The organism is Marinobacter sp. ATCH36, assembly GCF_023555055.1.
Taxonomy (GTDB): Bacteria; Pseudomonadota; Gammaproteobacteria; order Pseudomonadales; family Oleiphilaceae; genus Marinobacter.
Genome location: NZ_JAMJPL010000001.1, coordinates 575,010 through 632,680, shown reverse-complemented (window position 1 = coordinate 632,680; position 57,671 = coordinate 575,010). Strand labels below are relative to the sequence as shown.

Here is a 57,671-nt window from a genome sequence, read left to right as displayed (position 1 = left end):
ACCACCCCCAAGACCAAACCATGCACCAGTATATAGAAACGGCCGGCGAACGAAGGCATCGGTGCCCCCGACCAGCTTTGCCACCAGAATCTCGTCACGGCGGTTTTCGATCGCAAGGCGCACGGTATTACCAATCACCAACACCACCGCAGCCGCCAGCAACAGGGCCAACGCCCAGACTGCACGGCCAAGAAGATCCGTCATGGCGTTCAGGCGCTGTAACCAGCCCAGATCTACCTGAACCCGCTCCACGCCTTCCAGCCCTTCAATTACTGTCAGCAACATTTCCACGCCATCGGCGGTGCGGGAGCTCTCACTGGGCGTGACCAGCAGAGTGTGGGGCAACGGGTTCTCATCCAGGTAGTCCAGGGCATCTTCCAGGCCGGAAGAGGCACGGAATTCAGTTAACGCCGTGTCCCGGTCGATCAGCTCTACTTCAGCCACGCGGCTGTCATCAGCCACTTCGGCTTTCAGGGCCTGTGCCTCTTCAATGGAGACGGAATCGTTCAGGTACGCGGTCACCCGTGCGGAGCTTTCCCAGCCCGCGCTGACACCTTCCAGGCTGGCCAGCAACAGCATCAGCGCTACCGGCAACGCCAGGGCCACACCCATGACCATCCAGGTCATCATACTGGCAACAGGGGACTGCCACAGCCTCTGAGCGCTGTCCCGGGCGACCTTGCGGTGGTGGTTCAGGTAACTCTCAGCCTGTTCGCGCCAGGGTGAACGGGCACTTTTCGCACCACGGCTCTGTTGCTTGCGGGGATCGTTAGCCATGCCGGCCTCCCGCTGCGGCAGCACCGGGCACCAGGCGACCCTGATCCAGCGTGAGTGTGCGGTGGCCAAGCTCATTGATCAGAGCTATATCGTGAGTGGCAATCAGCACTGTGACCCCAACCTGGCTGAAATCCGCGAACAGCCTCATGATATCGGTCGACAGTTCCGGGTCCAGGTTACCCGTAGGCTCATCCGCAAGCAGTACCGGCGGCTTGTTCACCACTGCCCGAGCAATACCCACGCGCTGTTGCTCACCACCGGAAAGCTGCAAAGGATTCATCTTTTCCTTGCTCAGCAAACCGACCTTGTCCAGTGCAGCCCGAACGCGGCGACCAATATCCCGCGCAGGCGTACCCATGACTTCCAGGGGCATCGCCACGTTATCGAACACGGTACGGTCAAACAGCAACTGGTGATTCTGGAACACCACCCCGATGTGACGGCGGATGTAGGGCACCTGGCGGCGTGGCAGGGTGTTGAGCACCTGCCCGCCCACAATCACCTCACCGGCGCTGGGGCGCTCCATCACCATGATGAGCTTCAGCAGGGTACTTTTACCGGCACCGGAGTGGCCGGTGAGGAACGCCAGCTCGCCACGCTCGAGGCCGAAATTAACCTGGCGCAGCGCCGTGTGATCGCTGTCGTAGCGCTTGGTGACCTGGCGAAACTCGATCATTAAGGGTTACTTCTCCGGGGTGTCATCAAGCGTTCTCGTCAAACAGCGCATCGACAAAAGTGCGGGCATCGAAACTGCGCAGGTCGTCCACCTGCTCCCCGACACCAATATACCGAATGGGCAACTGCAACTGCCGGGCAATGGCGAACACAATACCACCCTTTGCCGTGCCGTCCAGTTTGGTCAGGGTGATCCCGCTGACTCCCACCGCCTGCTGGAAAACCTGGGCCTGGCTCAGGGCGTTCTGGCCGGTACCTGCGTCCAGAACCAGCATGACTTCGTGGGGTGCCGAGTCATCCAGCTTCTTCATCACGCGAACCACTTTCTCCAGCTCGCTCATCAGATTGTCCTTGTTCTGAAGACGGCCAGCAGTGTCGGCAATCACCACGTCCACACCACGTGACTGGGCCGACTGAATGGCATCGAAAATCACCGATGCACTATCCGCACCGGTGTGCTGAGCCACCACCGGCACACTGTTGCGCTCGCCCCACACCTGCAGCTGCTCGACTGCCGCCGCCCGGAAAGTATCACCCGCCGCCAGCATCACCGACTTGCCATCACGCTGGAACAGTTTGGTGAGCTTGCCGATGGTGGTGGTTTTACCCACACCGTTCACGCCCACCATCAGAATGACGTAGGGCTTCTTCCCGGCATCAATTTCCAGGGGCCTGGTGACATCCGCCAGCAGACCGTGGAGCTCATCACGCAAGGCCTTGCGCAGGGCTTCGCCATCCTTGAGCTGGTTGCGCTCCAGCTTGTCGGTGAGCGATTCAATAATCTCCGACGTGGCAGTAACGCCCACATCCGCCATCAGCAGCGTAGTTTCGATTTCCTCCAGAAGATCCTCGTCCACCTTTTTGCCAATAGAGAACAGATCGGCAAGGCCACCAGTCAGGTTGGCACGGGTTTTACCCAGGCCACTGCGAATGCGCTCGAAAACACTGACCTGTGTCTCTTCAGCTTCCGGCTCGGGTTTTGGTTCCGGCGCGGGCTCCTCTGGCGCCACCTCAGGCTCGGCAGGCACTTCTGCGGGTTCAGCAGGTGCTTCTTTCGTTTCTGCGCCTGCCTCCGGAGTAACGCCCTCAGTGGGTTCCGGCTTCTTCTGCGGCACCGGCTTCGGCCGGGGAACACGCTGGCGATTGGCAGCCACATCCAGAACAAAAACAAGGACAAGAAGGGCCAGAAGGCCGATAGCAATCCACTCTGCCGTCATAGTCATACCATTGGTTGTGATTCGGGGGACAAAAGAAAGCCGTTATTCTAGCAGACTGCTTGCCCTAAGTGAGGGCCGCAGGTGACTCGCCGCACAAACCTTCGTAACATGGCGCAACCCGTAAACAAGAGGCACTTCACACAATGGCGCGCAACCAGAAACCCAGGCCGACCAGCGGCGGCGAACTGCGCATCATCGGCGGCGACTGGCGCAGCCGAAAACTCCGCTTCCCCGAAGCCGGCGGCGTACGCCCAACACCCGCACGCACCCGCGAAACCCTGTTCAACTGGCTGTCGTTCCACATCGCCGGCAGCCGCTGCCTCGACCTCTTCGCCGGCTCCGGCGCCCTCGGCCTCGAAGCCCTGTCCCGAGGCGCCAGCACAGGGGTCTTCGTGGACCATACCCCGGAACTCGCCCAGGCCCTGCGCAGCAACCTGAGGCTACTGAAATCCGACGGCGGAGAAGTCATCTGCCAGAACATCGAAACCTACCTGGCCCAGCCTCCGGCCAAAGCCTCCGACATCCTCTTCATGGACCCACCCTTCAGACAGGGCTGGCTGGAAAAACTGTTCCCGATGATCGCGGACAATGGATGGGTAAAGCCGGGAAGCTGGATCTACGTGGAACACGAAAGCGAACTGCCGACACCCACAACGCCGGCCAACTGGACCCTGCACAGACAAAAAACCGCAGGTCAGGTCACTTACTGTTTATACAAGGTAGGAGAACAACAGAACTAGACGAAAAACCGCAGCCAATCCATTATCGAGGCTTCACTGCGGAAGCATTGCGGTATTACTGCGGCCCGATCGGTCTATGGGTGGGGGGATTTTTTCCGCCAGGAAAAGGTGTCTGAGCGAAGCGAGTTCTTTTCCCAAGGAAAAAACTCCCCCCATCCATAGACCAGCCCCAACCAGCAGGCTGCTTAGGGCGAAGGCCGCAAAGAATAAGCCCGAAGATGCGCCGCAAAGTCCTCCAGGTAGCGAATGCCACTGGCCTCAGCCTCCCGGCACCACTGCACCAATGCCTGAAGCTTCTCCTGCGGCTTCAGCCCACGCTGACGCCACAACTGCTGCAGCTCATTGCTCTTCTCATAAATCTGCCGCAGCACCGCATTGCGCTCAAGCACCGTTTCCAGATGCTCCTTCTCCTGCGGCTCAATCAGCGTGACCTCACGGGACAGCAGATGCTTCAGCTTGCGATAACGCGGACGGATCTCATCGTCCATCAGCGCCTTCTGCTGCCGCAACACCGGCTCCATCACCCGCTTGCGATATTGACGCATGATATCGAAGCGGCTGTTGGTAATGGCCTGAACGGTTTCAACATCCACCTCCTGCTTGCCGGGCACATAGTGCGCAATCGGTTTGAAACCCTTGGGCTTCGCAAGGCCAAAGAGCTGGAACAGACGGATATAGCCCCAACCGATATCCACCTCATACCAGCGACGGGACAGCTTGGAGGAGTTGGGATAAGTGTGGTGATTGTTGTGCAGCTCTTCACCGCCGATGAGGATGCCCCATGGCGAAATATTGCGGGCGTTGTCGGCACACTCGAAATTCCGGTAACCCATGTAATGGCCGATACCGTTAACAACACCGGCGGCCCATACCGGAATCCACATCATCTGCACGGCCCAGATCCAGATACCGTGCACACCGAAAAGGAGTAAGTCGATGACCGCCATCAACTGAATACCCAGCATGGGATAACGGCTGTAAACCCTGTTTTCCACCCAGTCTTCCGGGGTGCGCTGGCCATATCGCTCCAGGGTTTCCGGCGTGCCCGCTTCGTCATAAAGCTCTGCACCTTCAAACAGCACCTTGCGAATGCCCAGGACAACGGGGCTGTGTGGGTCTTCCTCGGTTTCGCACTTGGCGTGATGCTTACGGTGGATAGCCGTCCACTGTTTGGTATTCTGAGCTGTAGTCAGCCAAAGCCAGAAACGGAAGAAATGCGCCAGCACCGGATGGAGATCCAGTGAGTTGTGGGCGGAATGGCGATGCAGGTAAAGCGTAACGCTGATGATCGTGATGTGGGTAAGCCCCAGCGCAACCAGGATCAACTGCATCACTGAAAGGTCAAGAAGACCGTTGTACCACATAGAGCATTCCTCATTCCGGTAATTCCCAACAACCGTATCACCTAACTTTAGCGTACAGTTGTTAGCCCGAACAACCGCATTTGGCCGCGAATTTGTTACCGATTACACTCATCCGTGACCGCACGTGCCGCTGGAGTATGTAGCCTTGCCCGAATTACCCGAAGTAGAGACCACCCGACGCGGCATCGCGCCCCACTGTGAAAATCGCACAATCACCCGGGTAAACGTGCGCGACAGCCGCCTGCGCTGGCCGGTGCCGGACAACCTGGCGGAATTGCTGGAAGGCGCCACCATCCAGAGCGTGGACCGCAGGGCCAAATACCTGCTGATTGGCGTGAGTTCAGCCACCGTAGCCGGCTCGCTGATTGTGCACCTGGGCATGTCCGGCAGCTTGCGAGTGATCACCGACCAGAGCGAACCCCTTCTCCATGACCACGTGGAGCTGACGCTGGACAACGGCATACGCCTGCGCTTCAACGACCCACGCCGTTTCGGTTGCTGGCTATGGTCCGAAACCCCCGACCAGCACCCGCTGATCGCCAGCCTGGGGCCGGAACCCCTGGCCCCGGAGTTCAACAGCCGACTGCTCTACCACCTGTCCCGGAACAAGAAAACACCGGTGAAGTCGTTCATCATGGACAACCATGTGGTGGTGGGTGTGGGCAACATCTACGCCAACGAAGCCCTGTTCAAAGCCGGCATCCACCCTCGCCGCGCCGCGGGCCGCATAAGCCTGGACCGTTACAGCCGCCTGACTGAAGCCATTCGCGAAACCCTCAGTGCCGCCATTCTCATGGGCGGAACGACCCTGAGAGACTTCGTTAACAGCGACGGCAAGCCCGGCTATTTTGCCCAGTCGCTGCTGGTGTATGGCCGCACCGGTGAGCCCTGCAAGGAATGCGGACATCCATTGAAGGAAATCCGGATGAACCAGCGCTCGACAGTTTATTGTGGCAGATGCCAGCGCTAAATGGCTCTCAAACCACGATCAGACAACTACTGAAACAGAAAAACCGTTTGAAAATACGTAAATATGATTCATAGTTAACAGAGTATCCATATTCTTAAGCTACAATAAGTGGACTTTGTATCGTCAGCCACCCAAGGCAGGGCGACCATCGGCCAGTTGACTACCAGTTGATTAAAAGTGCCGACAAGCTCAGGAGAAACAAGAAATGATCGGTAAGATTTCCCACATCGTTGTTACAGCCGTAGCGGTTTGCCTGTTGGCGTTTTCCTCTGTCGGCCATGCCCAGGCCATTGATGAAGAACCCTCCGCACTGGCAATGACCGGTGACGCGCTGTTTGTCCGCCCGGCCCTGTTTGCCACTACCGTTGTGGGAAGCGTCGTTTACCTGGTATCCCTGCCGTTCTCCGCACTTGGCGGTAATGCCGGTGAAGCCGGTGAAGTGCTGGTTGTCAATCCAGCCAAAGCCACCTTCGTTCGCTGCCTGGGCTGTACCCGTACCGGCAGGAAGCCCGAGACTATCGAGCAAGACAACTGATCCGTAAAATCCCGTCTTGCCAACTGTCATATTCTTCGGCAGCCTAAAGCTTAAATAACTTCAGGCTGTTTTTGTTTATGGTGAACTGGCATTCTCTCGATACGGTGTTCCTGGATATGGACGGGACACTGCTCGACCTGCATTTCGACAACCACTTCTGGCTTGAACACCTGCCCAGGCGATATGCCGAACACAACAATCTCAGCCCCGAAGAAGCCCGTGACACCATTATCCCCATGATCATGGCCGAACGAGGCTCCCTTAACTGGTACTGTACCGACTACTGGAGTAATCGCCTTGATCTGGATATTACCGGCCTGAAGGCGGAAGTGGGCGACCGCATCGGTTATCTGCCCCACGTAACGGAGTTTCTCGACACCCTGCAAGACAGCGGCCTGCGCTCAGTGATTGTCACCAACTGCCATCCGGATCCGCTCAGCCTGAAACTGCAGCGCACCGGCCTAGACAGCCGGGTAAACAACATTATCTCCAGCCACCAGCTTGGCAAACCCAAAGAAGACCCGGTCTTCTGGCAGGACCTGGCGCGGCTTGAGGCCTATCAGCCCGCCACGACCCTGATGGTGGACGACAGCTTCCCGGTACTGGAAAGCGCCCGCGCCGCCGGCATCGCCCAATGCCTGGCCATCCTGGCACCAGACAGCCAGCAGGCCGCCCGGGACAGACACCCGGACATACCCTCGATTCATCGCTTCGATGAAGTCCTGCCGGCCCTGCGTCAACGCCAGCCCCTGCCATCCGGCCAGTGAGCCAGCTATACTATGGCTATACGTTCATCAGGTGAGGAGACATGACGGCAACCACCACTGACGACACCCGCGTACGACTCGACAAATGGCTGTGGGCAGCACGCTTCTATAAAACCCGCAACCTCGCCAAGCAGGCCATCGAAGGGGGCAAGGTTCACTACAACAGCCAGCGAACCAAACCGGGCAAAATGGTCGAGCCCGGTGCCAAAGTCACGCTGCGGCAGGGGTGGCAGGAGCGCATTGTAATCGTGGACGACCTCAGCGAACGTCGTCAGGGTGCACCGGAGGCACAGAAGCTCTACCACGAAACCGAAGACAGCGTGAAACGCCGGGAAGAGCTCTCATGGCAGCGTAAAACCATGCAGGCGGCGCAGTTACCGCCGGCACGGCGGCCCTCCAAAAAAGACCGCCGGGATATCCAGCGCTTCCGGGAACAGAACGGGCTCTGATGGCACTGGCCTCTCGCCTCAACGATCACCGATTCCGACTTTAACGCTCAGGAGAAAACACCATGGCATCCCGGGACCAGTTCCAGCGATTTATATTCGAAGACAGCCAGGTCCGGGGCGCCTGGGTCAAACTGAACGACAGCTACAGCGAAATCGGCAATCAGGCCCCATATCCTGCCTCTGTGCGGCGCGTTCTGGGGGAGTCCCTGGCGGCCGGCGTTTTGATGAGCAGCACGCTAAAATTCGAGGGCACCCTATCCCTGCAGGCCCAGGGCGACGGCCCCGTCCGCACATTGATGGCCGAATGCAGTCACGACCGCTTTATTCGTGGCCTCGCCCGTTACGACGAGCACGCGGTGACGGAAGATTCCCTGGATGCACTGCTGGGCGAAGGCCGGATGGCTATTACCATTTCACCGGACAAGGGCCAGCGCTACCAGGGCGTGGTACCGCGGGAAAAAGAAAACCTGGCCGGCTGTCTGGAGGAGTATTTCGAACGCTCCGAACAGATCCCCACCAGTTTCTTCCTGTTTGCCGACGAAAACTGCAGTGCTGGCCTGATGCTGCAGAAGCTGCCCGGTAATACCGAACAGGATTCCGACCTTTGGGATCGCCTTAACCATCTGGCCGGTACCGTCAAAGCCGAGGAACTGCTGGGACTGGACAGTGAAACCGTATTGCACCGCCTGTTTAATGAGGAAACCGTGCGCCTGTTCGACGCCGAGCCTGTCGCCTTTCGCTGCAGCTGTTCACGGGAACGCACTCTGGGCGCACTGGAGGCCATTGGCCAGGAAGAGTGCTACAGTATTCTGGAGGAGCAGGGTTCCATCGAAATGGACTGCCAGTTCTGTCACCAACACTATCGCTTCGATAGAAATGATATTGATCACCTTTTCACCGGCCATACGTTACACTAAATGCCCGGCGGAATGGCCTGGAAGCCAGTCGCAGAGCGGTTTCCAGGGCAGTCGTTTTTTACCGGCGTCTCTGGCATAATAGCGCGCCTGAATTGACCCGATTGCTCAGATTTCCGTCAATTTTTTTCAGGGGGACGGCCTGGGCAATCACGATCACATCCCGAGGGCGAGGTCGAAGTGAGCAACACTTATAATGATCTGTGTGCAGCGCAACTGGTTGAGCTGGCACTGGAAAGACGTGAAGGTCAGCTGGCCGCAAACGGTTCACTGGTGGTAAAAACCGGCAAGCGCACTGGCCGGTCCCCGATGGACCGCTACATCGTCGAGGAGCCAAGCACCTCTGACGACATTCACTGGGGCCCCATCAACCGCCCGTTCGACGCGGAAAAGTTTGATGCCCTCTGGGACCGTGTCGAAGCCTACATTGCCGAGAAAGACAGCTTTGTAAGCCAGGTACATGTTGGCTCCGACCCGGAACACTACCTGCCGGTACGCATGACCACCGAAACCGCGTGGCAGAACCTGTTCGGCCAGAACCTGTTCATTCGCCCGGACAGCTACAACCCGGCCGACAAGCAGGAATGGCAGATCCTCAACGCTGCGAACTTCGAGTGCGTGCCCCAGCGTGACGGCACCAACAGCAACGGCTGCGTAATCATCAACTTTGCCAGGCGCAAGGTTCTGCTGGCAGGCATGCACTACGCCGGCGAGATGAAAAAGGCCATGTTCTCGGTGCAGAACTTCCTGCTGCCAGAGAAAGACGTACTGCCCATGCACTGCTCCGCCAACGTGGGTGAAGACGGCGAAACCTGCCTGTTCTTCGGCCTCTCCGGCACTGGTAAGACCACTCTCTCCGCCGACCCGGACCGCTTCCTGATCGGTGACGACGAGCACGGCTGGGGCCCCGGGACGGTATTCAACATTGAAGGTGGCTGCTACGCCAAGTGCATCGACCTGAGCCGGAAAAACGAACCCATCATCTGGGACGCGATCCGCTTTGGTGCCCTGGTCGAGAACGTCACCATCGACCCGGAAACTCGCGAGCCGGACTACACTGACGTTTCTCTCACTGAAAACTCCCGCTGCGCCTATCCGCTGGAGCATGTTGAGAAGCGCGTGATCGAAAACCGCGCCGGTGAGCCGTCACATATTGTGTTCCTGACCTGCGACATGACCGGCGTACTCCCGCCGGTATCCGTCCTCAGCAAGGAAGCCGCAGCCTATCACTTCCTCAGTGGCTACACCGCACTGGTGGGCTCCACGGAAATGGGCTCTTCTTCCAAGCTGAAAGCCACCTTCTCCACCTGCTTCGGCGCACCCTTCTTCCCGCGCCCGGCCGGCGTGTACGCCGAACTGCTGATGAAGCGCATGGACGAGTTTGGCAGCAAGGTATTCCTGGTTAACACCGGCTGGACCGGCGGCTCCTACGGCGTGGGCGAGCGCTTCAGCATACCCACCACCCGTGGCATCATTGCTGCCATCCAGAACGGCGACCTGGACGACGCGGAAACCGAGCACCTGCCCACCCTGAACCTGGACGTGCCGGTAGACGTGCCAGGCGTCGACAACAACTTGCTAAACCCGCGCAACACATGGGCCAGCAAGGAAGACTATGACGCCAAGGCCGCTGAACTGATTGGCCAGTTTGTCGAGAACTTCAAGAAGTTTGATGTTGCCGACTCCATTGTGGAGGCCGGGCCGAAAGCCTGAGCCCGCCTTCACTGAAAAAAGCGCCCTGCTCTTCTTGGAGTACGGCGCTTTTTTTATGTAATGCAGGCTCTCGCCACTTAAATAACGGAGTTGAAATTGACTAAAACTTTTTTACTGGATACCTGGTCTTTTTTCAGGGCAAATTTTATTGCCATCAGCCTGATAATGGTTCCGTTCACCATCCCACTCGAAATCTTCTCCTTTATCTACTATCAGAATATGGTTGGCGACGAAGCTGGACTGGCGTCATTTCTCCCTGTGATTGTTTATGCCCTTTTTTATCCAATCTTTGGTGCGGCTATCGTTTTCTATATCGCATCCGTCATTAACGATCGCGATATAACGGCCAGCCAGGCATGGGCGCTGGGATTAAAGCACTGGCCGTCCTATTTTGTGTTAACCGTAATTCTGATTCTGACCATTGGTTTCGGGTTTGCGCTGTTTATATTGCCAGGGCTATTTCTGGCGGCAAGATTTGCTTTTTCCGAGTTCGATCTGTTGCTCGAGAAGCAGGACCCCTTACAGAGCCTGAGGTCGAGCTGGGAGTCCAGTAGAGAACACTTCTGGATTCTGCTCAATGGTGGATTGATCATAACGTTTGTCATTTATGCGCCCTATTTTCTACTGGCCTCTGTTCTGAACGAGGCAGGGCTGTACGCAGACATTCTGGACCCCATCGTGGGCATTATCGAGTCTGTACTTATGGTCTTGTATACCATCTATGCTTTCAGGGTTTATCACTATGCGTTCAGGCAGTCATAATTCAGATAGCCACCGCACACTTCCGCGCGAAGATACTCTACCCCAGTGACTCGCCACCCAGGCGAATCACTGGGGTAGATCGGGGAAATCACGGGATGGCTGAACGGATTACCACTGCTCCCTGTCTTCCGCACTTTCCTCGGCTTCAGTTTCGGCCTTGCGCTGCTGGATCTTCTTCATCTTTTCTTTCGATATTGGCATCTTGCCGCTGTCGCGCAGCATGAACAGTCCACCAAGGACCAGGGCGATCGCCCCGAGCAGAAAAACCCATCCTATCGTTGGCATAACCGTGACTCCCTGACCAGAATGGTTTCCTTTATAGTGGACCACATACCTTCAGACCTACAACCAGATTTCGGATATTACGCCATGTCGTTTTCCCGGATTTACAAACAGGCGGCCGCCCGCAAGGGAGGGGAAGCTGCTCTGAATTCACTCCTGCCCCGGGTTGCCGGCCCCGGTGAGCTTGAAGCCATGGGCGATGACCGTTACCTGTCGGAGGTTACCCGTTGCGTGTTCAAGGCCGGCTTTGTATGGAGGGTGATCGAGAACAAGTGGCCGGGATTTGAGGAAGCATTCAAGGGTTTTGTGCCGCTCTACTGGCAGCAGGTGCCGCCAGAAGTGCTGGAAGACCTGACCCAGGACGAGCGCATTGTGCGGAATATGCAGAAAATTCGCACTGTGCCGGACAACGCCCGGATGATTGTCGATGGCGGCAGGGAGCACGGTAGCTTCGGGGCTTTTCTGGCACATTGGCCGTCGGATGATCAGGTTGGACTGCTGATGTGGCTCAAGCGCAACGGCGCTCGGTTAGGTGGCAACACGGCCCAGTATTTCCTGCGCCGGGTTGGCTGGGACGGATTTATCCTGTCTTCGGATGTGGCGGCCGGGCTGCACCGGGAAGAACGGCTGGATGCATCACCGGGCAGCAAAAAAGCCCTGGTTCAGGCGCAGGCCGCCTTTAACGAATGGCACCGGGAAACCGGCCTGCCCTACAGCCATTTGTCCCGGATTCTATCCTATTCGGTGGGGGACTGACGTCATTCGCCAAGCAGAAGCTCCTTGGCCTCGTTGATGCGGGCCGCAAAATAGTTGCTACCGCCCCGGTCCGGGTGCATCTTCTGCATCATTCGCCGGTGCGCCTGGATAATGTCGTTGCGGGTGGCGTCGGGCTCTACCCCCAGAATATCCCGGGCTTCGCTTTCAGACAGTGCGCCGCCCCGGTAACCTTGTTCATTTTCACTCTGATGGCTATCACCACCTGTGCCAGGGTCGTCCGTGCGCCAGGAGTCGCCAAAGCGACGGTCCAGATAGGTTTCCAGCAGGCGGGCAGAGTCGTCATCGTGCTGTCGGCAATACTGCAGCAGCTCGATAAACTCGTCCTCGCCCAGGTCGGCCAGCGTTCGCCCCGCCATCGGGCCTTTCAGTATCTCGCCGCTCATGTCTCCGGAGTCGTGGTCCAGGGTCATGTTGAGGATATCGCTGGCAACGTGGGATTGATTACCCGTTCTGGCTTCTGCTCCCCTGGCCTCACCGCCAAAGCCACCGGACATCTGGCCGCCCAGCATGGCTGGCAGGAAGCGGCGCAGCAGCGGAAACAGGAAGCCCAACAGCGCAAACAGGAAGTGCAAACGGCCCGTCAGTGCCATAACCACCACCACGAGGATGCCGGAAAACAATGCCAGTTTGATGATGGCCGGTTTGCGCTGGCTGGCCGGCTGGCTGCGCAGCCAGAACCATGCAACAACCGCAAATATAATGACCAGAAACGTTAATGGCACAATGAGCGCTACCTGATCTGCTGAGTCAGTCGTTTTACTTCCGGGGAGCTGCGGCTGGAAAAATCCTGCAACGCCTTGGCGCCCCCGGATGCATAGACCGCAACTGCCGCCATAAGATCCTTCAATATTTGGGGACTGTTGCGATCAAACGGTGCGTAAGCGCCACCAGAAAGTTTGCTGACCTGCTGGAAAACCGCTCTGGCATGGGCGTCGCTGCCCTCATGGAACATGAAAACCGGAGTTCGCAGCATGCCCAGTTCACCGGCAGTGTGGCAGAGTTCGTCGACCGGTTCTTCGCAACAATCGCCGATAAATACCACGGCCTTCACCGGTTGTGCCCGGGTTTCCTTGAGCGCATGAGCCAGCACCCGACTGATCTGCGTTCGCCCGCCCAGGCAGGAGACACCATTCATCAGGTTCAGCAGTTGCCCGGTCTCGCTGACAAAGGCCGTGGACTTGAACTCGCGAAAGCCCCGGTAGTAGCACAGCTGTATCGCCAGGCCACCGAGATCCCGGGTGGCCAGAAACAACTCGCTTTGCAGATCACACGCCTGGTCCCAAGTGGCCTCCCGGCTGGCGGTGGCGTCCAGGGCAAAAATCAGCCGGCCCTGCCCGCCGCCGCTTTGCGGCATCTTCTGGACCTGGTGAATAAACTGGTCGATCGACTGTTTGTCCGACCGGGTACTCACCGGTTTGTCATTCTTTGGCATAAGTGCAGATATCCCCGAGTGATCGGTTTCTTCAATAGTGGCTTTGCGAAGGCCGTAAGGCAATGGCAGGATATCTGCTTTATTGAGATGTAACAGAAGGTGCCATGAACACAACCATCGAACTACTGAGGTCACACCGCTCTATCCGCAAGTTCCAAAGCCGTCAGATCCCTCGGGAGCTGTTCGAGGAACTGATTCGCGCCGGCCAGAGCGCCGCCACCTCCAGCCATGTGCAGGCCTATTCCATTATCCATGTGGTTAATCCCGATAACCGGGCAGCCCTGGCGGAATTGAGCGGTGGCCAGCGCTATGTGGCGGAATGCTCGGATTTCCTGGTGTTCTGCGCGGATATGAAGCGGGCCACCGATGCCGCCGAACGTGCCGGTGCCGAGGTGGTTCGTGGCATGACCGAACAGTTGCTGGTGGCCAGCATCGATACTGCGCTGGTTGCTCAGAATGTTGCTACGGCGGCGGAGTCCGAAGGGTTGGGGCTGTGTTATATCGGCGGCATCCGCAACAACCCGGCCGAAGTGAGCAAGTTGCTGCGCCTACCCGACCACGTTTACCCGGTGTTCGGCATGTGCCTGGGCTACCCGGACCAGGATCCTGAGGTGAAACCACGCCTGCCACTGGCGTCGATCCTGAAGGAGGATTATTACCAGGACGAGCAGGACCCGGAGCTGGTAGCAGAATTCGACGCCACCATGCACACCTATTACCACGCCCGCACCGGGGGTAACAAGGACACCAACTGGTCGGAACAGCTCAAGCCGCTGTTCACCTCCAAGCTACGCCCCCACATGCGCGACTTCCTGCGTAGTAAGGGGTTCGGGATGAAGTGAAGTCCCGGCTCAATTACACCGGGCTCAGGCGTAGAACAGCAGCGGTACGAACGCCACCAATACCAGAGAAATGCCCATGGCAATCAGCGGCATGATGATGCGCTCGTGGCGCTGATAGAAGGTGCCATCCTCCTGCTGGGCCGCCAGCACTTCCGCTTCGCCCACCACTTGCCGGGTCAGCAGGTGGTTCAGGGCTACCGGCGGGCTCAGGTAGCCCAGCTCAAACGCCACCAGGGTGACCATCCAGAAGTGAACCGGGTCTATACCGCTGCTGTAGGCAATGGTGGCAACGGTTGCTGTTACCAGGATGACGGCACCGAAGGCATCCATGATCATTCCCAGGATAACCAGGATGACCACCATCTGCAGCATGGCCGACCAGGCACTGTCGAAAGCCTGGGGGAAAGCTTCCATCAGATGGGAACGTTCGATTACACCACCGATACTGACGGACAGGCCGAGCAGTAATAGCAGGGCACCGATTTCCGCCGTGGTGTCGTTGGTGGCGGATCGCAGGCTCCGCTCCAGGCCCTGATGATTGATCTCGCCGCTGGCTCGACCCTTGCGGTTTTTCAGGCTGATGTGCTCGTACAGCAGGATCGCCAGCATGATGACAGGCAGGAGGCGGGGTGCCGAGAACTCGTCCATTTTTACGTCCAGGGCGAAGCGGTACAGCAACACCACCGCTGTGATCACCAGGACATAGGGAATCAACTGCTTCAATGCCGACATCATTGGCGGGAAGGCAATAGATGCCGGGGCCAGGTCGAACCTGCTCTGACGATTGATCGAAAGCGCGACAACGGTAAACATGGCAGCAGTAAGCAAGAACACCCAGATGCCCCAGCCAAACAGCTCGTCGGTGGTGACTTCCCGGTTGAGATAGGCGATGACCACCACCAGCAGGCAGGGCCGCAAGACGACGCCCAGGGAGCCGGACATGGCGGTGGCTGCCAGCGCCAGATGACGGCGGGCACCGGCGGCACGCAATTCACTGTAGATGACGGCACCGGCGGCAATGACGAAGATACCGGACGCACCAGTATAGGCAGTGGGCACTGCAGCAACCAGCACCGCCACCACAGCAAGCAGCTCTGGCGGCATTTGCCAGGGTCGGAACACGTTGAACACCAGGGTGGCCAGGCGGGTCTGTTTCAGCATCATACCCACCCACACGTACAGGCCAACATTGAGGAACATGTCGGAAAGTTCCATCATCTTGCCCAGGTAGATACCGATACCGGAGGCATGGCCAATCAGGGCGAAGTAGGTGCCTGATATAAGGCACATAACGGTGTACAACGGCACAGCCAGAAACGCCTTGTTCAGGTCACCACCCTCTTGCAGGCCGTCCGGCACCCGCATCAGCCGGTAGAGGCTTGCAAGGGTCAGCGCGGCAAACCCGATGACCCACAGGTTGTGGAGCAACAGCTCCGCCGAAGCCATGGAGTTGTCGGAGCCGAAGCTGGACTGTCTGAAGATCAGACTTGACCCCAGCAACATGGCATTGGCCACGGTCTGCAACGTGTGGGATACGGTGTAGTCCAGGCGGGTTTCCATGGCCCGCATGGCGATGTGGTGGCGGGTCAGGGTGGCAGTTACCGCACACAGCATGACGAGGATAACCAGGATATAGCGCTGAGATTCCAGGCCGAAGGCAATCAGGTCTGCCACGAACAGCTCTACCGCCCGATAGGCTGTGACGCCCGGGGTGAGCTGGTCCTTCAGGTTTTCATAGCTCTGGTAGCTCTGGCGGCAGTTTTCTACCGAGCGTTCGAGTGCCAGGCGCACTTCGTCAGGGTCTTTCTCGGCCTCCCCCAGCAACGCTGCCATGGGGTTGTCGCTGCCCTCTTTCGCCAGTTCTTCCTGCACCGCGGCTTCGATATCCACGCTCGGATCGCAGGTCGGCTGTACCGGGTCTGCTCTTAGTTTGTAGTAGCCACTCCACAGCTGCTCACCACCACGTAGCATCTGGTTGTGGATATCACTGCTGGTGGAAAACAGCACCACCGCCAGCAGAAGCAGGCAGGCCGGCAGGGAAGAGAACCACTCCCTGCCACTTCGGTGAAAACCACCCTGGGACATAACAACTCACTCTGGGAATGTTGATTTACAGCAGATCGTCCAGATCCATGGTTTCGACGGTTTCCTTCTCGTCATCCCAGAAGGTTCCCAGCTTGCCCGTCGGCGTTCGATGCCCGGTATTCTCCATCCACATGCGATCGGAAATAGCAACAATCATTTGGGTGGCCATGGCGTCCACGAATGTCCATTCCTCGTTCGCAGGTGTCTCGTCGATGGCTTCCGCGTGGCTGCGAATAACGGAGCGCAGGCGATCGTGGTCACCCTTGTTCTGGGCGGCAATGGCGTGGAACACGTGGCTGATTCTTACGCCGGCTTCCTTGCCCTGTTCATCCGCAATATCCAGGCGCTGGAACGGATCTTCGCCATCGGGCAGTGCGCCGGGGATCATTGACCATACAGTGGCGCGCAACGCCATGGGGGCACCCCACCACTTGTCGTTCTCCAGGCAACTGGTAGCACGCGCAACGGTGGAGCCAATGTTCTTGGGCACGCCGATGGACGAGGTGGACTGGATCTCGGCGTTCAATGCCTGCAGGCCGGACATCAGACCCGCCATGTAGATGAACTCGCCCAGGTCATTATCGAAGCCGGGGCATTCGCCAGACTCAGGCTTGCCGTAGAAGGCGTTATGGTGTTTCCAGCCCCGATGATAACGCCTGGCGGCCAGTGACAGTGCACGTTTCTGGCGGATCATTGCATCTTCGGCCTCCTCCGCATCACCGGCACGCAATGCACCCAGGCTGGCGAGCTCGTGTTCCCTTGCCAGTTCTTCGGCACAGCCGCCGGCTGACAGGTAGAGCATCACTGCCAGCTGATCCGGTTCACTGGTCACACGGCCGAAGGACATCAACAGGGGTGCGGTAGCCTCGCTCATGGCACAACCCATGGCCAGGTCCTGACTTTCCAGAAGGTAAGGCACCGTATGATTGCGGGAAAAGCCCTGCATCACATCACCGGTCGTTTTGTAGATCATGTTGTTGACGACACCGCAACCACTGAGAATCACACCGGCAACAACCGCCGTTACGGCACCGCGAAACCGGACTAGCCCGTGAGGGAGCCGGCTGGCAGGTTTCTGAACACGTGTCATAACTTCGTACCTTTTTTCTTGTAGGGCGACCGACGCATCGTCCGGCCTGGGCCACGCACCTGGACGGTTACAGTTTGTAACCGAAACGGCATTATCGCCGACAACTCCCTGTTTTTATGAGACTCGGCCCGCAAATGACGGCGGATATTCAAATGTACTCGGATTGCCGGTTTGCACTATGGGACGCAAACCGCTATAGATTTGATCAGCCGGCGGTTACGCAGCCGCCGGTCAGTAACCAAAAACGACAACAAGGAGTACCCAATGCGCAAACCTGAACTTGCCGCCGCTGTTGCAGACCAGACTGGAATAACCCGGGACAAAGCCAGCGAAGTGATCACCGCTTTTACCGACCAGATCTCCGCCGCTGCTGCCCGTGGCGAAGATACCACCCTGATTGGTTTCGGGACCTTCAATATCCGCAGCCGTGACGCTCGCGATGGCCGCAACCCTCAAACCGGTGCAACCATCCGGATCCCAGCCAGCAAGACTGTAGGATTCAAGGCAGGCAAGGCGCTGAAAGACGCAATCCGCTGAGGCAGCAACCAGGGGGCCGCAAGGCCCCTGGTTTCTAAGGGCTCAGGATGCGCATTCGGAACGGGAACCATCCACCCGGCAACGAATCGCCTTCATCAGACTGATGGCACGGTCGTCATAAACGCCGTCTTCCAATAGCGACAATCGCACCTTGCGAAGCATCTTGTCGTATTCGGCCACGTCTTCCTGTGGCGGATACATCCACACATCCTCGGGAATGCCGGCTTCTGCCTCGGCGATGATTTCGTAGGCTTCATCAATGCGTTTGATGGCCTGGTCACGTACCATCTGGCCAGCGCTATCCGGGAAACGGTCACGGTGGATAATCACCTGGAAGTTCATATAGGCCAGCGCATACCTGAACACGCCACCCTTCGGGGTCACGCCCTTGTAGAGCTCCAGAGGTGAATAGGCAACCGCCGGCGCATAGGCCAGGTCGACACTGCCGTTGTTGAATTTGCCGGCGAAGTTGGCGGAGTTGGAACCCACCACGGAAGCGCCTACATGGCGCACCATGCGCACCGAAGCAGTGTCGAAATCCAGAGTGGCAATTCGCTTGCCCTGCAGTTTTTCCACGGAATCGATAGCCCGGTCACGGGTGTGAAGGTACACCGCACCGCCGGGGAACACGCCTGCCACTTCGTAGTCGCCATCAATCAGGAACGGGCGGGCTTTCTCCTGGCTGAGGGTGTTGTACAACAACCGCATTTCCTCTTCACCGGGCACTGCACCCATCGCCTCCAGGGTTCCGGTGAACTTGTTGAACTCACGGGCACGGGTGCCGGTGAGCAGCACAGCGTCACACTGGCCGGCCTTGAAGTCCTCGGCGGCGACTTTCTCGTCAGTGTAGGCGCGCAGGTTCAGTTTAATGCCTTCCTTGAGAGCGATAGGCTGGAAGGTTTTGGTAATGGCGAACAGCGGGCCGTTAGCGCCGACCGGATCAAACACACAGAAGCTTCGCTCCATGAGGTCCGATTCCGCCCGGGCAAACGGAGACAACGCAAGACTGACACACAGGGCGGCAACCGCTGTGGCGTTTCGCGGTAGGTTGACTCGTTTCACGGGGTGACTCCTGAATTATTATTGTCGCGTTTCCCTGGCCGAGATTAGGTCGGCCACGACAAGAATACGGTGGCACAGGTGCCTGTCTTCAAGGGCTATCAGGCAAAAAGGTGAGGAACTGTGACGGGCTCGACAGAGGTTACGCAACCTCTGCCACACTTTGCCGACATGGGAACTCGAGCTACAGGTTGTTAAGGGGCCACGCCTGCCTGCCGTCACACAGCGTGAGACGAACCACGCCTGGCAGTTCCTTGCCTGGCAGAGGCACGTGGCGCCCCATCGACCTGAGGTTGGTGTCATCCGGCGTCCATCTGGCTTCCGGGTCGAACACACACAGGTCTGCTGCAGCGCCTTCGCGGAGCTCGGCGGAACGGCCAATCACGCCAGCCGGGCCAGTGGTCAGCGCACGGATCAGGTCTGCGCTGTCCAGTTCGCCCCTATTCACCAGCAGCAAGCCCATGGACAGAGTGCTCTCGATGGTAGACAGACCCGGCTCGGTAGCCGCCATCGGTGCCTGCTTGGCAGCAGAGTCGTGGGGCTGATGCTGGCTGGTGATGGCGTCGATCACTCCATCACGCACACCAGCCAGCAGTGCCTGGCGGTCCTTCTCCGAGCGCAGCGGTGGCCGCACATGGTAGCGGCTGTCAAAGCCCGACAGCGCGTCCTCGGTAAACAGAAGCTGATGCATGGCTACGTCGGCGGTCACTGAAATACCGCGCTTGCGGGCTTCAGCGAGCATTTCCACGCTGCGGGCACAGGATAACTGGCTCAGGTGCAGGCGAACGCCGGTTTCTTCCGCCAGTAACAGCATCTCCATCACCGCCGTCGTTTCCGCCACTTCCGGAATACCCAGAAGCCCGAGCCTGGAAGCAACCAGGCCGTCGTGGGCGTAACCGTCCGCCGCCAGGGCCTGGTTCTCGGGGCTGAACATGACCGTCAGCCCGAATGTACGGGCGTAAGCCATACAGCGGCGCAGCACCCGCGCGTTCTTCACAGGGCGGGCACCGTTACCCATGGCGATGCATCCGGCACCCGCCAGGCCTGCCATATCACTGAGTAGCTCACCTTCCAGGCCACGAGTGATGGCACCCACTGGCAGGATGCGCACCGCCGAGCGTTTCGCAGCCACATCCAGAATCAGGTTGGTCACTGCCCCGGAGTCGTTCACTGGTGAGGTATCCGGCGAAGCACACAAGGTGGTGAACCCACCATGTGCTGCGGCCAGGGTTTCCGAAGCGATGTTGCCTTTCTGGCCGTTGCCCGGTTCCCTCAGGTTGCAGCACAGATCCACAAAGCCTGGCGCCAGGAGACAGCCGCTGGCATCAAGCTCGCTGTCAGCGGACTGCTGCCCTGCGACTTCACCAAGAGCGGCAATTTCGCCATCCCGGATCAACAGGGTGGTTTCTGCATTGGTACTGGCCAGTCGACCACCCGTAATTTTCAGAGTGCTCATCCTTCGGCCCTCCCTGCCAGCTTGCGATTGCGCTCCGTCATCTGGCCGCCCATGGCCATGGACATCACGGCCATGCGAATAGCGATACCGTTGGTGACCTGGTTCAGGATCACCGATTGTGGCCCGTCTGCCACCGCCGATTCTATTTCCACACCGCGGTTAATGGGGCCGGGGTGCATCACGATGCATTCCGGGTCGGCGAGGGCCAGTTTCTCGCGGCTCAGACCGTAGAGCCGGTAGAATTCACGCTCGCTGGGCAGTAATGCTCCTTCCATACGTTCTTTCTGCAGCCGCAGCATGATGACCACATCGAGATCTTTCATGCCCCGGGCCATATCATATTCCACCGTGCAGCCGAGGCTTTCCACATCCCTTGGCAGCAGGGTGGCAGGTGCAATTATCCGCACTTCGGCAGCACCCAGTTCGTTGAGGGCGCGGATCTGAGAGCGCGCCACCCGGGAGTGCAGTACATCGCCAACAATGGCGACTTTCAGGCCTTCAAATTCGCCCTTGTGCTGGCGAATTGTCAACATGTCCAGCATGGCCTGGGTTGGATGAGCATGGCGGCCGTCACCGGCGTTAATAATCGCAACGCCGGGGGTGACGCTTTCGGCGATAAAATGAGGGGCCCCACTTTGCGAGTGACGCACCACGAACATGTCGCTGGCCATAGCCTCGAGGTTCAGCAGTGTGTCAGACAACGACTCACCCTTGGAGGTAGCCGAGGTGTTGATATCCAGGTTAAGCACGTCTGCAGACAGGCGTTTGGCGGCCAGCTCAAAGGTACTGCGGGTGCGGGTGCTGGATTCGAAAAACAGATTTACCACAGTACGGCCCCGTAGCAATGGCACCTTCTTGATGCTGCGTTCACCCACTTCAATGAAGGAATCGGCAGTGTCGAGAATTTCGGTCAGTAGCGCCCGGCTCAGACCATCAAGGGTCAGGAAATGCCGTAGCTGGCCGTCGGCGGTAAGCTGAAGGGATGTCGATGAAGGATCGTTTGCCGTCATGTGTCGCCTGTTGGTGTTATGCGTTCGCTGATTACTTGCCCGCTTCCTGTAATTCTATGTGCAGTGGATCGGGGCCCCGCAACTTCACGCGCTGCTGGGGTTGCAGCGCCAGCACCTGCCCGGTTACGTCTGGCTGGACCGGCAGTTCCCGTGCACCAAGGTCCACCAGTGTGGCAAGAATGATACTCGCTGGCCTGCCATAATCGAAAATTTCATTCATCGCGGCACGGATAGTACGACCACTCATGATCACGTCATCGATCAGGATAATGTCGCGGTCCTCGGTGCTGAATGGCAGGCTCGAAGGCTTCACTTTCGGATTCAGGCCGATACGGCTGAAGTCGTCCCGGTAGAACGAGATGTCCAGCTCACCCCATGGCTCGTTCAGGCCCAGGCGCTTGCTCATGGCATCCGCCAGCCAGACACCGCCGGTGCGAATACCGATCAACGCCGGATCGGTCACTCCCCGTTGTTCCAGTTTTTTGCGCAGTCCCGCTTCCAGATCATCCAGTAGCCGGTCCATATCGAGCAATGCAGTCATTTGAGTCCTCTCATACATCAGCCTGAGCCGGGTCAGGCAGAACGGGATTGCTGCTGGTGAAACCAGGTTTCCAGAATCAGTACGGCAGCGCGATCATCCACACCGTCGCGGCCAAAATCACGGCTACCACCGGCAGCCATAACGTCGCCCTTGGCCTCGAAACTGGTCAACCGCTCGTCCACCATTTCCACCTCCACGTGAAAACGCCCGTGCAGACGTTTGCCAAACTTGCGGGCCCGGGCACACATGTCGTTCTCGGTGTCGTCCATGTTCAGGGGCAGGCCCACCAGCACACGATCCGGTTTCCATTCTGTCAGTAGCCGGCCGATCTGGTCCCAGTCGGGAACACCGTCCCGGGCAGGCAGCATGGTCAGGGGCTTACCGGTTCCGATCAACTCCTGGCCGCTGGCAACACCGATACGCCGGGTACCGAAATCAAAGGCCATGATCCGGCGATTTCCGGCCTCAGGCATGGCCGACAAACTCACTGAGCTGATTGAGGTCAATGCCGATTAGTTTCAGAACGGCCTGGTAACGGTCTTCCCAGGGTGTGCGGAACAGAATGTCGGCGGTGGCAGGGCAGGTCAGCCAGGCATTGCTTGCCAGTTCGTCTTCCAGTTGTCCCTCACTCCAGCCAGCATAGCCCAGACACACCAGGTAGTTTTCAGGCCCGTTGCCGGCACCAATGTCAGAGAGGATATCCCGGGAGGTGGTCAGTAGAACGTCATTGGACACCTCGGCCGTGTTCTGCCAGCCCGCATCCGGGGAATGCAGCACAAAACCGCGCTCGGGCTGAACCGGGCCACCACCGTATACCGGCACGTCCAGTTCGCCGCCATCCATGTCCAGTTGTTCGAGAATTTCGCCAAGATGAATGTCCAGGGGGTGATTCACTGTCAGCCCCAGAGCGCCTTCATCGGAATGCTCGCACAGGTATATCACCGCACCATGGAAACGAGGATCCTGCAAATAGGGAGACGCCACCAGAAACTGGTGCCGTAGACTGTGTGGAGAGTGTTTCGATGCTGTCATCCTGATGTCAGCCCCCGCCGTTCGAATACCCAGGTACGGATAATTTCCAGTTCGTCGACATTTTCGCGCATGTCCTCCGGGAAAGGTGCAAATGGCGCCGCCATTCTGACAATGCGAATGGCCGCGTCGTCGAGCACCGTACTGCCGGATGACTCGAGTATAGCCAGTTCCTTGATCGAACCGTCTTTCTTCAGCGAAACCAGCATGCGCAGGTTGCCATAGATGCCTGCCTTCCTGGCCTCTCTTGGGTAGTTGATATTGCCCACCCGGGTTACCTTGCTCACCCAGTTCTGCACATACCAGGCATTGGTCGATTTCAGGGTGGAGGCCGCTGTGACACGCATGACCCTGGGCTTCTTGGCATAGGCCTGCCGCTGCTGGTCAAATCGGGCCTCCAGACTGGCAATTTCAAGACTGCGTTCCATCAGGCTTTTCTTTTCCTTCACCGGCAACGGCTCTTCCGGTTCCGGTTCCGCGGTATCCGGCTTCGACACCTCACGCTCACTGGGCGCCTCACTCTGCACCACCGGTTGTTCCTGCTGGCGCACCGGCTCAACCTGCGAGCGCGGTTCCGGCTGAACCTCGGCAATCTCCTGCTGACTCATTTCTGTCGGCTGCGGCGAAGTCATTTCCACCGGCTCTTCCTCGGTCCCGCTGCCTTTCTGACTGGTCTGGGCGAGGAAGTCAGCTTCCTCCGGATCCGTCTCGTCATCATACTGCGATAGCGTGATTTCCATGGTCTGCGCCGACGAACGGGGCGACTCCGGCGCGAAGGTGATGCCCAGCACCACAATGGCATGAAGCGCCAGCGCCATGAAAAGCGTAAAAGAAAACCGATCGAAATCGCTGACCTGCACTGCCATTCCTGAACTTTACCTCGGTTAGGCCCGGCTATGGACCATCATTAAAGACGACGCTCGATGGCATCCATCAATTGGCTGGATATATCGATTTCGAATGCGGCATCAAGTTCCCGGATACAGGTGGGGCTGGTTACATTGATCTCGGTCAGGTAGTCACCAATCACGTCGATGCCCACGAAAATGAGCCCCTTGTCCTTGATCACCGGCGCAACACGCTCGCAAATTTCCCGGTCGCGGGCTGTCAATTCACGGCCTTCACCCTTTCCACCGGCAGCCAGGTTGCCACGATTCTCACCGTGGGAGGGAATGCGCGCAAGTGCGTAAGGTACCGGCTCGCCGTCTATCAACAGGATGCGCTTGTCGCCCTGCTTGATCTCGGGAATGTATTTCTGTGCCATGGCCTGGTGGGCGCCATGGTTGGTCAGGGTCTCTATAATGACGCCGAGATTGTCGTCGTTTTCTTTAACGCGGAAGATCGAGCGCCCGCCCATGCCGTCCACCGGTTTCATAATGACATCACCGTGCTCGGCGTAGAATTCCTTCAGCCGTTGAGCAGAACGGGTCACAATCAGCGGCGGTGTGCAATCTTCGAACTGGGCGGCGAACAGTTTTTCGTTACAGTCGCGCAGAGTCGATGCGGGATTGACCACCAGTGCGCCTTGCTGCTCGGCAATTTCCAATATAAAGGTGGCCATCAGAAACTCACGGTCCACCGGTGGGTCCTGCCGCATCAGTATCACGTCCAGGTCACCCAGCGCCCGGTCCTGGCTACCGGCGAAGCTGAACCAGTCTTCCGGGTCCAGGTGTACGGTCAGGGCACGGGTCCGTGCCCTGGCCTGCCCGCCCTTCAGGTAAAGATCCGGCAACTCCATGTACTCGATTTCCCAGCCCCGCTTCTGGGCAGCCAGTAGCATCGCCAGTGAGCTGTCCTTCTTGAAATGGATCTTCTCGATGGGATCCATCACGATTCCGAGTCGGACTGTCATAATGCCTCGTCAGTTAAAAGGTTAAAAACACGAACCGGTCTGCAGAGCGCTGTGAGGATTAAGTGCTATGCTGAGATCACAGATGGTATTGTACCCGAGCCGCGAATGCATCCGGAGAAATCCCGTATCAATTACGTGACTCCCCAGGCAGAAGTACATTTGGTCACAAAGTTATACTTTTTATCCGGCCCCCAATACTCTATAAATGAGCGGGATTTATAGAACAACGTTAACGTTTGTGTTAAAACCCCCGGTTGAAAAATAACGACAGTCGCAGAGCGCAAGGCAGTTGGACAATGGATGACAACTTCGAGAATCTGAAGATTATGGTGATCGACGACAGCAAGACCATTCGTCGCACCGCCGAGACCCTTCTAAAGAAAGTCGGTTGCGAAGTCATTACGGCAACAGACGGCTTTGACGCTCTGGCGAAAATTGCCGATTCCCAGCCCAACATCATTTTTGTTGATATCATGATGCCCCGGCTGGACGGCTATCAGACCTGCGCACTCATCAAGAACAATTCCTCTTTCAAAAAGACGCCGGTCATCATGCTCTCCAGTAAAGACGGACTGTTCGACAAGGCCAAGGGCCGTATTGTCGGATCAGACCAATACCTGACCAAACCGTTCAGCAAAGACGAACTTCTTAACACCATTCGCCAGTACGTTCCCCAAGCGGAACAGTAAATCTGCTGAAGCAAAGAACTATTGAGGACACCATGGCCCGCATTCTGATTGTTGATGATTCCCCGACCGAGGTTAAGAAAATCTCGACCATTCTGGAAAAGCACAAGCATGAAGTGCTGACGGCCGACAACGGCGCCGACGGCGTTGCCAAGGCCCGCGCTGAAACACCGGACCTGGTACTGATGGACGTGGTAATGCCCGGCCTGAACGGATTCCAGGCCACCCGCCAGCTGACCCGCGCCCCGGAAACCGCTTCCATTCCTGTGGTTATCGTGACCACCAAGGACCAGGAAACGGACCGTGTATGGGGTACCCGTCAGGGTGCAAAGGGTTATCTCGTAAAGCCCGTCGTTGAAGACGATCTGATCAAAACAATCAATAGCCTGATTGCCTGATCCCCAACCGTGGAGTAAGCATGTCCGCCCAGGCCGCCCCCTTTGCAGTTCTGACGGATATCGCCCGACGCAGTCGTACCATGGCTGCCGGTCTGCCGGAACAACAGGAAGCCGTCGAACTCTGGAACGGCATCGGTTTTGTTCTGGCAGGTGAGCGCTATGTGGCGCCAATGGGTGAAGTCACTGAAATCCTCCATGTCCCCCGCTATACCCACATTCCGGGGGTTCATCAATTTATGTTGGGCGCCGCCAACGTGCGGGGCCGCCTCCTGCCACTGGTTGACCTTGCCGGCTTTTTTGAAGTTCCCCGCTCTTCCCGCAGTCAGCGTGAGCGCCGGGTGCTGGTTGTGGAGCAGGGCGATGTATTCAGTGGCCTGGTAGTCGACAGCGTCTCGGGCATGCAGTATTTCGCAGTGGACAGCTTTGTGGCCTCGCCACAGGATGTGCCTGCAAACGTTCAGCCGTTTGTAAATGGCGGTTACGAGCGTAATGAGGAAGTCTGGAAAGTGTTTTCCGCCGCCGAGTTACTCGGAGACGAACGCTTCCTGGATGTAGCGCAATGGTAAGGGCGGTGACAACGGCAGGAACTCCTTCCCGCCTGCCCAACGCCCGCAGAAACAAACTTGCCAATATTACGAAGAGGCCGGGAGCCAGAAAATGAAAAATAGAGCCGGAAGACTCAGTATGGGACAGGGAGGCAACAAACTGGTTGCCGGCCTGATCGCCGCACTGATCGCATTGACCGTCCTGCTCGTTGCAGTGCTGTTCATTATCAACAAGGACAGCCAAAACGACCAGGCATACATCGCCCACGCTTCGGAGCTGAGGGTACTGTCACAGGAAATCGCAAAGAACGCGACGGAAGCAGCGGGCGGTACCGCCTCGGCCTTCGACGCACTGCGACGTTCCCGTGACGAATTCGAGCGCCTTTGGGGCTATGTGGTTGATGGCAATCCGGATACCGGCCTGCCCCCGAGCCAGATCGCCCAGGACAGCGAAGTCCAGGCAACCTGGCAGGAAGTGCGGGACAACGCCGACAGCATTCTCTCTACCCGCGATGCTGTACTCGGCCTTCACGAAGTTGCCCGCACCCTGAACGAAACCATCCCGCAGCTGCAGGTGGAATACGACGACATCGTTCAGATCCTGCTGGATAACAACGCGCCTGCCGAACAGATCGCCCTGGCCCAGCGCCAGTCACTGCTGGCAGAGCGGATTGTGCGATCAGTCAATAACGTTCTCTCCGGTGATGAAGACGCGGTTATCGCCGCCGACCGTTTCGGACGTGACGCCAGCCTGTTCGGCCGTGTTCTCGAAGGCCAGGTGAACGGCAACCCCGCCATGGGCATTTCCCAGGTTAACGATGAAGATGCCATCTACGGCCTGGAAGCCGTCGGTGAGCTGTTCGAGTTCGTTTCCCAGAACGTAGACGCAATCCTTGAGGCCTCTCCCGACCTCTTCAAGGTACGTACCGCGGCCAGCGACATCTTCGAGAACTCACAGGTTCTGCTCGACGAGATCTCCGTTCTTGCCGAGGCCTTCACCGGCCAGGCCGGTTCACGGTTTGTCAGCCCCACCCTGGCATTCATCATTCTGGCCGCCATGGTCGGTATTGTTGTGATGATCGGTGTGGTGCTTTACCGCGAAGCCCAGGAGCGTCTTGCGACGACCCAGGAGCAGAACGAACAGAACCAGAACGCGATCCTGCGACTGCTGGACGAACTGGCTGACCTGGCGGATGGTGACCTGACTACCGAGGCCACGGTAACCGAAGACTTCACCGGTGCCATCGCCGATTCCATCAACTACGCGATCGACCAGATGCGCGGGCTGGTACAGGCGATTCGTGGTACCGCGGTACGGGTTGCGTCAGCTGCGCAGGAAACCCAGGCAACGGCCATGCACCTGGCCGACGCTTCCGAGCACCAGGCCCAGGAAATTGCCGGCGCCTCTGCCGCTGTAAACGAAATGGCGGTGTCCATCGACCAGGTATCTTCCAACGCGGCTGAATCCTCCGCGGTTGCGGAGCGGTCGGTTGCGATCGCGAAGAAAGGCTCGGAGGTGGTAAACAATACCATCCGCGGCATGGACAACATCCGTGAGCAGATCCAGGAAACCTCCAAACGGATCAAGCGTCTGGGTGAATCTTCCCAGGAAATCGGTGACATCGTATCGCTGATCAACGACATTGCCGACCAGACCAACATCCTGTCCCTGAACGCCGCCATCCAGGCCTCCATGGCCGGCGACGCGGGCCGGGGCTTCGCGGTGGTTGCGGACGAGGTTCAGCGCCTTGCGGAACGTTCCTCAGCAGCAACCAAGCAGATTGAAGCACTGGTTAAAACGATCCAGTCAGACACCAACGAAGCCGTTATCTCCATGGAACACACCACCGCCGAGGTGGTCCGTGGTGCCCGTCTGGCACAGGACGCGGGTATCGCCCTCGAGGAAATCGAGAACGTATCCATGTCTCTGGCGGAGCTGATCCAGAACATTTCCAACGCTGCGCGTCAGCAATCGTCCTCTGCGGCTCATATTTCCAACACCATGAACGTCATCCAGGAAATTACCTCGCAGACCTCCTCCGGTACCAACGCGACTGCGAAGTCCATCGGTAACCTGGCAGAGATGGCGTCTGAACTGCGGTCCTCTGTTGCGGGCTTCACACTGCCCGAGGAAGAGTCGGCCGACCTGGAAGAAGAGGAAGACAGCGACGTTCCGGTGGTGAGCTGATTATTGCTCCGAGGCTGCTGACAGTTTATGGCTGAAACACATACCCATCTGTCAACTGCCGAGGGCATCTGGTCCCTGCGCCGACTTCCCGATATGGATGAGGCGCAGTTCAGCCAGTGGCAGACACTGCTTGAGCATCGGACCGGCATCACCCTGCCTTCCGGCCGCAAGTCGTTTCTCGAGACCAACCTCGGGATTCGCATGCGGGAGATCGGGTGCAGCAGCTACCAGGCCTATTACGAACAGATTGTTTCCGGCCCGGATGCCATCGTCGAATGGTCCACCCTGGTGGATCGGCTGACGGTTCAGGAAACCCGGTTTTTCCGGGACCCGGACGCTTTCAGGCTGGTGTCGGACTATGTGCTTACCCGGCCCCGTGAGGTGCTGAAAAAGCGCCCTCTGGAGGCCTGGAGTGTTGGTTGCTCTACCGGCGAGGAGCCCTACACGCTGGCGATGCTGCTGAACGAATGCATGGAGGGATTGTCGTTGCAGCCACTGTTCGGGGTAACAGGCTCCGACATCAGCAAACCCGCCATCGACAAGGCTCAGTGCGGCCTGTTCAGTGCGCGCAAGTTGATGGGCATGGACGAAGCCATGAAGGCCAGGTACTTCCGGCCGGCAGAGCGGAACAACGTTGAAATTGTCAAAAGCATTCGGGAGCGGGTGTGTTTCACCAGGCTGAACGTGCTGGACCTGAAACACGCTCCCATGCACGGAATGAACATTATCTTCTGCCAGAATCTGCTGATTTATTTCCGGCGCTGGCGCCGGCGGGAAATCGTAAAACGGCTTGCAGAGCGGCTGGCGCCCGGGGGGTTGCTGGTCCTGGGCCAGGGAGAACTGACCGACTGGCAGCCCCCTGGCTTACAGAGGGTACCCTCGGAACATGTGCTGGCGTGGATCAAACGCCAGACTGACGAAGAATAACCGGAGTGGTTATGGGCAATCACCATGACAGCATCGCCCTGGACTGGGTTCGGGGCGAAATACAGGACACGCTGACCCAGGGTCAGCACGCACTGGAAGCGTATGTCGAGAATCGTGACGACACCGCGCGCCTGCGCTTCTGCCTGAACTATCTCCACCAGGTTCACGGTACCCTGCAGATGGTTGAGCTTTACGGCGCAGCCCTGCTGACCGAGGAAATGGAGAAGCTCACCCAGGCCGTCCTGAACGAGACCGTCGCCAGTGTGGATGACGCGGTGGAAGTATTGATGCAGGCTATCCTGCAGCTTCCCCAGTATCTGGAGCACCTGGCAAGCAGCAAAGACGATTTTCCGATGGTGCTGCTGCCCCTGCTGAACGACCTCCGGGCCGCGCGGGGTGAATCGCTGCTGTCCGATACGTCGCTGTTCAAACCTGACCTGGCACCCTCAAAGGTTGCCGCGGCTGCCAATGTGTCCCAGCGTCTGCAGGATCCGAAAGTTCTGGGCCACATCCGCAAGCTTCGCCAGATGTATCAGTTCGCTCTTGCCGGGGTTGTTCGCGAGGCCGACCTGGATGCCCACTTCGATTACATGCAGAAGGTCATCCAGCGGCTGGTCCGGTTGTGCCAGAAAACTCCCCGCGGCCAACTCTGGAAAGCGGCCGGCGCCTTCGTGGAAACCCTCCAGGAACACGCCAACCCGGTTAATACCGCCGTCAAGTCGTTGTTACGGGAGCTGGACGCCGAAATCCGTCGTCTGACCGACGAGCATGTGGACATTTTGCAGCAGCAAGCTCCCGAAGCCCTGCTCAAGCACCTGCTGTATTATGTTGCCCGTGCGCGGGAACTGGACACACCGCTGGTGCAGGAATTGCGCAACGACTACCGCCTGGAGCAGGCCCTGCCGTCGGATGATGATTTAGACGCTGCCAAAACCCGGGTATCCGGCCCCGGCCGCGATGCCATTCACTCGGTGGTCAGCGCCCTGAACGAAGAGCTCGCCAAGCTCAAGGATCAACTGGATCTGTTCGTGCGGTCGGAACTACGCCAGAACGATGAACTGGAAGAGCTGCTGCCGGGCCTGCGTCAGGTGGCCAATACCCTGGCGGTGCTGGGCCTTGGCATACCCCGCAAAGTCATTACCGAACAGCTCGAACTGGTGGAAAAGCTCTCCGCACAGCCTGAACCAGTGGACGACGGCACCCTGATGGATATCGCCGGAGCTCTTCTGTACGTGGAAGCCAGCCTGGCTGGCCTCGACAGTGAACGGCATTCAGAGAGCAGCAGTGATGAAAATGAACAGCAGTCCGTTAACATGGGCTCGCGGGAACTTGGAGAAGCCAGCAGTGCCTTGCTGAGGGAATCACGCAATACCCTCGAGCAGGTCAAGACCGCTATCGTCAATTTCATTGCCTCGCAATGGGAAACCGGCGAGATAGAGCATGTGCCCGGTTTGCTCCACAGCATTCGCGGTGGCCTGAGCCTGATCCCCCTGGATCGAGTTGCTGATATGCTGACGGCGGCCGAGCGTTACATCACCGACGTACTGCTTGGGGGTAAGCAGGTTCCTGACTGGAAGCAACTGGACACCCTGGCCGATGCCATCACCAGTATCGAGTACTACCTGGAGCGACTGGCCGAGGGTATTGAGGACAACGACAGTGTGCTCGGCGTAGCCGAGGCGAGTCTCAATTCTCTCGGTTTCCCCGTTGGCAAGGAACCCACCTGGCGGCATCCCTCGGAAGAGGATGTTCCCGTGGTGGAGACGGAAGTGCCGGCAGAGTCAGCTGCAAGTGACTCCAAAGGTTCCGACGAAGAGCTGCTGGACGATGAGATACTCGGCATCTTTGTAGAAGAGGCCGAAGAAGTTCTGGAAACCATTAACGAATTCTATCCCCGCCTGCGCCAGAACCATGACGACCGCGAAGCATTAACGGAAGTTCGCCGTGCCTTCCATACCCTGAAAGGGAGCGGCCGGCTCGTGGGCGCCACCAGTATCGGTGAGCTGGCCTGGTCGGTAGAAAACCTGCTGAACCGGGTGATTGACCAGACACTCCGCCCGAACGACGACATGTTCGGCCTCGTCGACGACGTTAACAGCCGGATTCCTGCGCTGATCAATGATTTCCGTAGTGGCCAGTCTGATGGTGACGTGACGGAGCTCATCGAGCGCGCCGAAGCCATGTCCACCACCCGCAAAACCGACCCCGACAGCGATACCGAAGAACTCGCGGCGGAATCGGGCAGCAATGAAGAGGCAGACACACAACCAGATGCCCCGGCAGAGGCACCGACAGCCGCCGGGCAGTGGTCTTCCGAAGACAGTTCCGAAGACGATCTCATCGATGACGAAATTCTCGAGATCTTTATCGAGGAAGCCGGAGAGGTACTGGATACCATCCGTGAATTCCTGCCCATGCTTCTGCGCCAGCATGATGACCGTACCGCACTGTCTGAGGTCCGGCGTGCGTTCCACACCCTGAAGGGCAGTGGCCGTATGGTTGGCGCACTGGTTGTTGGCGAGCTGGCATGGTCCGTCGAGAATATGCTGAACCGTGTGATCGACGGTAGCATCTTCATGAATGATGACATTGCCGGCCTGCTGGAGGAGGTGACCACCGTCCTTCCGGAGCTGGTGGAAGATTTCGAGAAACGGCGTGCTCCGTCCCGTGATACCTCTGTGCTGGAAGCACGTGCGGAAGCACTTGCCAACGGCGAGATCCCCGACGCCAGCACCATGCCGCCATGTGAGCCATCGGCGGCAGGAGATGACGAAGACACCGCGGTCGACCCGGTACTGCTGGACATCTTCGAGAGTGAGACCGAGACCCACCTGCAGACCCTTCAGGACTTCCTGCGTGCCGCCGGTGACAAAGCCAGTGTTGCCTATACTGACGATCTCTCCCGCGCTCTTCACACGCTGAAAGGCAGCGCGCATACCGCTGGTATCGGCCCAATTGCCGCGGTGATCACACCGCTTGAACGGTTTGTCAAGGAAGCCCGCGCCCAGAACAAGCGCGCAGACCAGGAAGTCGTCAGCCTCATTGGTGATGCCTGCAGCTTCCTGACCCAGGGCCTGAGACAGATCCGGGAGAACCCACAGGGCGACCTTCCCGGCACGGAGGACTTCCTGGAGAAGCTGGAACAGGTCAGCAATACCACGCTACGTGGCGCCCGTTCCCGTGATGATGAACCGGAAAAGGATAACCGTCCGCAGCTGGTTCAGCTGTTCCTCAACGAGGGCCTGGACATCCTGCTGGATGCAGACCGGATTCTTGATGAATGGGCAGACAATCCGCAACAGACCTCTGCGCTGGATACGCTTCGCACCGAATTGCACCAGTTGACGGACGGGGCACAACAGGCAGGCCTGACAGACGTCGCCGAACTTTCGGGGGCACTCACCAATGTCTACGAGCGTGCTGCGAAGCCGGGATTCCTGCCAGATCCGTTTTTCTTCGACACAATTCGTGCCGGCCACGAACACCTGATCAACATGATGGACCAGGTCGCAGCCGGGCTTGCCACAGAAAGCGGTGAAGAGCTGATTGCCGGGCTGGACGCGCTCGCGGTGGATGTTTCCGAAGAAGCAGAAGCTGAAACACCGGATGCTTTCGAACAGGAATTCACCGGCGACCTGGAGGAAATCGACCGCAGCTTTGATCTTGACGCTGACGATACATCGGAAGAGAGCGACGAACTGCCACCGCTGGCGGAAACCGATGAAGATATGGATCAGGAACTGGCGGAAATCTTCCTGGAGGAAGCCCGTGACCTGATCGACAGCACCGCCGACGCCCTGCAGAGCTGGAGCGATAATACCGGCAATCTTGACCTGCTGCGCCTTTTGCAACGAGACCTGCACACCCTGAAAGGTGGTGCGCGCCTTGCTGATATCCCTTCAGTTGGTGACCTGTCCCACGAACTGGAAAACCTGTTCGAAGGGCTGACCGAGCAGCGGCTTGCTGTTACCGGCGAACTGTCCGACCTGCTGTTCCGCTGCCACGACCGTTTAGCGGGCATGGTTGACGCCCTGGAACAGAATGAACAACCGCGACCGGCACCGGACCTCATCAGTGAAATCCACGCTTACATGGACAATGCCAATGGCTCTCGGCCGGTGACGGACGTGAAGCATGATGACGCCGAAGCCGAAGGTGATGAAGACATTCCGCTGGCTGACCTGGACGATAGCGACAGTCCGGAACCGGAACATGCCACTGATCTCTCACACCTTGATCCGGAGCTGATCGGCATCTTCCTGGAAGAAGCCTACGACCTGATCAATTCCACGGGCAGTGCCCTGCATACCTGGAGCGAAGATACCGCCAACCGCGACGTCGCGGCGGAACTGCAGCGAGATGTTCACACACTCAAGGGTGGCGCCCGCATGGCTGGTGTCAACGCCATTGGCGACCTGACCCACGTGCTTGAAGACCTGTTCGAGAAAGTGGCCGAGGGTCAGCTCAGCGCCAGTGAAGACATGAACAATCTGCTGTTTGCCTGCCACGACCGGCTTGCACAAATGGTCGAACAGGTTGCCACGCAAAAGCCGTGTCCGCCGGCAACGGAGCTGGTTGAACAGGTGGAAGCCATTCTCGCTGGCAAGTCGTTGCCCTCGGAACAGCCGGATCTGGTGCCGGATACGTCCGTCGCCGATGCCATTCCACGGGCTTCCGATGATGACCTGGTCGGCATCTTCCTCGATGAGGGCATGGAGATTCATGAGGCCATAGGCGAATGCCTGGCCCAGTGGCGCGATGAACCGGAAGAGCTGGTCGGCGTGACTCAGCTGCAACAGGAACTGCACACTCTCAAGGGTGGCGCGCGCCTGTCGGATGTTGATCCCATTGCAGACCTGGCCGAAGCCTGGTCAGACGCCCTGGACCCACTGATTGCCGGTGCCAACAATCAGTTCACTCTGTTGGAGCTCAGCGAGAAGGCCCATGGCTCCTTGCAAAGCATGCTCTCCAACCTGGAAGATGGCAGCAAGCCGGTAGCTGACAAAGCACTCATCGACGCCTTGAGCGATGCCCACAAGGCCTCTGGCGATGAGCTTGCCGAAGCCGACGCGCCAGCCGCAGCATCCAGCGATGACGATTCTGTTGACGCCGAGGTGTTGGAGATCTTCCTGGAAGAGGCCGGCGAGATTCTTGATCAGCTGGAACAGTTACTGGACGACTGGCGTAAGGACCCGGCCAACCACCATTTCAACCAGGAAGCCCAGCGTGCACTGCATACCCTCAAGGGTGGAGCCCGGCTGTCGCAACTGGGTGAGCTGGGGGACAAGGCTCATGGTCTTGAGACAAGACTGATTGACCTGGGTGGCAACACTCCGGGTGAAGAAGCCTGGCAGGCCATTACCGAAGATCACGATGGCATCGTGGCACTGGTCGCTGACATCCGTAACCGGTTCGAAAACACCGGGGCGGTTCCCGAACCCGCCAAACCGGAAGCGAAAGCACCGGTAGCGCCCGAGCCAGCGGCGGAAAAGCCCGCCCAACCGGAAAAACCGGTAGTGCCGGCGCCCAAGCCCAACAAAACGCTTTCCAAGGCCCCGGCAAAAGCGGCCGCTGCCCAGCGCGCGCCCCAGGAAACCATCCGGGTATCCGCCCCGCTGCTGGACGAGCTGGTTAACCTGGCTGGCGAAACCAGTATTACCCGTGGCCGCCTGGAGCAGCAGACCAGCGACTTCAGCCATAACCTGGACGAAATGGCCGCCACCATCGAGCGTCTGCGAGAACAGCTGCGCCGGATGGAAATCGAGACCGAGACACAGATCCTGTTCCGCGCAGAGAAAGAGCATGGCCCGGATTACGGCGACGACTTCGACCCGCTGGAAATGGACCGCTATTCCGCCATCCAGCAGCTGTCGCGGGCACTGACGGAGTCGTCCTCGGACCTTGCAGACCTGCGGGAGACCCTGTCGGACCGGGTTCGGGATACCGAGACCCTGCTGGTGCAGCAGTCACGGATCAACACGGAACTTCAGGAAGGTCTGATGAAGACCCGAATGAACCCGTTTTCCTCCATGGTGCCCAGGCTGCGCCGCATCGTTCGCCAGATCAGTGGTGAGCTCAGCAAGAAGGTCGAGTTTGATGTCCGTAACCCCGAAGGGGAGATGGACCGAAACATCCTGGAACGCATGATTGCGCCGCTGGAACACATGCTGCGTAACGCGCTGGACCATGGCATCGAGACACCGGCAGACCGCAAGAAAGCTGGTAAGCCGGAAACCGGTGAGGTAACCCTGTCGCTCACCCGTGAAGGCGGCGATGTGGTACTGCGGATGATCGACGATGGCGCTGGCATTCCGGCCCAGGTCATTCGCGACAAGGCCATTCGTCAGGGCATGATGGCGGCGGATGAAGAGCTGAGCGAGCGGGAAGTCCTGCAGTTCATCCTGCAGCCGGGCTTCTCCACCGCACAACAGGTCACCCAGATTTCCGGCCGTGGTGTGGGCATGGATGTCGTTGCCAGCGAGATCAAGCAGCTCGGCGGCAGCCTGGATATCGACTCCACTGTCGGCAAGGGCACAGTCTTCACCGTTCGCCTGCCATTTACGGTGTCGGTCAACCGGGCCTTGATGGTGTCTACCGGCGAGGATTTCTACGCCATACCGTTGAACACCATCGAAGGCATCGTGCGGGTCAGCACCTACGAGCTTGAGGAATACTACAAGCCCGATGCGCCGCTGTATGAATACGCCGGCCAGCAGTATCGCCTGCAGTATCTGGGCAGCCTGCTGAACAGCGATCATCATCCCAAACTTCAGGGCCAGGCACTGCCACTGCCGGTGATTCTGGTGCGTGGTGCAGAGCAACCCATGGCCCTGCAGGTAGACAGCCTGATGGGCAGCCGCGAAATCGTGGTTAAATCCCTTGGCCCGCAATTCGCTACCGTGCGAGGTGTCTCCGGCGCCACCATCCTTGGTGATGGTAACGTGGTGGTGATCCTCGACCTGCCGGCCATGATCCGTTCTGACATCCTCTCCGAACGCCAGCGTATCGCCAACCTCGAGAAAGCCAAGGAAGCGGCACGCCGCGAGGAACAGTCCACCATGGTTATGGTAGTGGACGACTCGGTTACCGTGCGCAAGGTAACCTCGCGCCTGCTCGAACGTAACGGCATGGAAGTAATCACTGCGAAGGACGGCCTGGATGCGGTGGCACAGCTTCAGGACCACAAGCCGGATATCATCCTGCTGGACATCGAGATGCCCCGCATGGACGGTTTCGAAGTGGCCAGCTTTGTGCGCCATGATGAGAATCTCAGAGATACGCCGATCTGCATGATCACCTCCCGGACCGGGGAAAAGCACCGTGAACGGGCGCTGGCCATAGGTGTCAACGAATACCTCGGTAAGCCCTTCCAGGAGACCGAGCTGCTTGACACCATCATGCGGCTGACCGGGAATCAGTGATGACCGGTCAGCCAGGACGGCCAACGGTCGGTATAGTCTCGGACATTGTTCTGCAGCGCCACAGGTTGCAGGAAGCGACGTCCAGGTTTGGCCTGGACGTTTGCTTTTCTGGCGACCCGGATCGTCTCCAGGGTTATCCGGAATTTCCGGATGCCTCCCTTTGGCTGATCACCCTGAAAGACGAAGCGGATCATCCTGTGCTGTTCGATCATCTTCTGGAAAATACCGAAGCGCCCGTCCTGTTTGGCCTGGACTCTGCCCCGAAACCCGGAACCACCGAGTATTTTCGCTGGGAACGCCGGCTGCTGGACAAGCTGGAACAGTCCCTGGGGCACATAGAGAAGCTGGATTCCGCGGCCGCTATCGAGGAACTCGACAACGAGCCGCCAAAGGCAGCAACCTCGCCCACACTGCCACACTGGATTTCGCCGGCATCGCCAGACCTGCCTGCCGAAGAGATCTGGATTCTGGGCGCTTCACTCGGCGGCCCAGCTGCGGTTAAAGCCTTTCTCGATAATCTGCCGGCGGGATTACCAGTAGGCTTTGTCTATGCCCAGCATATAGACAACAATTTTACCGAGGTGCTCACCCGGGTGCTGGGGCGCCACGCCCACTATCAGTTGAAACCGGCAGAAAGCGGGTATCGCATTCACAACGGTGACGTTATCCTGATGCCGGTAGAGCACGAGTGGACCCTGGACGACAGCGGTGCGCTCGAGCAGCGGGAGACGCCCTGGCCGGGCCCCTATGGGCCGTCCATTGACCAGGTGCTGTTGAATATTGGTGACCATTACGGTGCGCGCTGCCACGCTATTTTGTTCTCCGGTATGGGCAACGATGGCGCTATTGCAGCACCTTTGCTGAAGGCCTACGGCAGCCGCATCTGGGTCCAGGAAAGTTCCAGCTGCGGAAACAGTTCAATGCCCGATTCGGTGGCCGCAACCGGCTGTGCTGTATTCTGCGGCACGCCGGAACAGCTGGCCCGAGAACTCGTCAAAACGATTGAAGAATCCTGCCTGCTCAAGGGCCGGCAAAAACGGGATTCCGCCTGAGGACATGAGTAATGAACGACAACAGCCAAACCCTGCCCTGCGTAATGATTCCAATGAGCGGAAAACAACTGCTGTTACCGAACGTTTCGATAGCCGAAGTAGTGGATTTCGCCAGTTCCGACCCGGCAGCCAATACACCGGAATGGCTAGTGGGTGAACTTGATTGGCGTGGACTGAACCTGCCGGTAATCTCGTACGACGCAGCCAACGGCGGCAAACTCACTGTGCCCGGTGGTAATCGTGGGCGAATTGTGGTGCTTAATACCATTGGTGACCATCATAATTCTGTGCCCTTCATGGCCCTGGTCACCCAGGGGATCCCCAGCCAGAACCGCCTCACCGAAGACCAGGTCAGACAGATTGACGGCGAGACCGGACCGGCGGACCTGATGGTGGTGGAAGTCGACGGCGAAACTGCCATCATCCCCGATCTTGGTTATCTCGAATCCCTTGCACTGGAAGTCTCCCGATAGCAGACGTGGCACTGTTTTTTGCTAATGTTATAATGTTGCAAATTTTGCAGGACAGTGCCCATGTCATCCAGTGCTCTTCCCTATCGTCCCCACAATCACCAGGCCTGTGTAACCCAGGCATTGGCCGATGCCAGAGCCATCTGTCAACAGCATAATGCCCGCCTGACACCAACCCGCGAGCGGGTGCTCGAACTGATCTGGCAGTCCCACAAACCCCTCGGGGCCTATGACGTTCTCGCGGTACTGGCAGAGGACGGCCACAACGCCGCCCCACCTACCGTTTATCGGGCCCTCGACTTCCTTCAGCAATACGGGCTGGTGCACCGCATCGCCTCGCTGAACGCGTTTACCGGTTGCACCCATGCTGGCAAGAGCCACAATGGCATGTTTCTGATCTGCCGCTGGTGCGGGAACGTGCTGGAACTGACAGCACCCGCTGTCTCCAGTGCCGTCAATACAGCCGCTGCTGAAGAATCCTTCCGCCCGGAGGATGTGACTATTGAGGTATCCGGCTGTTGCCCACGCTGTGCCGCGGATAATGCTCATGACTGAAGCTCTGGTAGAACTCCGGCGAGTAACCGTTAACTTTGACAACCGGCCAGTGGTTGACCACGTGGATCTGCGGGTGCAGCGGGGAGATATCATCACCATCATTGGCCCCAACGGTGCAGGCAAAACGACGCTGATCAAAGCTGTTCTGGGTATTCAGCCAATCTCCGAAGGCGCTCTGAGCATGGCCCCCGGGCTGACCATCGGTTACGTACCCCAGCATCTGACCCTGGAGACCACATTACCGCTCAGCGTAAAGCGATTCATGCTGCTCAGTGGTCGTTCCCGCCAGGAATGCCAGGAAGCACTGTCGAAGACGGGTGTGGAACACCTGATTAATGCCTCGGTCCATCACCTCTCCGGGGGCGAAAAACAGCGGCTGCTGCTCGCCCGTGCACTGGCCCGCAGGCCGGACCTGCTGGTGCTGGACGAACCTGCACAGGGTGTGGATATAAACGGCCAGGCAGCGCTCTATGACCTGATCCGAAGCCTGCGGGACGAACTGAAATGTGGCGTGATCATGATCTCCCATGACCTGCACCTGGTCATGGCAGCCACCGACAAGGTTATCTGCCTCAATCAGCACGTGTGCTGCAGTGGTTACCCAGCGGATATCTCCCACGACCCGGCTTTCATTGAAACCTTCGGACGTCCGGTAGCGGAAAGCCTGGCGGTGTACCATCACCACCACAACCACAGCCACGACCTGCACGGTGATGTTGTTTCCGGTGACCAGGATGATGCCCACGGGGAGTGCTCCCATGTCCATCATTGATGCGGTACTCGGAGACTTTTTCTGGCGAGCACTGATCGGCGGCCTTGGCGTGGCCCTGGTCGCCGGGCCGCTGGGCTGCTTCGTGGTGTGGCGGCGCATGGCTTATTTCGGCGACACCCTGGCCCACTCCGCACTGCTGGGCATTGCCCTGAGCTTCCTGATTAGTGTGCCCATCAATCTGGGAGTGATCATCACCTGCGTGGTGCTGGCTATTGCCCTGGTGCTGTTTTCCCGCAGCAAAACCCTGGCTACCGACACACTGCTGGGGATTCTGGCCCACAGTGCGCTCGCCATTGGCCTGGTAACCCTGAGTTTTATGCCCGATATACGGGTGGACCTGACTGGCCTGCTGTTCGGCGACCTGCTGGCCATGAGCCGCCATGATCTGCTCTGGATCTACGGCGGTGCTGCGCTGATTCTGGGTTTGCTGACCGTGCTTTGGCGGGGACTGTTGATGAGCACCATTCACGAGGAACTGGCGAAAGTCGAAGGCGTTCCGGTAGAGCGTCTGCGGCTGGCGCTGATGCTGATGTTCTCCATAGTGATCGCCGTTGCCATGAAAATTGTCGGCGTACTGCTGATCACCGCATTGCTGATTATCCCGGCGGCCACCGCCCGCCGCCTGGCCACCAATCCCGAGCATATGGTGGGCATGGCCATCATATTCGGTTTTATTGCCGTTAGCGGCGGGCTGACGCTGTCATGGCATCTGGATACACCGGCAGGCCCTTCCGTGGTGGTCACTGCCTTTTCGGTGTTTTTGCTGGTCTACGGCTCGGCGCGCCAGACCCAGGCGTGAATTCAGGTAATGGGGTACCGTTGACCGGCGCTGTAGCCGTGATCCCAAGTGTGGACTAAAGTAGAGAGGCAGGCAGTCCCCTAAAACCTCGCCAACGGTTATGGATCAACCTATGGAAAGCCTCGGACTGACAGGGAAAGGACATATTCTGGCGCTGCCTCACCTATGGGCTCCGCTGCTGATTCTTGCCGCCGGACTGGCGGTAACCGGCGTCACGGCGCTGGCGCTGGAGAGCCAGTCGCGCACCCTGGCCGAAGAGATCTATCACCGCCAGCACAACACTCTTGTTGCCCGATTGAGCGGCTATGAAGAGCTTCCACCCATAGTCATCGACGGGGCGGTGCCCCGGCAAACAGTAAACGACTCCACATCCGTCGAGCTCTGGCTGGCAACCGTGTTCAAAAATTCCGTACCAGGCATGCTCAATCTGCGCATTGATACCCTTCAACGGCACACCAAGTTGCCGCTGTATCAGACCATTCACACCGCCAACCCCGATCACTCCCGGTCATTGCGCTCTGAAATAGCCGTTGGGGAAAACCGATGGTTGCTGACCACCCTACCTGATACCGGGTTTCTGGAGCGCCCCGCGCAACAATCGTTTCAATTCGTGTGGCTGGCAGGGCTGATAATGACTTTGCTTGCAGCCATTATTGTCACCTTACTGTGCCTGCGCATACGGCACTGGCAAACGCGTTTCCGCAATGCAGACAAGGGGCGTGAGCAATATTTACAGCAACTCAATAACATGCAGGTGGAAAAATCGATTCTACGGCAGGCGTTGAATGATAGTGAACAACGTAGCCGAGACCTGGTAGCGCTATCCGGAGCAACCATCTGTGAGCTGGATGAAGATGGCACGACCGGGTACGTCTCGCCCCAGGTGGCTGATCTTCTCAAAAAGGCACCAGCTGATCTCGCCGGGTTGCCCTTCGAGCAACTGGTTGATCCAGCCTCCCTGGATAATTTCCGCCTGGCTCTTCAAGCATCGAGACAGGAACGGCAAATCCAGCGGATTGACCTGAAGCTGCTGGACTCCGGGGATCACCAGGTGCCGGTTACGTTGCGGGCTCTGGCGTTACGGGACACATTTCGCGGCTTCTGCGGCTACCGGCTCAGCCTTCAACCCAATGGTTATGGCTCCTGACCGGTAACTCAGGGGGCCCGGAAACCGTCAGCGTTTTCCATCCAGCGGCCGTAACACATCTTTCAGGCGGCCGGAATCAACCAGTTCCATGAACTCATCGCCCAGGCGATCACTCTCGGCAATGGCCTTGCGCCAGGCGCGCTCGCGGCCGGCATCATCACCCAGGTAACGCTCAAAATCCTTGCGGTCCGGCAGTTTCTTGTCGGGCAGCGTCTGCAGGTATTCCGGCGATGGCGAGACCAGCATCACATCCTGCAGCCGGGTCGCATCGCCCCGGCGCCAGGGCAGGGTCTTGTCGAACCAGCCGGGAACCACCTTATCGGTGAAATGGGGATACAGAATCACGCCTGGCTGCTCATAGGGCAGATCCAGGTGGTAGTCCAGCAGGCCACCATCACGGTACAGGCCTTCCGGGGCCCCTGGAATGTTGCGGACACCGGACATCACCATGGGGATGGAAGCAGAGGCCAGAAGCGCGGGCATCAGGTTGTCGCGGGTCAGGGCCACTTCGTGGCTGGGGAAGTCCACCAGTCTGGCCAGCGGCGCTTTGATCCGGGCGTCGTGCATAATGCCCCGTTCCATGAAGCGGCCCAGGTGATGGCGGCTCACCATGTTGGCGCTGATGGCATTCATCAGGCCCAGGCTGAGCCGGCCTTTGGTGTCATGCGCCAGCATGCCACGACTGCGAACGACAACAATGTTCAGGCGGTACCAGGGATGATTGAGGATATGGTCTTCACAGCCGGCGAGCAGTTCCTCCAGAAACAGCACGCTCTTGCGGCTGACTTCCGCCATGCTGACACCTTTGGCAAAGCGCTGGGAGGTGTACAGGTCCGCCAGCCGGGCCAATTGTGCCTTGGGGTCGTCTGTTGACGCTACCGCTGCGAAGCGCCAGCTGCCAATGGACGAGCCAATCAGCGAACGTACCTGCGGAGCCCGTGGCAGAAAATCTCCGAAAATCGCCTTATCCAGACCAGAAATACCCAGCGCCTTGGGGCCACCGGCCGCACCGGGAACAACATGCACATCGGCTGCGGTAAAGGGCTTTTCCTGCAACCGCTCAAAGGCTCGGCTTCCGGCGCGGATGGTCAGCGCGGGCGGGCGGGTGTGTACGGCGGTCATAGGGTCTCCTTGCTCAGAGCCGCAAGTTTATCGGACTGCAGGCCGGGCAGCCATAGCCAGGAGGGCACTGGTACCGGGATGTAAAACCGGCTTTCCTCCCGCAAAGGTCGTGCTAGACTTCGGTATGGCCTTATCCAGGAAGTCTGGCCCCAATTTAAACAGCCGGAGTATGCTGTGAACCCTCTTGCCGCCACAAATAGCCTGGCTACAAATCCAACCCTTGCGGTACTCGGTTTCAAGCGTCAGATCGTCTACCACCTTCATTTCTGGGCATTTGTCGCCGTTGCACCGCTGGTAATGGTGCAGTGGCGGCAGGACAATATCCTGCTGGCGCTGCTGTTAGTGCTTTTCTGCCTGAACGCAGTGGCAGTGATTGCCTTTCTCCGGTTTCGCGGCAGCTATTTCCTGAACGGCCGGCTGTTTCCCATACTCGCAGTGTTGTGCGCCGCCTACTCCACCACAATCAATGGTCACGCAGGGCTCTACTGGGCCTATCCCGCAGCAGCAGCCCTGTTTTTTTTGCTCCCACTCAGGGAAGCCATTGCCAGCAATATCACTTTTGTCGTCAGCATGGCGGTGGTGTCCTTTACGCAATTTCCCGAGGCAGATTTCTGGCGCATCACCTTTTCCCTGGGAATTACCTGCGTGTTTGTCATGATCTTTGCCTGGCTGGTGGGACGGCTTCAGACGGAGCTGACCCGGCTGGCCACTACCGACCCACTCACGGGTTGTCTTAACCGGTCTCAGCTGGCGGACCTGCTCAATGGCCAGATTCAGATGCGCGAACGCTATGAGCGTGTTTCAAGCCTGGTCTTGCTGGACCTGGACTATTTCAAGACCATCAACGATCGCTGGGGCCACCTGGCCGGAGACAGAGTTCTGCAGGAGCTGTCATCCAGGCTGCGCAAGCGGCTGAGGGAGAACGACCGCCTGTTCCGCATTGGCGGCGAGGAATTCATGCTGGTACTGCCGGAAACCCGCCAGAAAGACGCTGACAAGCTGGCAAAGGAACTGCTGACAAGCATCAGCGCCCGCCCCTTCATTGAAGGTATACAGATTACCGCCAGCGCCAGTGTGGCGGAAGTCAACAAGGGCGAGACCTGGTCCGTATGGCTGAACAGGGCGGACCAGGCGCTTTATGAAGCCAAGGCAAGGGGGCGAAATCAGGTAGCCAACGCTGTGATGCGCCAGGAAGTCACACCACCTGAAGACACGGACTCCCTGCTGGCTGATGCCTAGCGTCCCGTCTGGCTACTCCGTATGCCGGCAAAAGTCCCGCCAGGCACGGTAGACCTCTGAAGCACTCTCAAAATGCGGGTAGTGGCCGACATTACGCAGACTGACGACATCCGGCTCCGGGATAAGCTCCCGATACCGCCTTGCCATTGCGGCACCTGAAACCGGGTCCGCCACCCCGGAAATCAGCCTCATCGGCTGTTTCGCATTCTGTAACGCGCCAACCCAGCGATGTCGGTGGCAACGGCGTTCTTCCATAAATTGAATCAGATTGTGCAGGATGCCGCGACCGTTGTTGTAGGTAAGCAAATACCAGAAATCATCCATGTCTTTCGGGTCAGGCATATTCCCCGGTCCAAACAGGCGCCGAAAATTCCGCTCAAAAGTGCGACGGGACAGCCCCCGACTGAGCAACCCGCCCAAAGGACTGCGCAGCAGTTTCTGTATCAGCAGGGGATTGTGAACTTCCGGAAACAGCGCCCCGTTGAGAAAACCGACCCGTTTGATGGCAAATGGCAACAAGCCCTCCTGGTCACGCGCCAGCAACTCCTGCGCCACACTGCATCCATAGTCGTGGGCAAAAAGGCTGACCTGTTTTAACCCGAGCCCGGCAATCCAGCCTTCAAACATGTCGGCCTGGTCTTCGATACTGTAATCATAGAGCGCCGGTTTGTCGGAGAAGCCGAATCCCAGCATATCGAGGGTAAATACCGAATGATGTTGCACCAACATCGGCCACAGGCGGTTCCAGTCCCAGCTGGCGGTGGGAAAGCCATGGAGCAGCACCAGGGCATCACCCCGGCCCGCCATTCGGCTGAAAATAGCGTGCCCGCCATAGGAGAACCATTTGCCTTCATGCTGCCAGCTTTCCAGCGTCCCTGTCTTTGCGCCGTGGGTTTTCAGGCCCTGCGCTCCTGGTATTACCTGTTCCATTCCGGTTTCCTGAAACCTGCCTGAATCTGGAACTCTAAATCAATCCAGCCGTGCCCGCCATATTCCCGCGGGCAATTTGCGAAACGGGTCGGTTGTGGTGGTCTTTTTGATCGGTGCAATCGTAATTCTGGAGGCGATCGGCAAATTCCCTTAAGCTTTCGCCTTTGAACCGACTAATGACACCGGAAGCATCTATGACCAACAAGCTTGACGACCTGGCCAACCATTTCCAGCAGATAATTGCCGGCCTGGGCGAAAATCCGGGCCGCGAGGGCCTGCAAGACACCCCGCTGCGGGCTGCAAAAGCCATGCAGTTTCTCACCCAGGGCTATAGACAGAATCTTGAGGAGCTGGTTAACAATGCCGTTTTCGAGTCTGCCATGGATGAAATGGTCGTGGTTCAGGACATCGAGCTCTACAGCATGTGCGAGCATCACATGCTGCCATTTATAGGGAAGTGTCATATCGCCTACCTGCCCCAGGGCAAGGTACTCGGGCTATCCAAGTTTGCACGCATTGTTGACATGTATGCCCGTCGGCTTCAGATCCAGGAAAACCTGACTCGTGAAATAGCTGAAGCCATTGAGAGCGTTACCGGCGCCAAGGGTGTGGCCGTGGTCATCGAAGCCCAGCATATGTGCATGATGATGCGGGGCGTTGAAAAACAGAACTCGCGCATGAAGACCTCGATGATGCTGGGCCAGTTCCGTAAGTCCCAGGCCACACGAACTGAATTCCTGACACTGATTCGGGATCGCTGAACAGCCGTGGATAACCAGGAGGCCAGATGACTGCAGTGACCGCCAACAATCAGGCAACCGTGCGTATAAAGGACCTGTTGCTACGCGCTTATATCGGGATCAAGGAAGAGGAGATCAACAATCAGCAGGATGTGCTGATTAATGTTCGTTTGACCTACGATGCCGCAGACGCCATCAACCAGAACGATATCCGTTCGGCACTGAACTACCGCACCATTACCAAACAGATCATCAGCCACGTAGATGGCAATCGGTTTGCACTTCTGGAGCGGCTTACCCACGAAGTGCTCAGCATCGTGATGGAACATGAAGCGGTGAGTTGGGCGGCAGTGGAAATCGACAAGCCCCATGCGTTACGCTACGCCGAATCGGTGTCTGTCTGTCTTGAGGCGCACCGGGCCACCTGACAAGTCGGTATATTCATGTCCCGTAACAATCCTGAACAACTGCGCAGAATACTCGAAACCGTCCGCACCATTGCCCTGGTCGGCGCCAGCGACAAGCCCAATCGTCCCAGCCATGAAGTGATGGCCTACCTGCAGGGGCGCGGTTACCGGGTAATACCCATCAATCCCCGGCTGGCCGGTAAGACGGTGCTCGGTGAAACCGTCTATCCCGATCTCGCTTCTTTGACCACGCCCGTGGATATGGCGGATCTTTTTCTCGCTCCCGACCACACAGACCCGGTTATAGACGCTGCCATCAAACAGGCCATACCGGTTATCTGGATGCAGATCGGCGTTATCAATGAACAAGGCGCATTGCGAGCTGAAGAGGCGGGCATCACCGTTGTCATGGACAAATGCCCCAAGCAGGAAATTCCACGCCTTGGCATAGCTCCCGTAACACAATCTGCGACGTGAAATCGACAACCGCCCGTCGCCGTTGACCAAGTGTCTGTCCCGGATAAGCGTTTTCGGGATATCATTAGACCTTCTGGGCCAACAATTAGTAACAGATTGTCGCGTTTATCCCTCATAATCGGGTGAAATTGGCCGATAAACCAGTCAGTCGATTCATCAACCGGAGCACTTAGTGGACAAACCTGCATCAGCGCTGACCCTGTTCGTCAGGGGTTTGCTGAACCCGGCTTTTCCAGCACTGATTTTCCTGGTGTTTCTGGGAATTGCCCTGGTTCTGCAATACGGCCTGGAAGAGCAGGATAACTCCCAGATCCAGTCCAACCTGGACAACGAAGCCCAATCCATGGCGAGCCGGCTCGAGCGGGAATTTCTGGTTCATGTTGATGCCATTCGCCGTATGGCAGAACGTTTTGAGGCCATCCCCGATATGCCCCGGGAAATCTGGGAACAGGATGCTCGCAACTATCTGTCTGATTTTGGTGTCTACCAGGCAATTGAATGGATTGACCGGAATTATATGATCCGTTGGATGGAGCCCTATGAGGGCAACGAGGATGCCATTGGCTACAACGTGGCTTTCTCCCCGGAACGACTGGACTCCCTGCAGCAGGCGCAGACCAGTGGAAACCTCGATATTTCCGGCGTTATAGACCTGAAGCAAGGTGGTAAAGGCCTGGTCATCTACGCCCCTGTATTCAGCGGCGACGCCAACAATGGCTTCATTGCAGGCGTATTCCGGATGGACGTCCTGGCCAGGCACCTGCTTACCAGCAGCGCCCTGGAGTTTTTCCACATCGAAATCAGGGACGGCGGAGAACCAGCCTACGAGCTCAACAGCTCAACCAACACCGACCCCGGCTTTTCCCGCACGCTGGACATCGACCTGCCAACCATCGACTGGGCTTTGACAGTAACCCCTTCCGTATCCTGGGTTGAGGACCAGCGCAGTAGCTGGCCATTTGTAACGTTTGTGATCATGCTATTCATGGGCCTGTTGACCAGCCTCACCACCTTGCTTGTACAACTGATCCTCAAGCGCAACCAGGCACTGCTGAAAACCAGACGCGAGCTGGACGCGGAAATCAACCAGCGCCAGGCAGTGCAGAAGGATCTCGCCCGCCTGGAAACCACCGATACCCTGACGGGCCTGGCAAACCGCCGCTTTTTCATGGAAGACCTGGCCCACACCCTGAGCATAGCCGACCGACAAATGCGCCAGGTGGCGCTGGTGATGATCGATCTGGACCGCTTCCAGATGCTCAATGACTCTCTCGGCCATCAGTTTGGCGACGAGCTTCTGATCAAGGTGTCCGAACGCCTCAACGCCCTCAGCGATGAGAAAGTCATGGTGGCATATTCCGGTGGCGATGAGTTCATGGTCTGCCAGCAACATGTGGGAGACATCGACGATGTCATCAACCTGCTGGGCCAGATAAAACAATGCTTTGAAGAGCCTTTTGATGTTCAGGGCGATCAACACGGTATCACCGCCACCATGGGAGTGGCTGTTTATCCTCAGAGCGGCCTGGACGCCGATACCCTCATGCGCAATGCAGACGTAGCGCTGTATCGGGCCAAAGAACAGGGCCGCAACACTTACCAGTTCTATACCGAAGGCATGCAGGACCGGGAAGTCATGCGCCTGGAACTGGACAAGGATCTGGACCACGCCCTGGCCAACGACGAATTCGTGCTTTACTTCCAGCCCCAGCTGGACCTCAACGACTCGTCCATCAACAGCGTGGAAGCCCTGATCCGCTGGCAACATCCCCGCCGTGGTCTGTTACCACCAGTGGATTTCATACCCCTGGCCGAGGAAAGCGGACGCATTACCGATATCGGCCGCTGGGTGGTCTTGGCGGCCTGCCGGCAACTGGCGAAATGGCAGAACGGGCCCCACGCCAACCTGCGCATTGCAGTAAACCTGTCAGGCCGGGAACTGGATGACGAGAATATCGTGGACCACATCCAGGATGCTCTGGAATCCAATGGCGTTCCTGCCGAACGGTTGGAAGTGGAACTGACCGAAGAGATTTTTATCCAGAACATTGAGCACAACCTCAATCAGCTGTCCAGGCTCCACAAACTGGGTATCCACCTTGCCATTGATGACTTTGGGGTTGGTTACTCTTCCCTGGGCTACTTGCGTGATTTCCCGGTGGACCTTCTCAAAATCGATAGTTCCTTTATCACCGAGGTCGCTGAACGCCACGACGATGCAGTGATTACCCGGGCAGTGATCAACCTGGCCCATAACCTGGGTATTCAGGTGGTCGCTGAGGGTGTGGAAACCCGGGAGCAGTTCGACTTCCTCAAGAATCACCGCTGTGACCTGATCCAGGGTTACCTGATCAGCCGCCCGATTCCCGCTGCTGAACTGGAAAAGGCGTTGAATGCCGGTTTGCTGAATATGGATACGCCAGTCGGTACCTGATTGAAATGGGCGCTTCGAATCACCACTATTGTGCTATCAGCTTTCAAGGTGCCAATTCATGAGTTCAAACTATCTTACCCAGGAACAGGATGACCGCTTGCGTCGCTGGGAATCCTGGAACAAGAGCTATTTCATTTTCGCGTTCTTTTCGCTGATCGTGATTCTGGTGTTCAGTAGCCAGCTTGGTCTGTCCAGTGGCGATAGCTGGGGCCCTCTGGGTGTACTTATCGCTCTGTTAATCACTCCGATCATTATTCTGCAATTGCGTCTCGAATGCCCCGCGTGTGGGCAGAAAATCGGCTGGCAGGCCAAATTGATGGCCCCGAACCAGTGCAAGGCCTGTGGCACCTTTCTCCGCTCAAAAGACTCCTCTTCCTGAAAAAACCTTTGACCTGTGAGTAGCTCTCAGGTTTTAGGCTATCCTTATAGTGTTGCTCTGTGGCATCCACTGGGTGCCGTACGTGAGTGGAAGTTATTCGTTTCCAAAACACGCTCCTTCGGCACATCCATGTGACGCTTGAGCTCCGCCATCCATGGCTCCGCACAGTTTTGGAAACGAATAACTTCCCCTCACTTGTTCAACTTTTGGGATGGCCGTCCGAGTTATGAAAGTCAAAGAGATTGCCTTAAAGGCGGGTGTTAACCCGGATACCGTTCGGTTCTATACCCGGGAAGGGTTACTGAAACCCACCCGGAATCCGAATAACAACTACCAGCAATATGATTCAGAAGATCTTCGGCGGCTTCGGTTTGCCCGTAAGGCCCGGCAACTCGGGTTCTCGTTACCCGAAATACGGCAGATTCTGGAGCAGGCGGACGATCATCATTCGCCCTGCCCGATGGTGCGGGATGTGTTTCAGCAACGGCTGGCGGAGGTTGAGCGTGAGATTGCCGAGTTGCAGCAACTACGCCGGCGTATGACGGCGGCGCTTTCGGCCTGGCAGGACATGCCGGACGGTACGCCGGATGGCCATACGATTTGCAGGTTGATTGAACATTGGGACGAAGCTGTTCCCGAAAATTCCAGCAAGGAGTGATGCTCCATGAATGAAAAAACCGCATTACACCCGGCGCTGTCGATTTCAGGCGCGTCCTGTCAGGGTTGTGCGCGCAAGATTCGTAGCGCGCTGGAGCCGCTGACCGGCAGTGCGGACCAGGTTGAGGTGAATCTGGATGAGCAGACGGTTGCACTGCCTGATGGCATTGATACCGGTGAAGCAGCCCGTATTGTTACGGAGGCTGGTTATCCGGCCGTTCCACTGGAGAAGGCCGGTTCAGCCACATCCGTGCCAGAGAATGCCCATTGTCATTCGGATAAAGCCAGTGATCAGACAGAGGCCGCTCCGGAACCTGACAAGAAAACAGGCAGAGGCAACGGTGCCAGCGATGGTGACCAGATCCATCTGGCGGTAACCGGGGCTACTTGTGCGTCCTGCGTGAACACCATCGAAAAGGCTCTGAAGTCAGTGGATGGCATTACCGGTGCCCATATGAATCTGGCGGATAATACCGCCACGGCAACCGGGCATGCAGACCCTCAGGCGCTGATCAGGGCGGTGGAGAGCTCGGGTTACGGGGCCAGTGTGATTGAAGACCCGGATGCGGTGGATGATCGCAAGCAGGAGGACGACCGCAAGCAGTACAGAACCCTGCTGGTGAAGATGGCCATCAGCCTCGGCCTTGGTCTGGGCCTGATGATCTGGGGCATGGGTTTTGGCTCCATGATGGTTACCGCAGACAACCAGATGACCTGGTTGACTCTGGGGATTCTGACCCTGGCCGTGATGGTTGGCACCGGCGGCCACTTCTTCACCGGCGCCTGGAAGGCTTTCCGCCACCACAATGCCAATATGGATACCCTGATCGCCTTGGGTACCGGTACGGCCTGGGTTTATTCCATTGTGGTGGCCAGTGTTCCCGATGCCTTGCCGGAAATGGCGCGGCATGTGTACTTTGAAGCCTCGGCAATGATTATCGGCCTGATCAACCTGGGCCAGGCGCTGGAGTTGCGCGCCAAAGGCAAGACTTCCGAAGCGGTAAGACGCCTGCTGGACCTGAGGGCAAAAACCGCGCGGGTTATTCGTGATGGTGAAGAGCAGGGCCTGCCGGTGGAACAGGTCCGGGCCGGCGACCATATCCGTGTGCGCCCCGGCGAAAAGCTCCCGGTGGACGGGGAAATCACCGAGGGCAACACCCGTATTGATGAGAGCATGCTCACCGGCGAACCCATGCCCGTCAGCAAGAGTGAAGGCGATGAGGTGTCCGCCGGCACTCTGAATACCCACGGCTCGATCATCTACAAGGCCACCCGCGTGGGCAGCGAAACGGCTCTCGCCCAGATTATCCGCCTGGTGAAAAAAGCCCAGGGCTCCAAGCCAGCCATCGGGCGCCTTGCAGATAAGATTTCCTCGGTGTTCGTGCCCACTGTGATGCTGATTGCCGTGGTGTCAGCGCTGGTCTGGTACAACGTCGGGCCGGAGCCCGCTGTGGTTCATATGATGGTGGCGGCCACCACGGTACTGATCATTGCCTGCCCCTGCGCTCTGGGCCTGGCCACACCCATGTCGGTGATGGTGGGCGTAGGCAAGGCCGCGGAATACGGCGCCCTGATCCGCCAGGGTGATGCCCTGCAGACCGCCGGCAAGCTGGATCTGGTGATACTGGACAAGACCGGCACCATTACCGAAGGCCATCCGGCCGTCACCCGCTTATACGCCGCCGGGGGCGACACCGGCAGATTGCTGGCACTGGCCGCAGGCCTGGAGCAGCACTCGGAGCATCCGTTGGCGGAAGCCATTATCGCGAACGCCAGAGAACAGGACATCAGCCCCGAGAAGGTTACAGGCTTTGAGGCGCTCAATGGCAAAGGCGTAAAAGGCGATCTGGATGGCATGCCCGTTCGCCTTGGTAACCGCAAATGGCTGGAAAGCGAGGGCGTGGATCTGGCCGGGCTTCGGAAAGAAGCCGATACCATTACCTCCGAAGCCGGTACTCCGTTGTTCCTGGCCCTGGGTAATAAACCCATAGGCGTGATCGGCGTTGCCGATGCGGTGAAAGCGGATTCCGAAGCCGCCATCCGCCGCCTGCACGACGCCGGCATAAAGGTCATGATGGTTACCGGTGATGTAGACGCCACCGCCAAAGCCATCGCAAACAAGACCGGAATCGATGACTACCGGGCCGAAGTGTTGCCGGAGGACAAGGCCACCATCGTCAGCGAAATGCGCGGCAAGGGCTATACCGTGGCCATGGTCGGCGACGGCATCAACGACGCGCCCGCCCTGGCAGCCGCCGATGTCGGATTTGCCATCGGCACCGGAACCGATGTGGCTATCGAAAGTGCCGGTATTACGCTAATGCGGGGATCGCTTCACGGCGTGGCCGATGCCATTGAGATATCCCGGGCCACCGTTCGTAATATCCATCAGAACCTGTTTGGTGCGTTTATCTACAACTCCCTGGGTATACCGGTGGCAGCCGGGCTGTTATACCCTTTGTGGGGCATACTGATGAGCCCGATACTGGCCGGCGCTGCCATGTCGGCGTCCTCGGTTACTGTGGTCACCAACGCCAATCGGCTGCGGTTGTTCGAAACCAGCTATAACGACGGTGGGGAGAGGAACCAATGAGTACACTTCTGGTCAACGCCGGAGGACTGATCCTGATGGCCGCCATTGTCTGGTGGTTCTGGCTGTCACCCTCCGGAGGCAGCAAACCGGACAACGATCATAGCCATCATCACTGAGGTAACGTCATGAAAAAGCATATGCTGGCCCTGGGCCTTGTCGCCACCGTTGGCCTGAACAGCCAGTTACAGGCCGATGAGGGGCTGGAAGACATTCACGTCTACAAGTCCCCTACCTGTGGTTGCTGCAGCGACTGGATCGACCACCTGGAAGACAATGGCTTCAATGTGAAAGCCACGGACACCAACGACATGGGCAAGATCAAGGCTGACGCCGGGTTGATTGCCGGCCTGGGCAGCTGCCACACCGCCTTTGTCGGAGACTACGTCATCGAGGGCCACGTACCCGCAGACGATATCAAGCGATTGCTGTCCGAAGCCCCAAAAGCCACCGGGCTGAGTGTGCCGGGCATGCCCATGGGTTCGCCGGGCATGGAAATGGGTGACCGCAAGGATGCCTACAAGGTGATTCTGTTTAACGAAGCCGGCCAGACCCGGATATTTGCAGAATACAACCAGTAGTCGTTAGTAGTGTCTTCGCCGCGCCTGCACTATCATGGTGATCTGATAGATGCATAATGAGCGAGGGAAGCTTCTTGAGCCTGAAAACCCGACTTCTGGGCCTGGCGGCGGCGTTGATGATTGCTGCGTCGCTGGCCTCCTGGCTGGCGTACCGGGAGCTTTCCGAGGATATTATCGAGCGCTGGGGGCAGCAGGTTGCTGAAATCCAGGTGCGCTATGACAGCGCCCGCCTGCTGCAATCACTGGAACGGGAAATCGGGCTCGCCCGCCAGATGGCGGATTCCTCCACCCTGATCAGGTGGGCAACGGACCCGGATAACGAAAGTCTTCAGGGCGAAGCAATTCGGGAAATGGAGAGCTTCCGGAGCAATTTCCGCGATAACAGCTATTTTGTCGCCCTTCGCGATTCCCGCCACTACTATTACAACAACGCCGACAATGAGTTTGTAGACAACCAGTTCCGCTACCAGCTTGATCCGGACAAACCCGAGGATGCCTGGTTCTTCCAGCTGATTGAGGAAGGCCGGGATTTCCACCTCAATGTAAACCCTGACACCGAGCTTGGCGTTACCAAACTGTGGATCGACGTACTCATGCGTGACGATAGCGAACGCATCGTCGGCATGGTGGGCACTGGCCTGGATCTGGACGCATTCCTCCAGGATATCGTCGACATCGACCAGGACGGCATTACGACACTGTTTGTGGACTACAACGGCGCAATTCAGCTCTATCGTGATCGCAATTACATTGATTTTGCCAGTATCATCAAGCCTGAAGGCCAGAAGAACACCGTCGACCTCCTGTTCGACCAGGCCGAAGACAAGAAGAAAGTGCTTGGCATGCTGCAAATGCTCAAAAACCGTGGCGACGGCTCCCGGGCGGTAGAAAGCAGCTTCGTGATCGTCGATGGCAGGAAGCACCTGGCGGGCGTCGCCTTCCTGCCCGCTATCGGCTGGTTCGAGATCACCCTGCTAGATCTGGAAACGCTCCTTCCCTATAGCTATTTATGGCCATTGGTTGCGGTTTTCCTGATCAGTTTGCTAATTACTGTGATCATATTCCACCTTATTATCCGCTCACGCATCCTGAAACCCCTCATCAGCCTGGACAAGGCGGTTGAAAACGTTCGGGGCGGCAACTTCACACTCCCGCAACTGGACAAACCCGACAACGAAATCGGCCGCCTCGCCAGCCATTTCGAGACAATGACCGATACCCTCCGGCATTCAACCCGGGAACTGGAGCGTAAGGTTGAGCAGCGTACCAAGGAACTGAATCGCCTGGCTCGCGTTGACGCCCTCACCGGTCTGAAAAACCGCCGCGGCCTTGATGAGGCACTTAGTGACGAAATCCAGCGGGCACAGCGCCTGGACACCGGCTTCGGCCTGATCTGGCTGGATATTGATCACTTCAAAGCCATCAATGACGAACTGGGCCATCAGGCCGGTGACGATATTCTCTGCCGCGTTGCGCTGTGGCTGAAAGCCGGACTGCGCCCTTACGACCATCCCGGTCGCTGGGGCGGGGACGAGTTCGTAGTTGTGCTGTCACCCTGCGACCGGGATACCCTGCAGCAAATCGCCAGGCGCATTCGGGAAACCATTGAAAGAGACAGTATCCGGACCGGAACACCTGTCACCGTCAGCGTCGGCGGTTATTACTGCCAGCCCGGCGACGATGTGGATACCATCCTGCGCCAGGCCGACCAGGCCCTCTATCGGGTGAAAACGCTGGGCAGAAACCAGGTTTTTATCGTGGATGAAACCGGGCAGGAAATTAACCCCGCGTAACAGGTCTGACTCATACCGCCATAACCGGTATACTCCGCAGCAACACTCAAATTTTATCCAGTCAGGTTCTGTTCATGCTCAATGCCGACGCCCTCAGCCAGTTGCGCCAGCTGAAATCCGATATCGAAGAAAAAAAGGTGGTGTTTCCGGGTACCGTCAAAGCCACCAACGGGCGTTTCGGGTTTGTCGCGCTGGATGAGGGCCGGGATGTATTTCTGCCGCCAGAAGAGATGCAGAAAGTTCTGCCCGGCGACCGGGTCAGTATTACCGAGCAGGAAGGCGACAAGGGCAAGACCCAGGGTGTGGTGGACGAACTGCTGGAAACCAGCCTGGACACTTTTGTAGGCCGTTACCTGGTGAGAGGCAAGGGCCACTTCGTGGTGCCGGAGACACCGGGTATCAATCGCTGGATTTTTATCCCCCCCAAGGAACGCCTGAACGCCGAGCCGGATGACTACATTTACTGCCGCATCCACAAACACCCGATCAAGGACGGCAAGGGCCAGGCAAAAATCCTGAAAGTGATCGGCAAGGCCGGCGAGACTGGCATCGAGCGCTCCTTCACGGTTGCCACCTTCAACCTGCCGGACACCTGGCCGGAAGCCGTCAGCAAACAGGCTGAAGCACTGGACGAGTCGGTGATCGAAGCGAAGGGCGACGGCCGTGAAGACCGCACCGAGCAGCCCTACGTGACCATCGACAGCCCGGGTACCCAGGACATGGACGATGCCCTGCTGGCGGAACCCAACGCCACCGGCTGGAAACTGTCGATTGCCATCGCCGATCCTACCGCGGTCATCGAACCCGGTAGTCCGGCCGAGCAGGAAGCCTTCCGCCGCGCCACCGCTATCTATTTCCCGGGCGAACCACTGCCGATGCTGCCCGATACGCTCAGCACCCGCCTGTGCTCACTGATGCCGGATGTGAAACGCCTGGCGCTGGTCTGTGATCTGCAAGTGAACAACGACGGCAGCCTGGGCGACTACAGCTACCACAAGGCTGTCATCCGCTCACACGGCAAGCTCAGTTATGAGCTGGTATCCAACCTGATTGAGGGCCGTGAAGCCGACGATGTCAAAGCGCTGACGGACACTGTCTCCAATAGTCTCGATCAGCTCCACCAGGCCGCCACCGCGCTTCGTAAGTGGCGAAATGAACACGCTCTGGTGAACGGCGACCGCCCGGAATTCCGCCTGCGCCTGGACGAGAACCGCCGGGTACGGCTGATTGAACCCTCGGTACAGAACGAGGCGCATCGCCTTGTGGAAGAGTGCATGATCGCCGCCAATCGCTGCACAGCGGACTTTCTTGGCCAACAGGACAAGGGCCTGTTTATCCAGCATCCCGGCTTGCGCGACGACCGCGCCGACAATATCCGCGCCTTGCTGGAAGGCTATGCCCCGGATCTCGCCGGCGTGGATGCGACCAGCGCGGAAGGCTTTCGCGACCTGATGAAACAGACCGAGGGACTGGACTCGGAAGTACCGGTCAAGGCCATCATTTCCCGCCAGCTTGCCCGCGCCGAACTGTCGTTTACACCCGCGCCACACCAGGGCATGGGTCTGGCCGCCTACACCACGTTTACCTCACCGCTACGCAAGTTCAGCGACTTTCACGTGCACCGGCTGATCAAATCCATTTTGTGGCAGGAACCGCTGAGTGAACTCAGCGAGGAACAACTGGCCGAACTTCAGCTGACCCAGTTCCGGGCGCGACAGGCCGCCAACAGCCTGGAAAGCTGGCTAAAGAGCGACTTCGCCCGCACCCTGGGCGAGGAAGCAATGACCGGCGTGATCAGCCGCACAACACCCTCCGGCTTTTTCGTCCGGCTGGATGCCAACGGGCTGGAGGGGTTTGTCAGTTGTAAGACGCTGGACGGAAAATTCAGCTTTGATCCGGTCACAATGCGCCTGGTTCACAACAAGAACGGCCGCACCTTCCAGCTTGAACAAGCGGTGACCGTCACCTTTGCCGGTGTTGATGACGAGCGCAAACAGATCCTGTTCAACCTGGTGGAAGCATCGTCTGACGCCCCAAGCGCAGAAAACGAGCCTGACAACAAAGGCGATGCTTGAAAATCCGGCTCCGGAGCACCATCGTAATAACAATACAGGCAGTCACTCGTTACGGAGGTGAATCCGGATGCCTATTAGCCCAACGGAATTCCTCAAGAAGTACGGCTTCGACGAGGAAGAAGAGGAGCGGGATCACAGCCTGCGCCATAATGCCATGGAGCACGCCAAGCACTTGAAGAGGCCCCACGCTGGTACGCCCCATGACTGGGAAGAGTGGGAGCACTACAAGGAAGAGCACCCCGAAGAGGTAGAGGACGACGAGAGCAGCGACAACCGTTAGTTGCCCCCAAGCATCCTCGACAGCCTATCGTCCTTGGCCCGCCACTGGTCTCCCAGCCAATTCTTCACATTCCTGCGGTGCTCGGCATCGGTTGCATAGTCCCGACCCTTGAGGTGTTCAGGAATAGCGACG

The 57,671-nt window shown here is 58.1% G+C and carries 55 protein-coding genes (2 of these 55 cut by a window edge); 35 read left to right on the top strand and 20 right to left on the bottom strand.

Going from position 1 to position 57,671, the window contains the following annotated elements; genetic code table 11:
* The 3 genes in view from ftsX to ftsY are tightly spaced (at most 25 nt apart) and all read right to left on the bottom strand, a layout consistent with a single transcriptional unit that may run on beyond the window.
* A protein-coding gene (gene ftsX, locus M8010_RS02815; RefSeq protein WP_250088081.1) for a permease-like cell division protein FtsX crosses the window boundary here: on the bottom strand, positions 1–777 show its 5' portion. 222 nt of this gene lie to the left of the window's left edge; 777 of the gene's 999 nt are visible here — the first part of the coding sequence; it begins with the start codon at positions 775–777; its stop codon lies off the left edge, out of view.
* Positions 770–1,453 carry a cell division ATP-binding protein FtsE gene (ftsE, locus tag M8010_RS02810; RefSeq protein ID WP_250088079.1) on the bottom strand — a complete coding sequence of 228 codons (684 nt, stop codon included), beginning with the start codon at positions 1,451–1,453 and terminating at the stop codon, positions 770–772. Before ftsE ends, ftsX begins: the two co-directional genes overlap by 8 nt.
* Positions 1,454–1,478: 25 nt before the next feature.
* Complete coding sequence (ftsY, locus tag M8010_RS02805) at positions 1,479–2,669, bottom strand: signal recognition particle-docking protein FtsY (protein WP_250088077.1); 1,191 nt, start codon at positions 2,667–2,669, stop codon at positions 1,479–1,481.
* A 143-nt stretch (positions 2,670–2,812) separates the two neighbouring features.
* On the opposite strand from ftsY, the gene rsmD reads away from it, so the two are divergent.
* A complete protein-coding gene (rsmD, locus tag M8010_RS02800) occupies positions 2,813–3,409 on the top strand; it encodes a 16S rRNA (guanine(966)-N(2))-methyltransferase RsmD (RefSeq protein ID WP_250088075.1) in 597 nt (198 codons plus the stop codon).
* Between the two features lie 185 nt (positions 3,410–3,594).
* Here rsmD and M8010_RS02795 read toward each other — a convergent pair whose 3' ends face one another.
* Positions 3,595–4,773 (bottom strand): DesA family fatty acid desaturase, encoded by a 1,179-nt coding sequence (locus M8010_RS02795; protein WP_250088066.1) that lies wholly within the window; start codon positions 4,771–4,773, stop codon positions 3,595–3,597.
* Between the two features lie 145 nt (positions 4,774–4,918).
* Here M8010_RS02795 and mutM point away from each other — a divergent pair, with 145 nt between their 5' ends.
* The 7 genes from mutM (at position 4,919) to M8010_RS02760 (ending at position 10,883) form a co-directional block, all read left to right on the top strand.
* Positions 4,919–5,743 (top strand): bifunctional DNA-formamidopyrimidine glycosylase/DNA-(apurinic or apyrimidinic site) lyase, encoded by an 825-nt coding sequence (gene mutM, locus M8010_RS02790; RefSeq protein WP_250088064.1) that lies wholly within the window; start codon positions 4,919–4,921, stop codon positions 5,741–5,743.
* Between the two features lie 205 nt (positions 5,744–5,948).
* Positions 5,949–6,278: a hypothetical protein gene (locus tag M8010_RS02785; protein WP_250088061.1), complete on the top strand. Its 330-nt coding sequence runs from the start codon at positions 5,949–5,951 to the stop codon at positions 6,276–6,278.
* 77 nt (positions 6,279–6,355) lie between these two features.
* Positions 6,356–7,045 (top strand): GMP/IMP nucleotidase, encoded by a 690-nt coding sequence (gene yrfG, locus M8010_RS02780; protein ID WP_250088059.1) that lies wholly within the window; start codon positions 6,356–6,358, stop codon positions 7,043–7,045.
* 41 nt (positions 7,046–7,086) lie between these two features.
* Complete coding sequence (hslR, locus tag M8010_RS02775) at positions 7,087–7,494, top strand: ribosome-associated heat shock protein Hsp15 (protein WP_250088057.1); 408 nt, start codon at positions 7,087–7,089, stop codon at positions 7,492–7,494.
* A 62-nt stretch (positions 7,495–7,556) separates the two neighbouring features.
* Positions 7,557–8,411 (top strand): Hsp33 family molecular chaperone HslO, encoded by an 855-nt coding sequence (hslO, locus tag M8010_RS02770; RefSeq protein ID WP_250088056.1) that lies wholly within the window; start codon positions 7,557–7,559, stop codon positions 8,409–8,411.
* A 177-nt stretch (positions 8,412–8,588) separates the two neighbouring features.
* Positions 8,589–10,121 (top strand): phosphoenolpyruvate carboxykinase, encoded by a 1,533-nt coding sequence (locus M8010_RS02765; protein WP_250088054.1) that lies wholly within the window; start codon positions 8,589–8,591, stop codon positions 10,119–10,121.
* Positions 10,122–10,217: 96 nt separating this feature from the next.
* Complete coding sequence (locus tag M8010_RS02760) at positions 10,218–10,883, top strand: YciC family protein (protein ID WP_250088052.1); 666 nt, start codon at positions 10,218–10,220, stop codon at positions 10,881–10,883.
* Between the two features lie 108 nt (positions 10,884–10,991).
* Here M8010_RS02760 and M8010_RS02755 read toward each other — a convergent pair whose 3' ends face one another.
* A complete protein-coding gene (locus tag M8010_RS02755) occupies positions 10,992–11,168 on the bottom strand; it encodes a DUF2897 family protein (RefSeq protein WP_250088050.1) in 177 nt (58 codons plus the stop codon).
* 84 nt (positions 11,169–11,252) lie between these two features.
* On the opposite strand from M8010_RS02755, the gene M8010_RS02750 reads away from it, so the two are divergent.
* Positions 11,253–11,921 (top strand): DNA-3-methyladenine glycosylase I, encoded by a 669-nt coding sequence (locus M8010_RS02750; protein WP_250088048.1) that lies wholly within the window; start codon positions 11,253–11,255, stop codon positions 11,919–11,921.
* Positions 11,922–11,923: 2 nt separating this feature from the next.
* Here the strand turns inward: M8010_RS02750 and M8010_RS02745 are convergent, their stop codons facing one another.
* Entirely contained in the window at positions 11,924–12,664 is a 741-nt protein-coding gene (locus tag M8010_RS02745; protein ID WP_250088041.1) for a DnaJ domain-containing protein, read from the bottom strand.
* Positions 12,665–12,672: 8 nt separating this feature from the next.
* Complete coding sequence (locus M8010_RS02740) at positions 12,673–13,374, bottom strand: VWA domain-containing protein (protein WP_250088039.1); 702 nt, start codon at positions 13,372–13,374, stop codon at positions 12,673–12,675.
* A gap of 104 nt (positions 13,375–13,478) precedes the next feature.
* Here M8010_RS02740 and nfsA point away from each other — a divergent pair, with 104 nt between their 5' ends.
* Positions 13,479–14,216, top strand: a complete 738-nt coding sequence (gene nfsA, locus M8010_RS02735; protein WP_250088037.1) for an oxygen-insensitive NADPH nitroreductase — start codon at positions 13,479–13,481, stop codon at positions 14,214–14,216.
* A gap of 24 nt (positions 14,217–14,240) precedes the next feature.
* On the opposite strand, the gene M8010_RS02730 is transcribed toward nfsA, so the two are convergent.
* The gene (locus tag M8010_RS02730) at positions 14,241–16,301 is read right to left on the bottom strand and encodes a TRAP transporter large permease subunit (RefSeq protein WP_250088035.1); all 2,061 of its coding nucleotides are present in this window, start codon (positions 16,299–16,301) and stop codon (positions 14,241–14,243) included.
* Between the two features lie 25 nt (positions 16,302–16,326).
* Positions 16,327–17,391 (bottom strand): hypothetical protein, encoded by a 1,065-nt coding sequence (locus tag M8010_RS02725; protein WP_250088034.1) that lies wholly within the window; start codon positions 17,389–17,391, stop codon positions 16,327–16,329.
* A 264-nt stretch (positions 17,392–17,655) separates the two neighbouring features.
* Between M8010_RS02725 and M8010_RS02720 the strand changes: the two genes are divergently transcribed.
* Positions 17,656–17,928 (top strand): HU family DNA-binding protein, encoded by a 273-nt coding sequence (locus M8010_RS02720; RefSeq protein WP_250088032.1) that lies wholly within the window; start codon positions 17,656–17,658, stop codon positions 17,926–17,928.
* Positions 17,929–17,970: 42 nt separating this feature from the next.
* On the opposite strand, the gene M8010_RS02715 is transcribed toward M8010_RS02720, so the two are convergent.
* From M8010_RS02715 to gshB, 8 genes are all read right to left on the bottom strand, one after another.
* Positions 17,971–18,894: a putative solute-binding protein gene (locus tag M8010_RS02715; RefSeq protein ID WP_284047979.1), complete on the bottom strand. Its 924-nt coding sequence runs from the start codon at positions 18,892–18,894 to the stop codon at positions 17,971–17,973.
* A 277-nt stretch (positions 18,895–19,171) separates the two neighbouring features.
* Entirely contained in the window at positions 19,172–20,443 is a 1,272-nt protein-coding gene (locus M8010_RS02710) for a dihydroorotase (RefSeq protein WP_250088028.1), read from the bottom strand.
* Positions 20,440–21,453 (bottom strand): aspartate carbamoyltransferase catalytic subunit, encoded by a 1,014-nt coding sequence (locus M8010_RS02705; RefSeq protein ID WP_250088026.1) that lies wholly within the window; start codon positions 21,451–21,453, stop codon positions 20,440–20,442. The genes M8010_RS02710 and M8010_RS02705 overlap by 4 nt, the downstream gene beginning before the upstream one ends.
* Positions 21,454–21,484: 31 nt before the next feature.
* Positions 21,485–21,994: a bifunctional pyr operon transcriptional regulator/uracil phosphoribosyltransferase PyrR gene (gene pyrR / locus M8010_RS02700; RefSeq protein ID WP_250088025.1), complete on the bottom strand. Its 510-nt coding sequence runs from the start codon at positions 21,992–21,994 to the stop codon at positions 21,485–21,487.
* A 32-nt stretch (positions 21,995–22,026) separates the two neighbouring features.
* The gene (gene ruvX / locus M8010_RS02695; protein WP_250088023.1) at positions 22,027–22,467 is read right to left on the bottom strand and encodes a Holliday junction resolvase RuvX; all 441 of its coding nucleotides are present in this window, start codon (positions 22,465–22,467) and stop codon (positions 22,027–22,029) included.
* On the bottom strand, positions 22,460–23,026 hold the full coding sequence (locus M8010_RS02690) for a YqgE/AlgH family protein (protein ID WP_250088022.1): 567 nt from the start codon (positions 23,024–23,026) through the stop codon (positions 22,460–22,462). The genes ruvX and M8010_RS02690 overlap by 8 nt, the downstream gene beginning before the upstream one ends.
* A complete protein-coding gene (locus tag M8010_RS02685; RefSeq protein WP_250088019.1) occupies positions 23,023–23,889 on the bottom strand; it encodes an energy transducer TonB in 867 nt (288 codons plus the stop codon). The genes M8010_RS02690 and M8010_RS02685 overlap by 4 nt, the downstream gene beginning before the upstream one ends.
* 41 nt (positions 23,890–23,930) lie before the next feature.
* Positions 23,931–24,875: a glutathione synthase gene (gene gshB / locus M8010_RS02680; protein ID WP_250088017.1), complete on the bottom strand. Its 945-nt coding sequence runs from the start codon at positions 24,873–24,875 to the stop codon at positions 23,931–23,933.
* Positions 24,876–25,171: 296 nt separating this feature from the next.
* Between gshB and pilG the strand changes: the two genes are divergently transcribed.
* From pilG to M8010_RS02620, 12 genes are all read left to right on the top strand, one after another.
* On the top strand, positions 25,172–25,564 hold the full coding sequence (gene pilG, locus M8010_RS02675; RefSeq protein WP_007154228.1) for a twitching motility response regulator PilG: 393 nt from the start codon (positions 25,172–25,174) through the stop codon (positions 25,562–25,564).
* A 32-nt stretch (positions 25,565–25,596) separates the two neighbouring features.
* Positions 25,597–25,959, top strand: coding sequence for a twitching motility response regulator PilH (gene pilH / locus M8010_RS02670; protein ID WP_007154227.1), 363 nt, complete (start codon positions 25,597–25,599; stop codon positions 25,957–25,959).
* A gap of 20 nt (positions 25,960–25,979) precedes the next feature.
* Positions 25,980–26,525, top strand: a complete 546-nt coding sequence (locus M8010_RS02665; protein ID WP_250088009.1) for a chemotaxis protein CheW — start codon at positions 25,980–25,982, stop codon at positions 26,523–26,525.
* Between the two features lie 91 nt (positions 26,526–26,616).
* Positions 26,617–28,692 carry a methyl-accepting chemotaxis protein gene (locus M8010_RS02660; protein ID WP_250088007.1) on the top strand — a complete coding sequence of 692 codons (2,076 nt, stop codon included), beginning with the start codon at positions 26,617–26,619 and terminating at the stop codon, positions 28,690–28,692.
* Positions 28,693–28,719: 27 nt separating this feature from the next.
* Positions 28,720–29,619, top strand: a complete 900-nt coding sequence (locus tag M8010_RS02655) for a CheR family methyltransferase (protein ID WP_250087998.1) — start codon at positions 28,720–28,722, stop codon at positions 29,617–29,619.
* An 11-nt stretch (positions 29,620–29,630) separates the two neighbouring features.
* Positions 29,631–37,040: an Hpt domain-containing protein gene (locus tag M8010_RS02650; RefSeq protein WP_250087996.1), complete on the top strand. Its 7,410-nt coding sequence runs from the start codon at positions 29,631–29,633 to the stop codon at positions 37,038–37,040.
* Positions 37,040–38,092 (top strand): chemotaxis protein CheB, encoded by a 1,053-nt coding sequence (locus M8010_RS02645; RefSeq protein ID WP_250087994.1) that lies wholly within the window; start codon positions 37,040–37,042, stop codon positions 38,090–38,092. The genes M8010_RS02650 and M8010_RS02645 overlap by 1 nt, the downstream gene beginning before the upstream one ends.
* Before the next feature lie 11 nt (positions 38,093–38,103).
* The gene (locus M8010_RS02640) at positions 38,104–38,565 is read left to right on the top strand and encodes a chemotaxis protein CheW (protein ID WP_250087992.1); all 462 of its coding nucleotides are present in this window, start codon (positions 38,104–38,106) and stop codon (positions 38,563–38,565) included.
* A gap of 60 nt (positions 38,566–38,625) precedes the next feature.
* Positions 38,626–39,117 carry a Fur family transcriptional regulator gene (locus M8010_RS02635; RefSeq protein WP_250087990.1) on the top strand — a complete coding sequence of 164 codons (492 nt, stop codon included), beginning with the start codon at positions 38,626–38,628 and terminating at the stop codon, positions 39,115–39,117.
* Positions 39,110–39,889, top strand: a complete 780-nt coding sequence (gene znuC, locus M8010_RS02630; RefSeq protein ID WP_250087989.1) for a zinc ABC transporter ATP-binding protein ZnuC — start codon at positions 39,110–39,112, stop codon at positions 39,887–39,889. The genes M8010_RS02635 and znuC overlap by 8 nt, the downstream gene beginning before the upstream one ends.
* Positions 39,876–40,688 (top strand): iron chelate uptake ABC transporter family permease subunit, encoded by an 813-nt coding sequence (locus M8010_RS02625; protein ID WP_250087987.1) that lies wholly within the window; start codon positions 39,876–39,878, stop codon positions 40,686–40,688. The genes znuC and M8010_RS02625 overlap by 14 nt, the downstream gene beginning before the upstream one ends.
* A 112-nt stretch (positions 40,689–40,800) precedes the next feature.
* Positions 40,801–41,835, top strand: a complete 1,035-nt coding sequence (locus tag M8010_RS02620) for a PAS domain-containing protein (RefSeq protein WP_250087985.1) — start codon at positions 40,801–40,803, stop codon at positions 41,833–41,835.
* A gap of 27 nt (positions 41,836–41,862) precedes the next feature.
* Here M8010_RS02620 and M8010_RS02615 read toward each other — a convergent pair whose 3' ends face one another.
* Positions 41,863–42,957, bottom strand: a complete 1,095-nt coding sequence (locus tag M8010_RS02615) for a patatin-like phospholipase family protein (protein WP_250087983.1) — start codon at positions 42,955–42,957, stop codon at positions 41,863–41,865.
* A 174-nt stretch (positions 42,958–43,131) separates the two neighbouring features.
* On the opposite strand from M8010_RS02615, the gene M8010_RS02610 reads away from it, so the two are divergent.
* Positions 43,132–44,196, top strand: coding sequence for a GGDEF domain-containing protein (locus M8010_RS02610; protein ID WP_250087975.1), 1,065 nt, complete (start codon positions 43,132–43,134; stop codon positions 44,194–44,196).
* A 12-nt stretch (positions 44,197–44,208) separates the two neighbouring features.
* On the opposite strand, the gene M8010_RS02605 is transcribed toward M8010_RS02610, so the two are convergent.
* Positions 44,209–45,126 carry an alpha/beta fold hydrolase gene (locus M8010_RS02605; RefSeq protein ID WP_250087965.1) on the bottom strand — a complete coding sequence of 306 codons (918 nt, stop codon included), beginning with the start codon at positions 45,124–45,126 and terminating at the stop codon, positions 44,209–44,211.
* A 194-nt stretch (positions 45,127–45,320) separates the two neighbouring features.
* Here M8010_RS02605 and folE point away from each other — a divergent pair, with 194 nt between their 5' ends.
* The 11 genes from folE (at position 45,321) to M8010_RS02550 (ending at position 57,539) form a co-directional block, all read left to right on the top strand.
* The gene (gene folE / locus M8010_RS02600) at positions 45,321–45,887 is read left to right on the top strand and encodes a GTP cyclohydrolase I FolE (RefSeq protein WP_250087963.1); all 567 of its coding nucleotides are present in this window, start codon (positions 45,321–45,323) and stop codon (positions 45,885–45,887) included.
* 26 nt (positions 45,888–45,913) lie between these two features.
* The gene (gene folX, locus M8010_RS02595) at positions 45,914–46,294 is read left to right on the top strand and encodes a dihydroneopterin triphosphate 2'-epimerase (protein ID WP_250087961.1); all 381 of its coding nucleotides are present in this window, start codon (positions 45,914–45,916) and stop codon (positions 46,292–46,294) included.
* Between the two features lie 15 nt (positions 46,295–46,309).
* A complete protein-coding gene (locus M8010_RS02590) occupies positions 46,310–46,750 on the top strand; it encodes a CoA-binding protein (protein WP_250087958.1) in 441 nt (146 codons plus the stop codon).
* 172 nt (positions 46,751–46,922) lie between these two features.
* Entirely contained in the window at positions 46,923–49,184 is a 2,262-nt protein-coding gene (locus M8010_RS02585; protein ID WP_250087950.1) for a bifunctional diguanylate cyclase/phosphodiesterase, read from the top strand.
* A gap of 58 nt (positions 49,185–49,242) precedes the next feature.
* Positions 49,243–49,563: a hypothetical protein gene (locus M8010_RS02580; protein ID WP_250087942.1), complete on the top strand. Its 321-nt coding sequence runs from the start codon at positions 49,243–49,245 to the stop codon at positions 49,561–49,563.
* A 226-nt stretch (positions 49,564–49,789) separates the two neighbouring features.
* A complete protein-coding gene (locus tag M8010_RS02575) occupies positions 49,790–50,221 on the top strand; it encodes a MerR family transcriptional regulator (protein ID WP_250087940.1) in 432 nt (143 codons plus the stop codon).
* Between the two features lie 6 nt (positions 50,222–50,227).
* Positions 50,228–52,813 carry a heavy metal translocating P-type ATPase gene (locus M8010_RS02570; RefSeq protein ID WP_250087936.1) on the top strand — a complete coding sequence of 862 codons (2,586 nt, stop codon included), beginning with the start codon at positions 50,228–50,230 and terminating at the stop codon, positions 52,811–52,813.
* A 125-nt stretch (positions 52,814–52,938) separates the two neighbouring features.
* The gene (locus M8010_RS02565; protein WP_250087934.1) at positions 52,939–53,391 is read left to right on the top strand and encodes a DUF411 domain-containing protein; all 453 of its coding nucleotides are present in this window, start codon (positions 52,939–52,941) and stop codon (positions 53,389–53,391) included.
* 74 nt (positions 53,392–53,465) lie between these two features.
* Positions 53,466–55,184, top strand: a complete 1,719-nt coding sequence (locus tag M8010_RS02560) for a sensor domain-containing diguanylate cyclase (RefSeq protein WP_250087932.1) — start codon at positions 53,466–53,468, stop codon at positions 55,182–55,184.
* A 74-nt stretch (positions 55,185–55,258) separates the two neighbouring features.
* Positions 55,259–57,259: a ribonuclease R family protein gene (locus M8010_RS02555; protein WP_250087924.1), complete on the top strand. Its 2,001-nt coding sequence runs from the start codon at positions 55,259–55,261 to the stop codon at positions 57,257–57,259.
* Positions 57,260–57,326: 67 nt separating this feature from the next.
* A complete protein-coding gene (locus tag M8010_RS02550) occupies positions 57,327–57,539 on the top strand; it encodes a hypothetical protein (RefSeq protein WP_250087923.1) in 213 nt (70 codons plus the stop codon).
* On the opposite strand, the gene yihG is transcribed toward M8010_RS02550, so the two are convergent.
* Positions 57,536–57,671, bottom strand: the 3' end of a protein-coding gene (gene yihG / locus M8010_RS02545; protein WP_250087922.1) for a 1-acylglycerol-3-phosphate O-acyltransferase, YihG family. 761 nt of this gene lie beyond the right edge of the window; the window shows 136 of its 897 coding nt (coding positions 762–897); the start codon falls outside the window, past its right edge — the gene reads right to left on this strand; it ends in the stop codon at positions 57,536–57,538. The two genes, M8010_RS02550 and yihG, sit on opposite strands and share 4 nt — an antisense overlap.

What these genes read in the sequence shown, in the direction of transcription:
- M8010_RS02645 (WP_250087994.1), top strand. Translation starts at nt 37,040, where the DNA reads ATGACCGGTCAGCCAGGACGGCCAACGGTCGGTATAGTCTCGGACATT.
- ftsE (WP_250088079.1), bottom strand. Translation starts at nt 1,453, where the DNA reads ATGATCGAGTTTCGCCAGGTCACCAAGCGCTACGACAGCGATCACACG.
- pilH (WP_007154227.1), top strand. Translation starts at nt 25,597, where the DNA reads ATGGCCCGCATTCTGATTGTTGATGATTCCCCGACCGAGGTTAAGAAA.
- nfsA (WP_250088037.1), top strand. Translation starts at nt 13,479, where the DNA reads ATGAACACAACCATCGAACTACTGAGGTCACACCGCTCTATCCGCAAG.
- M8010_RS02650 (WP_250087996.1), top strand. Translation starts at nt 29,631, where the DNA reads ATGGGCAATCACCATGACAGCATCGCCCTGGACTGGGTTCGGGGCGAA.
- ruvX (WP_250088023.1), bottom strand. Translation starts at nt 22,467, where the DNA reads ATGCCTGAGGCCGGAAATCGCCGGATCATGGCCTTTGATTTCGGTACC.
- M8010_RS02730 (WP_250088035.1), bottom strand. Translation starts at nt 16,301, where the DNA reads ATGTCCCAGGGTGGTTTTCACCGAAGTGGCAGGGAGTGGTTCTCTTCC.
- pyrR (WP_250088025.1), bottom strand. Translation starts at nt 21,994, where the DNA reads ATGACTGCATTGCTCGATATGGACCGGCTACTGGATGATCTGGAAGCG.
- M8010_RS02740 (WP_250088039.1), bottom strand. Translation starts at nt 13,374, where the DNA reads ATGCCAAAGAATGACAAACCGGTGAGTACCCGGTCGGACAAACAGTCG.
- rsmD (WP_250088075.1), top strand. Translation starts at nt 2,813, where the DNA reads ATGGCGCGCAACCAGAAACCCAGGCCGACCAGCGGCGGCGAACTGCGC.
- hslO (WP_250088056.1), top strand. Translation starts at nt 7,557, where the DNA reads ATGGCATCCCGGGACCAGTTCCAGCGATTTATATTCGAAGACAGCCAG.
- M8010_RS02785 (WP_250088061.1), top strand. Translation starts at nt 5,949, where the DNA reads ATGATCGGTAAGATTTCCCACATCGTTGTTACAGCCGTAGCGGTTTGC.
- hslR (WP_250088057.1), top strand. Translation starts at nt 7,087, where the DNA reads ATGACGGCAACCACCACTGACGACACCCGCGTACGACTCGACAAATGG.
- M8010_RS02555 (WP_250087924.1), top strand. Translation starts at nt 55,259, where the DNA reads ATGCTCAATGCCGACGCCCTCAGCCAGTTGCGCCAGCTGAAATCCGAT.
- M8010_RS02575 (WP_250087940.1), top strand. Translation starts at nt 49,790, where the DNA reads ATGAAAGTCAAAGAGATTGCCTTAAAGGCGGGTGTTAACCCGGATACC.
- M8010_RS02570 (WP_250087936.1), top strand. Translation starts at nt 50,228, where the DNA reads ATGAATGAAAAAACCGCATTACACCCGGCGCTGTCGATTTCAGGCGCG.
- folE (WP_250087963.1), top strand. Translation starts at nt 45,321, where the DNA reads ATGACCAACAAGCTTGACGACCTGGCCAACCATTTCCAGCAGATAATT.
- M8010_RS02615 (WP_250087983.1), bottom strand. Translation starts at nt 42,957, where the DNA reads ATGACCGCCGTACACACCCGCCCGCCCGCGCTGACCATCCGCGCCGGA.
- M8010_RS02750 (WP_250088048.1), top strand. Translation starts at nt 11,253, where the DNA reads ATGTCGTTTTCCCGGATTTACAAACAGGCGGCCGCCCGCAAGGGAGGG.
- M8010_RS02640 (WP_250087992.1), top strand. Translation starts at nt 38,104, where the DNA reads ATGAACGACAACAGCCAAACCCTGCCCTGCGTAATGATTCCAATGAGC.
- M8010_RS02710 (WP_250088028.1), bottom strand. Translation starts at nt 20,443, where the DNA reads ATGAGCACTCTGAAAATTACGGGTGGTCGACTGGCCAGTACCAATGCA.
- M8010_RS02715 (WP_284047979.1), bottom strand. Translation starts at nt 18,894, where the DNA reads ATGGAGCGAAGCTTCTGTGTGTTTGATCCGGTCGGCGCTAACGGCCCG.
- M8010_RS02660 (WP_250088007.1), top strand. Translation starts at nt 26,617, where the DNA reads ATGAAAAATAGAGCCGGAAGACTCAGTATGGGACAGGGAGGCAACAAA.
- M8010_RS02565 (WP_250087934.1), top strand. Translation starts at nt 52,939, where the DNA reads ATGAAAAAGCATATGCTGGCCCTGGGCCTTGTCGCCACCGTTGGCCTG.
- M8010_RS02795 (WP_250088066.1), bottom strand. Translation starts at nt 4,773, where the DNA reads ATGTGGTACAACGGTCTTCTTGACCTTTCAGTGATGCAGTTGATCCTG.
- folX (WP_250087961.1), top strand. Translation starts at nt 45,914, where the DNA reads ATGACTGCAGTGACCGCCAACAATCAGGCAACCGTGCGTATAAAGGAC.
- M8010_RS02590 (WP_250087958.1), top strand. Translation starts at nt 46,310, where the DNA reads ATGTCCCGTAACAATCCTGAACAACTGCGCAGAATACTCGAAACCGTC.
- M8010_RS02605 (WP_250087965.1), bottom strand. Translation starts at nt 45,126, where the DNA reads ATGGAACAGGTAATACCAGGAGCGCAGGGCCTGAAAACCCACGGCGCA.
- ftsY (WP_250088077.1), bottom strand. Translation starts at nt 2,669, where the DNA reads ATGACGGCAGAGTGGATTGCTATCGGCCTTCTGGCCCTTCTTGTCCTT.
- M8010_RS02685 (WP_250088019.1), bottom strand. Translation starts at nt 23,889, where the DNA reads ATGGCAGTGCAGGTCAGCGATTTCGATCGGTTTTCTTTTACGCTTTTC.
- M8010_RS02690 (WP_250088022.1), bottom strand. Translation starts at nt 23,026, where the DNA reads ATGACAGCATCGAAACACTCTCCACACAGTCTACGGCACCAGTTTCTG.
- M8010_RS02580 (WP_250087942.1), top strand. Translation starts at nt 49,243, where the DNA reads ATGAGTTCAAACTATCTTACCCAGGAACAGGATGACCGCTTGCGTCGC.
- M8010_RS02720 (WP_250088032.1), top strand. Translation starts at nt 17,656, where the DNA reads ATGCGCAAACCTGAACTTGCCGCCGCTGTTGCAGACCAGACTGGAATA.
- M8010_RS02665 (WP_250088009.1), top strand. Translation starts at nt 25,980, where the DNA reads ATGTCCGCCCAGGCCGCCCCCTTTGCAGTTCTGACGGATATCGCCCGA.
- M8010_RS02625 (WP_250087987.1), top strand. Translation starts at nt 39,876, where the DNA reads ATGTCCATCATTGATGCGGTACTCGGAGACTTTTTCTGGCGAGCACTG.
- M8010_RS02655 (WP_250087998.1), top strand. Translation starts at nt 28,720, where the DNA reads ATGGCTGAAACACATACCCATCTGTCAACTGCCGAGGGCATCTGGTCC.
- M8010_RS02725 (WP_250088034.1), bottom strand. Translation starts at nt 17,391, where the DNA reads ATGACACGTGTTCAGAAACCTGCCAGCCGGCTCCCTCACGGGCTAGTC.
- gshB (WP_250088017.1), bottom strand. Translation starts at nt 24,875, where the DNA reads ATGACAGTCCGACTCGGAATCGTGATGGATCCCATCGAGAAGATCCAT.
- M8010_RS02705 (WP_250088026.1), bottom strand. Translation starts at nt 21,453, where the DNA reads ATGACGGCAAACGATCCTTCATCGACATCCCTTCAGCTTACCGCCGAC.
- M8010_RS02635 (WP_250087990.1), top strand. Translation starts at nt 38,626, where the DNA reads ATGTCATCCAGTGCTCTTCCCTATCGTCCCCACAATCACCAGGCCTGT.
- yrfG (WP_250088059.1), top strand. Translation starts at nt 6,356, where the DNA reads ATGGTGAACTGGCATTCTCTCGATACGGTGTTCCTGGATATGGACGGG.
- znuC (WP_250087989.1), top strand. Translation starts at nt 39,110, where the DNA reads ATGACTGAAGCTCTGGTAGAACTCCGGCGAGTAACCGTTAACTTTGAC.
- M8010_RS02755 (WP_250088050.1), bottom strand. Translation starts at nt 11,168, where the DNA reads ATGCCAACGATAGGATGGGTTTTTCTGCTCGGGGCGATCGCCCTGGTC.
- M8010_RS02550 (WP_250087923.1), top strand. Translation starts at nt 57,327, where the DNA reads ATGCCTATTAGCCCAACGGAATTCCTCAAGAAGTACGGCTTCGACGAG.
- pilG (WP_007154228.1), top strand. Translation starts at nt 25,172, where the DNA reads ATGGATGACAACTTCGAGAATCTGAAGATTATGGTGATCGACGACAGC.
- M8010_RS02620 (WP_250087985.1), top strand. Translation starts at nt 40,801, where the DNA reads ATGGAAAGCCTCGGACTGACAGGGAAAGGACATATTCTGGCGCTGCCT.